Below are 42,445 nucleotides of genomic sequence, written 5' to 3' on the forward strand. Positions count from 1 at the left end.
ATATTCTTTACTGAGATGGATTTTCTTTTTTAGTTCGTGCCAATCTCAAGGCACGATTTGGATTGAGGCGATTAAATAGTTCTTCCAATTTCTTTTCATTCCAAACATCTGCGGCAGAAACAAAATTGCCATCCGCATCTCGGAAAGATATCGGTTTATCTCCCATACCAGTCTCCTAGTCTACAAATTCAAACTCAAATTTACCAATGCGGACCAAGTCACCATCTTTAGCACCACGCGCACGAAGGGCTTCATCAACCCCCATACCACGAAGCTGGCGGGCAAATTTCATGACTGATTCGTCACGATCAAAGTTGGTCATATTAAAGAGTTTCATGAGTTTTTCACCAGAAAGCACCCATGTCGCATCGTCATCACGGCTAATTTCAAAGGCTTTCTCTTCCTCGTCAAATCCATAGTAAGCTTCTTCTTCCATATCTGACTCGTCATAGAGCAAGAATTCTGGTGTCTTGTCTAACAATTCAGCTGTCGCATCCAAAAGCGTAGCCAAACCTTGCTTGGTCAATCCAGAAATTGGGAAAATAGCTGGTAACTCTTCAAATTCATCGTAGTTTTCAGCCAATTTTTTCTTAAATTCTTTAAGATTTTCTTGACTCTCAGGCATATCCATCTTATTGGATACAATGATCTGTGGACGCTCCATGAGACGAAGATTGTATGACTCCAGCTCTTTATTGATAGCTAGATAGTCCTCATAAGGATCACGGCCTTCGCTAGCTGACATATCAATAATATGAAGAATGACACGTGTACGCTCAATGTGACGGAGGAACTGGGTTCCCAAACCAACACCTTGACTAGCCCCTTCAATCAAACCTGGCAAGTCGGCTACTGCAAAGGATTCACCTGATTGGGTGCGAACCATACCTAGATTGGGCACAATTGTCGTAAAGTGGTAGGCACCAATTTTAGGTTTAGCAGATGTGATAACACTTAAAAGTGTTGATTTCCCTACAGATGGGAATCCTACTAAACCGACATCTGCCAAGATTTTTAGTTCCAATTGTAACTCACGTTCCTGACCTGGTTCTCCATTTTCAGAGATTTCCGGTGCAGGATTTTTTGGTGTTGCGAAACGAATATTTCCACGTCCACCACGACCACCGTGGGCAACGATAAATTCTTGACCATGTTCAATCAAATCTGTCAAGATCTTGCCAGTCTCTGCATCACGAACAGTCGTACCTTGTGGTACTCGAACTCTAAGGTCCTCAGCACCTCGACCATGCATCCCTTTGGTCATCCCTTTTTCACCAGAATCAGCCTTGAAATGACGATTGTAGCGGAAATCCATGAGAGTACGTAGACCTTCGTCTACAACGAAGACGACATTACCTCCACGACCACCGTCACCACCCCAAGGACCGCCATTAGGGACATATTTTTCACGGCGAAAGGCAACCATGCCATCGCCACCATTACCAGCCTTAACCTTGATCTTGGCTGTATCTAAAAACATACTCATTTTTTCTTCTCACTTTAAAAAAGGGCTGGGAAATCCCAGTCACTAAATTTTCTTGAATCTATTTTATAGATTACTGAGGGCACCAATTGCAGTTGCAAAAATTCCCAATAAACTTGCTACTAGCATGATAATCACGATAAACAAGGTTATTTTCTCAAACAAGGTTTTTTTACGATTTCCATTATCTCCAAATGCCATTTTTCTCTCCTTCGTTACATTCTATTTTCTATTATCTTAGCATGAATTGAGCTAGTTTTCAATAGTCAGTTGATACAGGTGCAATAATCCATAAAATGATATAAGCTACAATTCCTGCTCCGTAACCAAAAGCAAGAACACCCCATATTACACGAACAATGGTAGGATCTATATCAAAATAATAAGCCACACCGGCACAAACACCAGCAATCTTTTTATCACGACCACTTCTCATTAATTGTTTTTTCATAGCTTTTCCTCTTTCTATTCTTCATGGTCTTTCCAATAATCTCTTATGCTGATTAACTGTGTTTTTGAAGCCTTCAGCATACGTCTAGAGCCTTTTACCGGTACAGCGACCACCTTTTGCGGAAGATACAAAACTGTCTTAAAAATACGCTGACTGACCGTATCATCTTTTGCTAAATCTTTCTGGAAATTATTTGAAATAATGGCATCCAGATAAAACTCATGTACCCGTTTTCCAAAGTTTTCAGCTGAAATCTCATACAATTTTGCTGACAAGGTATTCTCATTCATGTCTGGCGTTGCAATCAGGGCTTCTAAAATAGCTCCAGCCAAATCATGTTCTCCATAATACAAGGTTCCAAACATTTTATCACTAATCAGATTGTCCAGATAAGGATTTCCGTGAGCAATGACAGGCGTTCCACTAGCCAAGCTTTCCAAGTAGGTCAAACCTTGGGTTTCACTTGTAGATGCCGAGATGAAGAAATCTGCCGCCTTATAGTAAAGAGCTGTCTCACTAGGAGCAATCATCCCTGTAAAGATGACGGAGTCTTGAATCTCTAGTTTTTTGGCTTGCTCTTTGAGGTCATCCAGATAAGGACCGTCCCCAGCTACCACCAATTTAACCTTGTCCTCCTCTTTCAGAACTTCTGCAAAGGCTGCTAGTACTGCTTGAATATTTTTTTCATAAGAAATTCTGGAAAGACTAAGTAGCATCTTTTCATCATCTTGAATACCTAGTTTACTACGAAGTTCTTTCAAATTTTCCTGCTTGATTTCAGGACGCTCAAACTTAGCTAATTCAATCCCTGTTGGAATGACTCGTTTTTCAACCTTGACTTTATAGTCAGATAGCAAGTCTCGGACAATCTCACTCGGGCAAATGACTCCATCCACATCATGCAAAAAACCTCTAACCAGATACTTGACCATACTAGGACGAATCAACATCCCCTTGGCAATATAATGGACATAGTCTTCATACTGGGTGTGATAGGTATGGATGACTGGAATCTTCAATTCACGCGCAATCCAAATCCCCAACAAGCCTAAAGAAAATTCTGTCTGGGTATGAATAATATCCAGCTGATATTGTTTAGCAATTTCAAGCGCCTTACTGAATCCTCGATAGGCAAAGCGGCGATCTTTAAAAGCAAAGAAGGGAACACTTGGAATGCGGATAATTTGCCAATCTTCGTAGCGATTGACATCCTTATCTGTCGTTGTAAAGATAAAAACAGCATGTCCCTGCTTTTCAAGTTCTGTTTTCAAAGTTCGAATACTGGTCGCAACACCTGAAACCTGAGGAAAATAGGTATCTGTAAATAAACCAATTCGCATAGATTACCTCACTTTTTACTTTCTCCCTAAAGCGGCTTGTTTTTCATAAAAGTCCAACCAGATTTGTAACAGATGTTCTTCAGAATACTCTCTAGAAATATTCTTAGCTTTTTCTTTGAGGTCTTTTAAAGCAGCAGGATTTGCTTGATATTCTAAAATAGCTTCTTTCATCTCTTCTCTATCTGCTGTTGCTCGATAATTTCCCTCCAAAATCACCTTATAGAGATCTAAATCACGCAACATAATCGGAGCTTCACAACTGGCAGCCTCTAAAATCGTCATCGGAAAGAGTTCATTGTAACTAGGCAACAAGAAAAGATTCGCTAGGGCATACAATTCGCGCATCCGCTCTGGCGACACAATGCCTGGAAACATCAAATTTTCAGGTGGATTTTCCATGATTTTCTTGTAGCGTTCATAACCATCTGTCATGCCACCAAAAGAGAAACCGCCCGCCCAGATAAAGGTAATCTGCGGCAATTCCTCAGCCAGACGGATAAAATCGTCAATCCCTTTGCGTTTCTGAACTTGACCAGCACCTACTACGATAAACTGATTGTCACTAAGACCTAGCTCTGTACGCAGTCTGACTACCTCTTCTTGTAGTAGAGGATGCCATTTTTCCTTGTTGACAAAGTTAGGGATATAGGTCACTTTTTCACGTGGAATACCAGCTGCCACCAAATCCTCGATAAACATAGGATTGACCACAACCAAGTGCTCCATCCGGTTGTAAAAAGAAAATACATAGCGTTTCACAATTCCCTTTAAGAAAAATGGAATTTTCAAACTCCCCTCAAGTGTATCAGGCAAGAAATGCACATAGCCAATTTTCCTTCCTGAGCGTTTCTTTTGAAATGTTGACAAATAATAGGGGAAATCAATTGTATGAAAGTGAGTCACATCTGCCTCTACTGGAAGATTTTCTGTAACAATCAATTGGTCCTTGGCATCACGGTGAAGAAGACGAACTAATTCACGGTAGGCACCTGAAACTCCTTGTCCTGCCACTTTCTCACTTGAACTCAACATATTGATGCGTAATTTCTTTTTTTCCATAACTACTATTATATCATTTTCTTTGAATAAAATCAGCAAAAGAAAGGAGAGACTAGAGGAAAAGAGGGGGAAATTTCCTCGCTCTTCCAATAATCTCTCACATGCTTTTATTTGTTTACTTAATGCCTAGGGCAATGCGTGCATAGCGACTCATTTTTTCAACTGTCCAGGCTGGATACCAGACTAATTTAACCTCAGTATCCGTTACTTCTGGTACCTCTGTCATGGCATCATAAATCTGGTCTGTCAAAAGGTCTGCCAGGGGACAACCCATGGTTGTCAAAGTCATATCAATCTCTGTTTGCCCTGTGTCGCCATCGAAACGAATCTCATAAATCAAACCAAGATTGACAATATCGATTCCCAACTCAGGGTCGATAACTTCTTCCAAGGCTGTTAAAATGCGTGTTTTGATGTTTTCGATTTGCTCTTCTGTATAAGCCATATTTATCCTCACTCTTAGTCTTCAATAAAATCACGAAGCGGTTTGCTGCGACTTGGTTGGCGTAGTTTTCTCAAAGCTTTAGCTTCAATCTGACGGATACGCTCGCGAGTCACGTTAAAGACTTTCCCCACATCTTCAAGAGTGCGCATTTTCCCATCATCTAGTCCAAAACGTAGACGCAGAACATTTTCTTCACGGTCTGTAAGAGTATCTAAGACTTCATCCAACTGCTCACGCAAGACGATACGAGTCGTATAATCCACTGGATTTTCAATCACTTCATCTTCGATAAAGTCTCCAAGATGGCTATCATCCTCTTCACCGATAGGAGTTTCAAGGGATACCGGTTCTTGGGCAATCTTCAAGATTTCACGAACCTTATCAGGTGTCATATCCATACGTTCAGCGATCTGTTCTGGTGTCGGATCTTGTCCCAATTCTTGAAGGAGATTCCGCTGTTCACGGACCAATTTATTGATGGTTTCAACCATGTGGACTGGGATACGGATAGTACGAGCTTGATCTGCAATAGCACGAGTGATGGCCTGACGAATCCACCAAGTTGCGTAAGTTGAGAACTTGAATCCTTTAGAATAATCAAACTTGTCAACAGCCTTCATCAAGCCCATATTTCCTTCTTGAATCAAGTCAAGGAACTGCATACCACGACCGACATAGCGTTTGGCTATAGAAACAACCAAACGAAGGTTTGCTTCAGCAAGACGTTGTTTGGCTTCGATATCACCAGCTTCAACTGCTAGTGCCAATTCTTTTTCCTCTTCATTGGTCAAGAGAGGAACGACCCCGATTTCTTTCAAGTACATACGAACAGGGTCATTGACCTTAGCCGAAGTTGACCCAATCAAGTCCTCATCGCTGAGTTCTGGCTCTTCTTCAGTGCTAAGAACACGCGCACTTGGATTTCCTTCGTTATCTGTGATAGAAATTCCTGCATCTTGAATCCGTTGCAAGAGATCTTCAATCCCATCAGCGTCCAAGGTAAAAGGAACGACAAGACTAGCATTGATTTCATCATCTGTTGCTGTCCCTTTTTGCTTATGATTACGGATAAATTCTGCTACTTGTACATCAAATGTTGTTACTTCTTTTTGTTTTGTTGCCATTATTACTCCATTCTTCTCTTTTGGGAAATTAAACGTTCCAATTCTTCTAGGGCTGTATCTGTATCTCCTACATGGCTAGCTTCCTGCACCTTCTTTTTGATTCTCATATTGTCCTGATTCAAGAGAGCCTTGTTTCGAGTCATTTCTACTTCACTAAGTTCCTGTGGCGATATCTCAGCAGGTAAATCCTGAGCTAAAACCTGATACCAAGCTCTTTCAACTTCATCTGTCTGTTCTGCTAAAACTTCCGGAGGAAGATTGCCATACTGACCAAGCAAGTCATATAGGACCTGAAATTCAGGTGTAGCAAATGCAAAGTCTTCTCGCAAGCGGTAATCGTTCAAAACAAGAGGAGATTCCATCATTCGATAAAGTAGATGGGCTTCTGCCCTCATAATAGCCGATAACTGCTTGGTGACAGGCATAGTGATTGTCGTCAGTCTGGAAATCCCTTCCATGCGATTCTGCCTTTGCGCCTGACGACTCTCATTCACAATCTGCTCAATCTGGGCATAATCAAAGGACACCAGACTGTCAGCTAAAATATGAATATAGCTGTTTTGAGCAGTGATAGACTTTTCTTGAACAATCAAAGGAGCTATTTTTTCAATAAACTCAATCTGAGCCTGCAGATTTTCACTGTTTTCAGGTTTGTACTGATGAATGTAAAACTCAACCGGACTAATACGAGTTTTCGTTAACAGATAGGCCAAATCTTCTGGACCATTTTTTTGTAGATACTCATCCGGATCCAAATTATCAGGTATGCTAACGATTTGCACAGGCATATCACTAATTTCGTCCAGCGCTTTCAATGTAGCAGCTTGCCCAGCCTTATCACCATCATAAACAAGAACCAACTTCTTGGTCAACCTTTTCAGATGCTCAACATGCTCACGACTTAAAGCTGTTCCCATAGATGCGACAGCATTTTCGATTCCAGCCCGATAGGCTGCAATGACATCCATGAATCCTTCCATCAGATAAATCTCACTGGCTTTTCCAGAAGATTTTTTAGCCCTATCCATATGATATAATTCGTAACTTTTGTTAAAAATTGCAGTCGATCGGCTATTTTTATACTTAGAAGTTTGTGAATCCGTTTTCTGCCAGATACGACCTGAGAAGGCAATAACCTTTCCCTGGTCATTGGTCAGGGGAAACATAATCCGATTGTGAAAGGTGTCTACAAATTGATTGGCATCTGAGAGGTAAAATAGTCCCGAATCCAAGAAATCCTCTTCACGATACTGACCAGCCAAACGTTGATAGAGATAGTTTCGTTCTGGAGGTGCTAAACCAATCCGAAAATGCTTGAGCACTTCATCTGTCAAACCACGCTGATAAAGGTAGTTTCTGGCCTCTTCCCCCATAGTCGTTGTCATGAGAATGGCATGATAAAATTTGGCAGCATCTTCGTGCATATCATAAAGAGCTTGGTGAGGTGAGACTGGCTTCTGCTCACTATAAAGCGGTTTTTCCACCTCAATCCCAACACGCTGACCTAAGATTTGGACAGCCTCCATAAAGGGAACCCCTTGGTACTCCTCGATGAACTTAAAAACATCACCAGAGCGACCACAACCAAAACAGTGATAAAACTGCTTGTCCTCTACAACGTTGAAAGAAGGTGTTTTTTCACCATGAAAAGGACAGAGCCCTAGATAGTTCCGTCCTGCCTTTTGTAAAGAAATCACATCACCTATGACTTCCACAATGTTGGCATTGTTTTTGATTTCTTCAATGACTTGTTTGTCAACCATACACAATACCTCCATGTTATCATAGTTTACTTTATATAGTATACTTTATTTCAGAAAAAAAGTAAACCATTTCACTCATTTTCCCTACTTTATTCAAAGAGTTGATAATAATCAGAGATTTTCATTTTTGCTTTTTCTTCTTGATTCAAATCTTGAATAATTTGTCCTTCTTTCATGACAATCAAGCGATTGCCATACTTAAGAGCATCTTCCATGTGGTGGGTAATCATAAGCGCTGTCAACTGGTCTTTCTTGACAAATTCATCCGTCAATTCCATCAAGGCCACACTGGTCTTTGGATCAAGGGCTGCAGTATGCTCGTCTAACAAGAGTAATTCAGGACGCTTCAATGTTGCCATCAAGAGACTCAAGGCTTGTCTTTGACCACCTGATAAAAACTCAATCGGTGTATTCAAATGTTTCTCAAGACCATTCCCTACTTTTTCAATGGTTGCCTGAAACTCATCCTTATAGCTAGCCAGACGTCTTGGTAACAATCCACGCTTTTCACCACGAAACTTGGCAATCAAGAGATTCTCTGCCACTGTCATACGAGGAGCTGTTCCCATCTTTGGATCTTGGAAGACTCGAGACAGATACTTAGCGCGCTTCTCTGGTGAAAACTTGGTAACATCCTCACCTAAAATACGGATAGTTCCACTGGTTAATGATAAGGTTCCTGCAATGGTGTTAAAGAGTGTCGATTTCCCAGCACCATTTCCACCTAAAATCGTGATAAAGTCCTGTTCAAAAATTTCTAAGGAAACATCATTTAAAATAATCTTTTCTTCATCAAAGCCATTTTTAACGACTTTGGTTGCATTTTTTAATTCTACAATTGCTGTCATTTGCTTAATTTGGCTCCTTTCAAGATTGTTTGCTTAAATGTTGGAATCATGAGGCAGACTGCTAAAATCACTGCACTGTATAGACGAAGGTAACTTGTGTTAAAGCCAAGCGCGATAACTGCCCATACTAAGAATTGATAGGCGATAGAACCGACAACGATGGTAACCAAACGCTCTGCCAAGCTCAAGCTCTTAAAGATAACTTCTCCAATAATCAAACTTGCAAGCCCCACAACGATAACCCCGATTCCTCGAGACACATCGGCATAGCCTTCTTGCTGGGCAATGAGGGCACCTGCAAGGGCAATCACACCATTTGATAAAACCAAGCCCATAAGCTCCATGCGCCCAGTATGAATCCCGAAACTTCTAGCCATATCAGGATTGTCACCTGTAGCAATATAAGCTTGTCCGAGTTTAGTGTCCAAGAAAAAGAGCATGAGAACAATGACAAGACTGACAAAGATAAGACCTGTCAAGAGTTGATTCAAGTCTGAATCAAAAGGCAAGACATCCTGAATTTGCTTAGTTCCAAGCAAACCTAAATTCGCACGTCCCATAATCAAGAGCATAATAGAGTGACAGGAAGTCATCACCAAAATCCCTGAGAGCAAGGTGGGGATCTTCCCTTTTGTATAAAGAAGTCCTGCTGCCATACCAGCCAAACAACCTGCTCCTACAGCAAGCAGTGTCGCTAAAAAAGGGTTCACGCCTTTCGTTATCAGAGTGACAGCAACAGCTCCCCCAAGAGGGAAGGAACCTTCTGTTGTCATATCTGGAAAGTTCAAAATCCTAAATGTCATAAAGATCCCCAGACCTAAAATAGCCCAGACAAATCCTTGAGAAATAATAGATAATATCATTTGTTTCTTAACCTTTTCTATATGATTTTTATTGTAAAAAATTGGAGGAGATGTCCCCAACTCCTCCATTACAGATTATTCAATCACTTGTCCTGCTTCTTTTAAAACTGATTCAGGAATCGTAATACCTAGCTCTTGTGCCAATTTTTTGTTAATTACTGACTTACCAGTTGAAAATACATTGACTGGAGTATCGGCTGGTTTTGCACCTTTCAAGACTTGTGCAATCATTTTACCAGTTGCCACACCGAGATCATGTTGGTCAACTACAACTGATGCCAAGCCACCTGCTTCTACCATGGCAGTAGCGCTTGGATAGATTGGCTTTTTAGCTGATTGATTGCTTGATACAACTGTTGAAAACGCAGATGCAATGGTGTTGTCGATTGGAACCCAGATAGCATCAACCTTGCTAGTCATAACGTTAACTGTTGAAGCAATTTCATTTGTTGAAGGAACAGCAAATGTTTCAACTGTCAAACCTGCTTTTTCAGCAAAAGCCTTAAATTCTTCTACCTGTGTTTTTGAATTGTCTTCGCTGCTTGAGTAAAGAGCTCCGATTGTTTTCACATTTGGTGTCAAAGCTTTGATGAGTTCAACTTGTTGTTGAGCTGGATTGTGGTCAGACACCCCTGTAATGTTGCCACCTGGTTTTTTCAAATCTTTGACCAAGTTAGCACCAATTGGGTCTGTAATAGCAGCCATGATAACCGGTAGGTCTTTTGTGGCACTAGCCAAACCTTGAGCAGCTGGTGTCGCAATACCAACCACAAGGTCATTCCCATTTGCAACCAATTGTTTACTCATTGTCGCAACCTTACTTTGGTCACCTTCTGAGTTCATAAAATCGATTTTAACTTGATCATCTTTATATCCTTCTTCTGCAAGTCCATCTTGGATCCCTTTATAAATCAAATCAAGAGATGGATGGCTCACAAACTGAAGGACACCAACTTTGGCAACTTTCTTCTCATTCTTAGCTTCTGGTTTATTCATTGAAGAGTAAATCAAGCTTCCTGCTACTAAGACTGCTAATGCAGCGATAATTCCAATTAAACGTTTATTTTTCATTCTATTTCTCCTTTTTATTTCCTTTAATATATTTCACTTATCTAAACAAGCGACGCCATCGTTTTCTTTCCATACTAACCTCCATCAAAAAATCCTCACACAAAAAACTTGTGTGAGGACGTCGATGCGCGGTACCACCTCAATTATAGGGAATTTCCCTATCGCTCTGTCTCGCAATAACGAGATGCACTGTAAGGTGTGCTCACCGAATTTTTATGATTTCAAATTCTAAATAACATTCAGCCCAATTTTCATCATCATCACTTATCTGTTTTCAGCTACCACAGACTCTCTTGAAAGTTTGTACGATTACTTTTCTGAATGGTTAAATTATATCATTTTTAAACTACTTGTCAATAGTCTATTAGAATTTTTTTGATATTCACTCTTGAAAATTATCAACCTGAATTACGCAATCCTGTCGCAATTCCGTTGATGGTGATATGAATCAATCGTTCTTGATCACTTGACAATTCTCCACGACGTTGGCGTTTAATCAACTCTAACTGAATATAGTTGAGAATATTAAAGTAAGGCATACGGTAATCCAGACTAGCTTTTAGATATGGATTGTCAGCTAAGAGTTCGTCATGTCCTTCAATAGCCAAGATAACGTTCTTAGTAATTTGCCATTCATTTAAAATAGTCTCATAGATGGCCTTAACTTGCTCATCTTCACAAAGTTTAGCATATTCAAAAGCAATATTCATATTTGATTTTGACAAAACCATATCAACATTTGAAAGAAGCGATTGGAAGAAAGGCCAATTTTGGTACATATCTCGTAAGATAGCAATATTCTCTGGATTTTTATCGATAAATTCCTTGAAGCTTGAACCAACCCCGTACCATCCAGGGAACATAACACGACTCTGTGACCATGAGAAGACCCAAGGGATGGCACGCAAACCACCGATTTCAGTAATCGTCTTACGAGCGGCTGGACGAGAACCAATATTAAAACTTGAAATAGCCTTGATTGGACTTGACTCGAAGAAATAATCATAGAAATGCTCATTACCAAAGACCAAATCACGGTAGATATCGTAACTACGGTCCACTACTTGATCCATAATGGCTTCATAACGATTTGAGGTATTGGTATCGCTCTTCTTCTGAGTAATCATACGGTTAATAGCTGCCGATACTAGCATTTCAAGATTATAGTAAGCGGCGTCTTTATTACCGTATTTATTCCCAATTACTTCACCCTGCTCCGTCAAGCGGATACGATCCTTGATAGACTTGAGCGGTTGAGATGTGATGGCTTCATAGGTTGGCCCACCACCACGACCGACAGTACCACCACGACCATGGAAAAAGGTAACCTTAACGCCAAATTCATCTCCAATAGCAGTCAATTGTTGTTGAGCCTTGTAGAGGGTCCAACATGATGACAAGTAACCGCCATCTTTATTACTGTCAGAGTAGCCAAGCATGATTTCTTGGTAGTTATTTCGTGAGGCAATCCATTTTTTGGCAAGGCTAAGAGAAAGATATTGTCTCATTGTTTCCTCTGAATGATCCAAGTCTTCAATTGTTTCAAAAAGGGGAACAATCTGAACACGCGCCCTTTCCGTATCCACCAGTCCTACTTCTTTTAATAAAATAGCTAATTCTAGCATATCAGAAAGGCTGGTTGCATGTGAAATGATGGTCTGACGGATGACATCATCTCCCAACTTATCTTTCAAAACACGAGCCGTCTTAAAAATAGCTAGTTCTTTTGCTAATAATTCTGATTTTTCTGCGTGAGTCGCAGAAAGAATTCGTGGATCTTCTTCTAATTCTTTCAAGAGAAGGTCACACTTTTCTTCTTCGCTCAACTCGCTATAGCGAGAATGAATTCCTGCTGATTTCAAGAGTTCTGCCACACAGGCTTCATAGACGCTAGAGTCTTGTCGCATATCAATTGATGCTAGGTAAAAACCAAATATCTCTACTGCCTGCAATAATTCCACAAAATCACCTGAAATCAAGGACCCGCCCTTATTTTCCAGTAGAGAATCTCGAATGGCAATCAAATCCTTGTAAAAATCATTGGCGGTTTCATAACGAGTCCCAACTTCCTTATCATCAATCAGATAGGTTTTAGTTGCCTGAATTTTTGATTGAATATCAAACAAGGCACGACGGTAAAGCTCTTTTTCGCGATAAATCGAGTTATCCTTGGATTGACGAGCCATTTCTCTGACTTGCTTACTTACATTGACAATGCTAGTTGAAAGAGAAAATTCACGATAAAGTTGGTAAATCTTTTCATCGTAGTAGTTCATGATGACTTCACACTGAGTGAGTGCAGACTGCTTCAAGGTCTCTGCTGTAACAAATGGATTTCCATCACGGTCACCACCTATCCACATACCCATGGTGATCGGTTTAGCCTGTTTTAAATTCAGCCCATGGGCTTGCGCTAAGCGCTTATACTCCGTCGTCAAGTGAGGTACAGCTTTCAAAAAGGAGCTGTTGTAATATTCCATAGCATTCGTGATTTCGTTAGTCACTTTTAATTTTTTCTCACGAATCATGTCTGTCTGCATGATAATTTCGATGTAACGACGCAAATCATTGTGCCATTTTTCTTTATTGATCAACCCCAACTTAACATCACGGTATTTACGCAAAAGACTATGAATATGATTTGTTAAATCCAACATACTTTTGCGTTGCACTTGTGTTGGATGGGCTGTCAAAACAGGGACAACATTCAAGTGTTCAAGAATTTCAGCGGCATTTTCTTTTTCAGCAACCATTTTGATCGTTGTTGATAATTTACCTAAATAGTCCTGATCAATATTATTTTGATGATTGATTTCATAAGCTAAATCCACATCCTCTGAAATATTAATCAAAAGAGGCAAGATAGAGAAATAGCGTGAAATATAGACCATTTCATCATTTGATAAGCTAGTCACTAGACGGTTTAGACCTTGATAATCTTCCTGCGTTGATAATTCTTTCAACTGCATGATTTTTTCAAAGGTCTCTGGGGCAAGCATATTTTTAGTAATATCTTCCAGCAATTCTGTTAGAATCAATACTTCTTCTTGCACAACACTTTTATTACTATAATTTTCTAATTTTTGAAGAGACATAGACTATCCTTTCTTTATTCTACTTCACAGAAGGTTCATTGGTTGATTTTCCAATTCTCGGTACAACTTAGCGCGTTTTTCACTGGCATCAATATTTAAGACAAAGGCCACTGCCACTGATAAGACTAGAAGACTATTTCCACCCTGGGATAAGAAGGGAAAGGTTACTCCTGTGGATGGAATCAAGCCCGAAATCCCTCCGATATTGACAAATACCTGAACCAACATCATCCCTCCGACACCGAGTGCAACCATGGCATTGAAAGGATTCTCCGCTCGGATACCGACCAAGATAATCCGCAAAATCATGAAAAACAAGAGAGCTAAAATCAGACTGGCACCAACAAAGCCAAATTCTTCAATCACGATAGAAAAGACAAAGTCTGTATGAGCCTCTGGTAAATAACCTCGTTTTTCAATCGAGTTCCCAAGACCTAGACCAAACCAACCACCATTGACCATGGCAAAATAAGAATTAGATAACTGGTGACCCGCATCCGCACGATCGGCAAAAGGATTAAAAAAGGCACTAAAGCGCTTGGCTACATAGCCAAATACTGGAATTTTTGAAAAGGTCTCAACACCGATTAGGCTGATAGTGGTCAAGACAAAGACAGAAGCGGCAGATACGAGCGCCAGAATGGTTGAAAACCAGCGATAAGCGATTCCACTAACTGTATACATAATCAAGGAAACCAAGACTAAAATAGTCGCATTCCCTAAATCAGGGAAAATTCCCAAACTTCCAATCAGAACTAGGAGAACGAATCGCCAATCATTAAAAGCACGAGGAAGCCATTGATTTTGAGTCAAAACTTGAAAATCATAAATAGCTATTTCTTCTTGCTGTTTGGAGAATCGGTGAGCCAAATACCAAATAATAATGATTTTTAAGTACTCAGCTGGCTGAATAGTTACTCCTGCAACCGAAATCCAACCGTATGCCCCGTTTACGGAAATACCAATAAAACGAGCCAAGAACAATAAAACCATTTCTATCAAGATAACTAAAATGATTAGTCGCTCATTTCTCAAAAAATCTAGTCTTAATTTATAAATTAAGGCAATCAATATTAAACTAAATACCCAAAACATTCCCTGATTTCGAACCAATTGGAGGGCACTTTTACCTTCTTCAATAAGAATGGCACTAGTTGTGGAATAGACTACAATCAAGCCCAAAATAGATAAAAGTAAGTAAGGAACTAGGATAGAATAGTTTAATAGGTGCCTTTTACTAATCTTCATAGTATCACCAATCTAATGAGAACAACACAATTGCTTCCCAAATTCCGTTTGTTTTCTAGTTTTGATTGCTATTATACCATTTTTTCCGAAAGAAAAAAACTCTTATCCATCAGATAGACCATTTTTGTCATAAGAAAAAGAGCACTTGGCTCTTTTCTGTTTTATTCTTTTGAAGAACTACTTGAGCTTGAATCGCCACCACCGATATATTGGGTAAAGATATTTTGGAAGGCTTGGTCTTTAACCTTGATATTGGCTGCTTGCAATTCTTTTCCGATAATACTTTGAACAAATGATGCGTCGTTTTGTTTTTGAGTTAAGATAACAGTTTTTAATTTTTCTTTGTAATCGTCAATATTAGATGATTTCTCTGTTTTCTTAATCAGTTTAACAATGTAATATTGACTGCTGTAGGCTTGTGTTCCAGTAACACTAATCACATCAGAAACACCGTTTACATCTAAAGCAAAAGCTGCTTTCTTAACTTGATCTGGTACTTCTGTTGAAGCAGAGTCAAAAGTGATTTCTCCACCATTTGCTTTAGTTTTCTCATCTGTTGAATTATCTTTGGCTAATTGAGCAAAGTCTGCATCGCTAGCTTTGGCTTTTTCAAGAATTTCTTTGGCCTTGTCTTCATTGTCCAAACGGATAATTTGAGCAGTCACATCTGGAGTGTACTCGTCAAAGGCCTTCTTATAGGCATCATCTGTCAATTCAGCTTCTGCTGCTTTCTTAACTGCCAACTCAACCAATTTACTTGTACGAATTTGAGCTTTACGTGTTTCAAGAGTCATTCCTGCTTGTGACAAGACACGTTGGTAGTTTTCACCATATTGTTTTTCTTCTTCGGCAATAGTGTCGTTGACTTCTTTGTCATCTACTTCTGAACCGTATTGTTTCTCAAATACTTTTTGGATAGTCAAGTTCAACAACACTTGTTGAGCTGAAGGATTGCTTTTCACTTGCTCATAAAATTGATGTTCTGTGATAACATCTCCTTTCATGCTGATAAGATCTGCTCCTTCTGAACCTTTCGAACAAGCTGCTAAAGTTGCTACTGATAATAGTATAATGGCACCTGCCAATAGTTTTTTCTTCATGTCTACTCCTTTGAGATAAGTATTACCCTATCTATTTTACTATATTTTCTTAAATTTTTCTGAAAATCATTCGCTGTCAGGCAATTGAACGTCTGCTACATTTTTACGAAGCATGAGAATGCCGTCCCCTAAAGGTACTAGTGTTGCGGTGAGTCCTGGATTGTCTAAGGTTGCATCAAATAGTCTTTGAAGTCCTCTGTATATAGTTCGCTGACCTCGACGAACTTCCATAATATCCTTGGCAACATCACCACCTTGGAAAATATCATCCAAGACAACCACACCTCCAACGTCCAAATGTTTGAGGATTTCTGGCAGAAAGACGATGTATTTAGACTTAGCAGAATCCATAAAGACGAAATCATAGGACTCTGTCAAGGTAGATAAGACATCTACCGCATCTCCTTCTAGGAGCGTAATTTGCTTGCGACTGTCAAACTGGGCAAAATTTTCCTTGGCAAAACCAATCATTTCTGGATTGCGGTCAATGGTTGTAATCTTGGCATTTGGCGCATGTTCTGCCATCAAGAGGGCTGAAAACCCGATGGCCGTCCCAATTTCCAGAATGTTTTTAGGTTGCATGGTTTCCATGAGAAAACGGAAATAAGCAACCGTTTCATGGGGAATAATGGGAATATTTTCCTTGCGGGCAAAGTCTTCCAATTCTTTCAAGGAACCTGTGACTTGCTTTTGACGCTGACGCATCAAGTCCACAATTTCTTCTTTGACAACAGGACGACGCATGTTATGGTTGGCATTCTTACTATACGATTCAACCATCTTATGCCAATCCCAATTTTTCAACAAGGGCTTCAAACTCATTCAAACGACGTTCAAAGACTGCAAAGGCATCGTTGAGGTAGTCTTCCTTCTCCATATCAACACCAGCTTTTCTCATGACATTAAGTGGATAGTCAGACTTACCTGCCTTGAGGTAGTCAATATAACGATCACGGTCTTCTTGACTACCATGGACAATCTTTTCAGCCAGAGCTGAAGCTGCTGCAAAACCAGTTGAATATTGGTATACATAGTAGTTATAGTAGAAGTGTGGAATGCGTGCCCACTCGTATTGGATTTCAGGATTGTCTTCCTTACTCAAACCATAATACTCTTGGTTCAAGTCTGCGTAGAGTTTATTTAAGAAATCGCTTGTCAAGACTTCACCATTTTGATCCGCTTGGTGAATCGCGTGTTCAAACTCAGCAAATTGAGTTTGGCGGAAAACTGTTCCACGGAAACCGTCTAGGAAGTTATTGAGAATAGCAAAGCGCGTTGCGTCGTCTTCCACTTCTTCCAATAATTTCTCCGTCAAGATATTTTCATTGGTCGTTGAGGCAATCTCAGCCAAGAAGATAGAATAATCTCCGTAAACATAAGGCTGCGTTTCACGAGTATAGCTTGAATGCATACTATGACCTGTTTCATGAACAAGAGTAAAGAGATTGTCTAGATTATCCTGCCAGTTAAGAAGCATAAAGGCATTTGTATCGTAAGAACCACCAGAATAGGCTCCAGAACGCTTGCCCTGGTTTTCGTAAACATCAATCCAACGCTCACTGAAGGCACGTTTGACACGGCTCAAGTAATCCTCGCCCAAGACTGCTAAGGCTTCTTCTGCTTTTTTCAAGGCTTCTTCATAAGTAAAACTGTATTCAACAGATGAAAGCGGTGTGTAAACATCGTACATCTTAAGGTCTGAAATTCCCAAAATTTTTGAACGAAGTTCAAGGTAACGATGCAAGAGTGGCAAATGCTTGCGAACTGCTGCTACCAAATTGTCATAAACACTTTCTGGAACAAAATTCGTCGCTAGGGCTGCATGACGAGCACTCTTGTAGTTGCGAACTTTTGCTCGGTAGTTTTGCACCTTAACATTGGTTTGCAAGGTTTTAGCATAGGTGTGTTGGAATTGTTCATAAGTCGCATAAAGAGCTTGATAGGCACCACGACGCACCTCACGATTTTTAGACTCCATCAGACGTGTGTAAGTTCCATGAGAGAGCTGCACTTCCTTACCATCATCGTCGAGGACATAAGGGAACACAATATCCGCATTGTCCAAGATAGCGAAGGTTTCACTTGCCGAACCAAAGATTTCTCCAGCTCCAGCCAATAATTCTTCTTCACGTTGTGAAAGAACGTGTTCCTTGCCTTGCAAAAGCTTATCAAAATAGTGTTGATAAACCTGCAATTTTGGCTGAGCTTCTAAAAAGTCAGCATGCTGCTTTTCACTGATTTCCATAAATTCAGGTTCATAGAATGAAAAGGCTTGGTCTAGCTGGCTATAGAGAGTCATGGCCTTGGCATAGTACTCTTGGTACTTGGCTTCACGTGTGTCTTGGTCATTCTTCATATGAGCATAAACGTAAAGCTTCTCCATTTGGCGTTCCATTTCAAGAGAAAATTCAGTAATTTCGAGTAGGCTATCCGCACTATCCAGGAGATGTCCTTCATACTGGGCTACTGTATCCAATTTTTCTGTTAAATCTTTTAAGGCTTCTTCCCAAGCCTGGTCAGTTGGGTAGATCGTTGATAGATCCCATTTATCTTTTTCATTTATTTCATGTCTTTGTAATACCATTAGATTCCTCCATCCTTTCTATTTTACCATATTTTTTAAGAAATATTGCTGATAAAAGGCTGGTGGATAGAGCTTTTGCCAATCATTTTGAGGATTTTCTTGATAATAGGTTTGAAAATACTGATAATAGCTGGTCAAATCTTTCTCAATTTGGCAAAACTCACCTACTAGTGGTCGAATTTGTGGATACCATTCTTTTATCCCATAAGTTAGGAGATTTTCTCCCTTTTTATAGGCTTCTGCTTGTTCTTTCATCCAAATGGGATTTTGATAATAAAGTTGCTGTCGGATATAGCGACAGATGTCCTTATCTTGAAAAACTGTAAAATGAGATATTTTTTGTTTCTTATAGGGAAGACGTAATATCTCCAGTAGACTACCGTGACCATAGGGAAATTCCTTAATCTGATAATGGAGTTTACCTCGGAGATCTTGGTGAATCAGGTATTTGAGTCTTAAAAGCTGTTTTTCCTTGTCTATTTCCCAAACATAAAAGCCCATGTTTTGACTGAAATAGAGAAAACCTTGTTGCAGACGAGTCAAACGCTCCTGGAGCCAAAGTTTTTCCCCCAGTAACCACAGTACTTGGTAACCCTGACTACGATAGCCCTTACTTCGCTCTTTAAGAACCTTTTGAGGCAAGGGACTACATTGAACTTCTAGAGCAAGATGACCATTTACAAATACATCCGCAATCTGTTTAAGCTCTGGAAGAGGGTATTCTAATTGCACCTCTGCCTCTTTTTTCAACCAGTGATAGAGGGATTCCTTATTGGCCAGGTGTTCTGGACTTTCATTTTCAGAGGAAAAATCACAGTCTTTTAAGGTTTTGTGGGCAAAATGGGTCCGGACACTTGGTCCTTGACGCAAACGGAGCTGACCTCCACAAGCTGGGCAGGTGTAGGCTTGCTTCTCAAGCTTATCCTCTAACACATTTACCAAATCTCCCCTAGCATCTCTCGCAACAAACATGATTTCACTCCTTTTCTATATTATTCGTAAAAAAAGAAAAAAGATCAGGAAATTCCTAATCTTCATTCACGCTTATTTGATTTTTTTAGCTAGCATGGTCGCAAAGCGTAGTTGAATACGATTGCCATTTTCGTCACGACGGTGCAAATGGCCTGGATTTTCATTGTACTTAACCAATTCCCAATCCTTGTAGTAGTCTGCCAATTCCCCTGCTTTAAAAGTGAATGGGAAGTTAACCGAGCAAGGATAATCCTCCGTGTCCATCGCACAAACGATAAGATTATAACCACCGACCGTGGTATGCTCCTGCATATTTTTGATAATTGCAGGAATGCGGTCTGCTTGCAAAAACATGAGAACAACTGTTGAAACGATAAAATCATATTCTTGTCCAATGCTGGCTGAATTGATATCGTAAAGACCGACAGGCATGTCCATATCTTCCTGTTCCACAATGCTTTGTAAGATTTCAAGGGCCAGTTCATTTTGATCCACAGCTGTCACATCAAAACCTTGCTGGGCTAGAAAGAGTGCATTACGGCCTTGACCACAGCCCAAATCCAAGGCTTTCCCTGGTTTTACTGTCTGCATAGCCTCTAGGACCTCTGAATGAACAGGATTGGTATTGTATTTTTTAGGGAAATAATCCTCAGGTTTACAATAAAACTCCAAATACCATTCCACATCGTCTGTGGCAGCTTCCACTCGGTGCCAGGCTTGTGGTTGTGCCATGGGATTGTCAGCCCCTGCTTCAAATAGGTGTTCAGCTAGAACCTCACCATCCTCTGTCAATTCAATAAACTTGAGAGCTCCTTTTAGAACAGTAATCTTGCCCCAAGTTCCAACCTTGGTGTTGTGTTTCTGCTGAACAGCCTCTGGCATGGTTTCTTTAGTCCACAAAGGCATACGTTTATAGGCAACTAGTTTTTCCATTTTCATTTCCTCTTTTTATCGCTGATTAACAGCTTTCATCACGCGCGCAATATCGCGATTCTGCTCACGACGTTTGATTGACTCCCGTTTATCATAGTCATGCTTCCCTTTAGCTAAACCTAAAAGGAGCTTGGCATAGCCATCTTTGATATAGACTTTTAGGGGAACCAAGGTCATTCCTGTCCCTTTGGTCTCTTGTTCCAACTTTTGGATTTGCTTTTTATGGAGTAAGAGTTTTCGACGACGTTCTGGTTCTTGGTTCCAGATATTGCCCTCTTCGTAAGGAGCAATATGAACATTGCTCAACCAGACCTCCCCATTTTTTACTTGGGCAAAGCCATCCTTGAGATTGATTCGAGCTGCTCGTACACTCTTGATTTCAGTTCCAGTCAGGACCATCCCTGCCTCTAGCGTATCTACGATTGTATAGTCGTGACGCGCCTTTTTATTTTGTGCGACGACCTTTCCCTCGCCCTTTGCCATGCTTGGCTCCTTTCTTAGCTACTTCCTTATAAAAAGGTTTCTTTCCTTTTTTCTTCTTGTCTTTTTGTGAATGCTTGCGCTTATCATTTGAGCGTCCTGATTTTCTCTTATCTTCCTTCTTATCTGAACGACGATTTGAACCACGCCCTCTGTCACTGCGACTAGACTGTTTCAAGCCTTTTTCAATCACATCAAACTCACTTGGGATGTAAGAGAAGTCAATTTCACCTGTCATCTTATCCGCTCTTTCAACTCGGATACGGATTTGCTGACCTACACGGAAGGTTATTCCTGATTTCTCTCCACGAAGGGTTAAATCACGTTCGTTGAAATGATAAAATTCAGGTAGATTAGTGATGTGAATCAAGCCTTCAACTGTGTTCGGCAATTCGACAAAGAGACCAAACTTGACAATACTGGACACAACCGCATCGTACTCTTCACCCACGTATTCTTCCATGTACTCAGCCTTTTTCATGGCTTCGACTTCACGCTCAGCCTCAATGGCACGACGTTCACGGTTGGAAGACTGGGTCGCGATCTCTGGAATTACTTGTTCAAAATGCTCTGCTATTTCCTTAGAACGGCCGTAATCACGAATCATACGGTGAACAAGAAGGTCTGGATAACGACGAATCGGGCTAGTAAAGTGAGTATAATAGTCAGCAGCTAGTCCATAGTGGCCGTGATTGTGCTCTGAATAGCGAGCCTGTTGCATGGAGCGAAGAAGCATCATGGACAATACATCTGCATAAGGTTCTCCCTCAACAGCACGCATGATGTCTTGGAGAGCCTCCTGGCTAATCTCACTAGCAGTCCCATAAATGCGCAAGCCAAAACTCGAAGCATAATCAATAAACTTCTGAACCTTTTCAGCCTTTGGCTCCTCGTGAATTCGATAGATGAAAGGTAAATCCAGCTTGCTGAAATGTTCGGCAACTGTTTCATTAGCCATCAACATGAAGGACTCAATCATACGCTCGGCAACACCACGCTGACGAAGAACGATATCAACAGGCTTACCTTGTTTATCCACTAAAATCTTCGCTTCATTGGTATCAAAATTAAGGGCACCACGTTTCACACGCATGTTTTCTAGAATTTCATGGAGCTTGGCCATGAGTTCGATACTTGGAACAATTTTCTTATATTCTTGTCTCTTCTCCTCGTCACCTGCTAGGATATCATTGACATCGCTATAGGTCATACGAAAACTGGTCTTGATAACTGTTTGTGTAATGGTGTAATTAACCACATGACCATGTTTATCAATCTCCATGATGGCTGACTGGGTCAGGCGGTCAACTTGAGGATTGAGGGAGCAAATTCCATTAGACAGTCGTTCTGGAAGCATTGGGACAACTCGGTCTGTCACATAGACAGAAGTCGCGCGGTTAAGGGCTTCCTTGTCAAGGGCCGAACCCTCGGTCACATAGTAGGAAACATCTGCAATGTGAACTCCGAGTTCCAGATTACCATTTTTCAAGTCCTTGATATGCACCGCATCGTCCAAGTCCTTGGCATCCGCGCCATCAATGGTGAGGGTAATCTCACCTCTCAAATCCAGACGGCCTTCCATATCCTTTTGAGACGGAGCATCAGGCACACTTTCTGCTTCCTTGACAACGGCTTCTGGAAACTCAGATACAATGTCCATAGACTCTAAAACCTCAAGGACATCAATTCCGACATCCGTTGAATGCCCCACCACATCGAGGACACTAGCGACAAAGAAATCATGTTTCTTACTTGGGTATTTATCGATAAAGACCTTGAGAACTTCGGTTCCTTCTAGTTTAAGGGCTGGTTTCTTAACATAGATGGGTTGGCTGATTTTCTGATTTTTTGAACGGATGTAACCCGCATACTTAGGTTTTTCCTGATCTAGAACGATTTGGCCGACAACTGTTGTCAGGCTGTGTTCTAAGATATCAATAATTTTGGCTTCTGCTGCTGTTCCCTTATTGCGGTCAGCGACTTTTTTGATGACGATCTCGACGATATCACCATCAATAGCATAGTTGACATCGTTTTTTCCTACAAAAAGGTCGTCCTCCTCGCCTTCTAGGCTGACAAAACCAAAGCCACTTTTATGGGCATGAAAAATCCCCTTGAGGGTAATCTCATGTTTTTTCTTGGCTTCCAAGGTCAGACTGCCATCTTCCTCAAAGCGAATCTGGTGCTTTCTTTCCATTAAGGACAAGGTTTTAATCAACTCACGAAAATCCTTGGACCCGTCTTTTCCCAAAGCCTGAGCCAAGTCATTGACCGTTACCTTTCCCTTGTCTTGTAAATGTTCTTTTATTCTGTCTTTCATATTTTCTTTCTAGATTTTTTATTTTCTTTTACTGTAAAACCTTCTCAAATATCTTTTAAAAATAAAAAGAGGCAAAGACCTAGTCCTGCCCATTATTTTCTTATCTACTTGATAATACCGTCAATGCTAAGGCAATGGCTAGCCAGAAAAAGACTAAAATCCCTGTCAAACGCTGCATTACAGCTTCGAAACCGCGTGCTTTACTGCGTTCAAACAAATCACCTGAGCTGGCATCAAATACATTGCTGGATTGATTTTTGGTTGGTTGCATGAAAATCGCAATCACAATCACAACAGATAATACTAATAAAATGGTTAATAATAGGTTATACATATCAAACTCCTTAAAATCCCTATTATTTTACCATAAAATCTACTTAGATTCAAGATGTAGGGTTACTTTTCTTTCCTTGGGACAATACTTTAAAACCTCAATCTTGTCTGGATGGGTTTTTGAATTTTTACTGGTTAGATAATTGATACTGCCACAAGAGGAGCATTTTAGATTAATTTTTACTCGCACTAGATTTCCTTTACTTTTAATAATGTTCGAAATTGAAGCAGGTTAAAGAGACAACTAAAGGCAACACAAAGGCTTGTCGCATAAAAGACTGCATGGTAGCCAAATTTTCCTGCTACTGCAGAACCTGCCATAGGCCCAACGACACCTCCCAGATAAAAGAATACCTGATTGAAGGCAAAGACCCTCGAAATGCCGGCTTTGGGAGTCATTTTGCTGAGAAGGGCATTAACTCCGGGAATCAAGGCACCGGTTCCCAAACCAAAGAGGAATCGATAGAGTCCTAGTTGAAGCGGACTAGAGGCATTGGCACAGAGGAGATAGATGATGACTGAATAAAGCTGGGCTACAACCAAAAGGCGATGATTGCCCACCTTGTCACCTAGCTTTCCCATGACTCCTGCACTCATCATGCTGGAAAAGCCCATACTGGACACAATCAAACCAGAGACAAAAAGAAGATTCTCTGTCTGGCCTAAGTCGCGTACATACAGAGCTAAGATAGGACCAATCGATTGGGCTGAAAATTGGATGACAAAACTGGTCAGAAAGAGGTTGACCAAAAGATAGGGATATTTAACTGATGTAAATAATTCCTTTGTTGGGATGGACTTTTCCTTGGCTACTGGTTGAAAATCTTCCTTGATAAAGAAAATAGTCAAAACAGCAGCTAAAAATAGAAAACAACCAACCAGTAAAAAGACAGTACGAATGCCAAATAATTCTGCGATAAAGCCACCAATAAAGGGACCAGTTAGAGTACCTGCAACTACGCCTGTAGACAAAGTTCCGAGAGCAGAGCCTGATTTCTCCTTGGGAACCTGACTGGCTATCAGGGCTGTTGCATTGGGAACAAAACCCGCAAATACACCATTCAGTAAACGAAGAAAGATTAGCCAATAAATATTTGGCACAAAGGCCAAGCCTCCCATAGTAATGGTCATGGCCAAGCCAGCACGAATCATCATGGGTTTTCGACCGTATTTATCAGCAAGGATACCCCAGATAGGAGAAAAGAGCGCTGCGGAAATGGCAGAGACAGAAATAGCTAAACCTGCATAAAAAGCAACTTGCTCACTGCCTACACCTAGATTTTCCACAAAGATGGGCATAAAAGGCACAACCAGAGAAATACTTGCTCCAGTCAGAAAATTACCAAACCAAGCAATGCGCAAATTATCCTTCCAGTTAATCTCTGTCATCTTGCCTACCTCCCTCAAGCAGGGAGAACACCTGAGTAAGAAGCTGGTCCTGATTCCCATTGTTGTTTAAAACATGGCTGGCCAAATGTTTCTTTTTTCTAAAGGCCATTGGGCTGCCAGACGAGACTCAGCTTCATCCTTGGATAGCTGATCCCTTTTCATTAGGCGTTCTACTTGGACATCTCGGTCCACATAGACCAACCAAGTCTCATCAAACCAAGCGCTGTAATCCTGCTCAAAAAGCAGGGGAATATCCATGAAAAAAATCTCTTCTGTCTGAGCCAATTGGTCTCTTAATGTAGCTAGTTCCTCACGGATAATCTCTCCTTGGATTTGCTTAGACCATTCTCGTTCTTCAGGATTTGAAAAGATAAGACTAGCTAGGAGAGGGCGATTAAGTTCTCCGTTTTCAAGGATGATTTCTTGCCCAAAGTGCTGGACTAGAGCTTCAAACAGACGACCACCAGGTTTCTGTAGTTGGTGAACGACTGCGTCGGCATCCACTACTTGAAAGCCTTGCTTTCTTAGAAAATTTGTCACGGTTGACTTACCAGAGGCAATTCCCCCAGTGATTCCGATGATTTTTTCCATCAGTCCCTCCTTTGACACTGAGGACAAAAGTGGGTTCCACGTCCGCCTAGTTGGATTTTCTCAATGATGGTGCCACAACGTGAACATTCTTGTCCAGCCTTATCATAGACCTGATGAAAATCCTGCATGGTTCCATCTTCCCCAAAGGCATTGGTATAGGTCCGAATGGTGGAACCGCCTTTTTCAACAGCCTGTCCCAATACAGCAATGGTCTGGTCATGAATGGCAGTCACTTCTGCTGCTGTCAAAGTCTGGGAAGGTCTAGCCGGATGAACCTGAGCTCGCCAGAGAACCTCATCCACATAAATATTGCCAAGTCCAGCTACCAAAGTCTGGTCCAAAAGATGGGATTTGATAGGCTTTTTGGACTTGGCTAGGGCAGCTTGAAAGACCTGTAAATCAAAGTCTTGTTCGCTTGGTTCAGGCCCTAGTTTTTTAGAAATAAAGTAGACTTCCAAAAGGTCAGGAGCCAAAAGTTCCATAGTACCAAACTTGCGAACATCCTCATAAACAAGCGTGCCACCATCTTCAAACTGAATCAAAACATGGGCATGCTTGCGTTCAGGTACTTGGTCTGGATAGTAAAAATACTTGCCCTCCATCCGCAAATGGGAAATCAAGACCGTGTCTGTCAGGTAGAAAATCAAATATTTACCACGCCGTCCCATTGACTCAACAACTTGACCAGGCACTTTCTTTTGAAACTCGTCCAAATCCATCTTAATCATCTTGGGATAGCGAATTTCTACACTCGAAATCTTCTTTCCCAAAATCAATTTTTCCAAGCCACGACGAACGGTTTCAACCTCAGGTAATTCAGGCATAAGTCCTCCTTCTGTAAAAACAAGAAGCAGGCATGAGCCCACCTCTACTTAGTATTCTTTTTCATTATAGCCAAAGTCAGCCAAATCTAGCTTTTTATCGCGCCAGTTTTTCTTGACCTTGACCCAGGTTTCTAGGAAGACCTTGTCTCCTAGCATAAGTTCGATATCACGACGAGCTATGCTACCGATTTTCTTAAGCATAGCGCCACCTTTACCGATGATAATCCCTTTTTGGCTATCACGCTCGACCATGATGGTTGCACAGATATGAACCTTGTCTGTCTCTTCGTCTCGTTTCATAGAATCCACAACTACTGCGACAGAATGCGGAATCTCTTCACGAGTTAGGTGCAAGACTTTCTCACGAACCATCTCTGAAACCAAGAAGCGTTCTGGATGGTCTGTGATTTGATCAGACGGGAAATACTGGAATCCTTCGTCCAGATTTTCACTCAAAATATCCACTAGACGAGAGACGTTATTTCCTTGAAGAGCTGAGATTGGTACAATTTCCTTAAAGTCCATCTGATTTCGGAAATCATCAATCTGAGACAAAAGCTGGTCTGGGTGGACCTTATCGATTTTATTCACCACCAAAATCACAGGAACCTTGGCAGCCTTGAGACGCTCGATAATCATATCGTCCCCCTTACCACGCGCTTCATCAGCAGGCACCATAAAAAGGACGGTATCCACTTCACGCAGGGTGCTGTAGGCAGACTCAACCATGAAATCTCCGAGAGCTGTTTTAGGTTTGTGAATCCCTGGTGTGTCGATAAAGACAATTTGCTCCTTATCGGTTGTGTAAATTCCCATGATTTTATTGCGCGTTGTCTGCGCCTTATCACTCATGATGGCAATCTTTTGTCCCATGACATGATTTAAAAAGGTTGACTTCCCAACGTTGGGACGTCCTAAAATGGCTACAAAGCCTGATTTAAAAGTCATAATTTCCTCTTACTGTTTAAAATATTAAATCCCAGATTCGTGGGAGAAAAATCAATGTGCCTGTTAAGGCTGCGAAAAGAGAGACCACTAATACCGCGCCAGCCGCCATATCCTTGGCATTTTTAGCCAGCATAGAAAAGTGATAGTGACTGGCCAAATCCACCACATTTTCAATAGCAGAGTTGATAATCTCAAAGGCTACTACCAAGAAAATGCTCAATAGGAGAAAGAGCCATTCGATTCGTGACACCTGAAAAACAAAACCTGCAAGGATGACCACAAGAGCCGTCACTGCATGTTTTCGCATATTGCGTTCTTCCTTGATGGCAGTAAAAATTCCTGTGAGAGCAAATTCTAAACTGGATATCAGGTCACGATTTTTCCATTTTCGTTTATTGTCTTGTGAGTCCATAGGCTGTCAAAATTTCTTCTTGTAAACCGAACATCTCCGCTTCTTCTTCCGGAGTGTAGTGATCATAGCCGTTGATATGTAAAAAGCCGTGTACTGCCAAGAAGCCCATCTCACGCTCAAAGCTATGGCCATATTCCTCGGCCTGCTCATGAGCCTTATCGATAGAGATGAACAATTCCCCAATATAGGCATCAAACTCAGACATCATCTCTGCCAATTCCGGATTTTCAAGCAAATCTTCCTCGTCAAAGGCAATTTCCAACTCTGGCTTATATTCAAGGCTGATAACATCTGTCGGACGGTCTGTGTCACGGTACTCCAGATTAAGTTCATGACTACGTTCATTGGTCACAAAAGTGATTGCCATCTCCTTGTCTTCTTTTCCTAATTTTTGGGCTGCAAATTCCAAAATTTCTTGGGTTTGTTGCAACATTTCTTTTGAAACTTGACCAGTTTCATCTACCATTTCAATATACATGTGCTTCTCGTTTCTCTTTACTTGGCTTTATTATACCACATTTCCATGATTTTATTCTACCTTTTTGATATAATACTATGGAATACAATCACAAGGAGAGAACGATGTCATTTGACGGATTTTTTTTACACCACATGGTTGAGGAATTGCGAAGAGAGTTAGTGAATGGTCGCATCCAGAAAATCAATCAGCCTTTTGAACAAGAGTTGGTCTTGCAAATCCGTAGCAATCGCCAAAGCCATCGCCTGCTCCTTTCTGCCCATCCTGTTTTTGGACGCATTCAGCTGACCCAAACAACTTTTGAAAATCCAGCCCAACCCTCTACCTTTATCATGGTTTTGAGAAAATATTTGCAGGGTGCCCTGATTGAGTCGATTGAGCAAGTGGAAAATGACCGTATTGTGGAAATGACAGTTTCCAATAAAAACGAGATTGGAGACCATATTCAGGCTACCTTGATTATCGAAATCATGGGGAAACACAGTAATATTCTACTGGTTGATAAAAGTAGCCACAAAATCCTCGAAGTTATCAAACATGTTGGCTTTTCACAAAATAGCTACCGTACCTTGCTTCCTGGGTCTACCTATATCGCTCCGCCAAGTACGGAATCTCTCAATCCTTTCACGATCAAGGATGAAAAGCTCTTTGAAATCCTTCAAACACAGGAAACGACAGCTAAAAATCTTCAAAGCCTCTTTCAAGGTCTGGGACGCGATACGGCAAATGAATTGGAAAGCATACTGGTTAGTGAAAAACTTTCCACTTTCCGAAACTTTTTCAATCAAGAAACCAAGCCATGCTTGACAGAGACTTCCTTTAGTCCAGTTCCTTTTGCAAATCAGGCGGGAGAGCCTTTTACCAGTCTTTCTGATTTGCTGGACACCTACTATAAGGATAAGGCTGAACGCGACCGCGTCAAACAGCAAGCCAGTGAACTCATTCGTCGTGTTGAAAATGAACTTCAAAAAAATCGACATAAGCTTAAAAAACAAGAAAAAGAGTTACTAGCGACAGACAACGCTGAAGAATTTCGCCAAAAAGGGGAATTGCTGACAACCTTCCTCCACCAAGTGCCTAACGACCAAGACCAGGTTATCCTAGACAACTACTACACCAACCAACCTATCACGATTGTGCTTGATAAGGCTCTGACTCCCAACCAGAATGCCCAACGCTACTTTAAACGGTATCAGAAACTCAAAGAAGCTGTCAAATACTTGACTGATCTGATTGAAGAAACCAAGGCCACTATTCTCTATCTGGAAAGTGTGGAGACCGTCCTCAACCAAGCTGGACTGGAAGAAATCGCTGAAATCCGTGAAGAATTGATTCAAACAGGTTTTATCCGCAGAAGACAACGGGAGAAAATCCAGAAACGCAAAAAACCAGAACAATATCTAGCAAGCGATGGCAAAACCATCATCTATGTCGGCCGAAACAACCTGCAAAACGAGGAGCTAACCTTTAAAATGGCTCGCAAGGAGGAACTTTGGTTCCATGCCAAGGACATTCCAGGAAGCCATGTTGTCATCTCAGGCAATCTTGACCCATCTGATGAAGTCAAGACAGACGCAGCAGAGTTAGCTGCCTACTTCTCTCAAGGTCGCCTGTCAAATCTGGTGCAGGTGGATATGATTGAAGTCAAGAAACTCAACAAACCAACTGGTGGCAAACCAGGCTTTGTCACTTACACAGGACAAAAGACCCTCCGTGTCACACCAGATCCAGAAAAAATTGCATCCATGAAAAAATCCTGATTTTATTTGAAATCAGGATCTTTAACTTATACTCAAATCATATCCAATAATAGGACTAATCTTTGCCACCTAGTTTCTCATTGATTTTCATCATCACACTAGCAATTTTTTCACCCCAATAAGGGTCTGAGGCATATTCTACATTCATACCAGACGCCTTGTTTCCAAGGAAAGTTCTACCCCTATCGATATAATTTTCCTTAATCCACTTGGTTGCACCTAAAATTCCCTTATCCACATCATCAAATGTCTTGGCAGAAAGGTAAGGAGTCGTATCATAGGCTGTAATTCCAAAGAAATTATTCTTATCTTTGGCAATCTTACTTCGTCCCCAGTCACTTTCTAAGGCACTATGGGCAAGGAGGTAAAGGGCATTGATATGGTAATGTTCTTCGGCTTCCTTAAAAGTAGCTCCCTTGTTTTCCAAGAGACTATTGTCAATATTTAACAGACTAAATACCTTATCCAAGTCTTCAGCACTGTAGTTTGTAGCCTCTGTCAAATCTTTGAAAAGGAAGGGATTCTCAAGCTTAAAACCATCAAAATGCAGCCCATCTGCCGAATAATATTTCTTGCCTACTTCCATATCAGAAAGATGAGAAGCTACTGGGATACTAGCATTCTGAGCCACATAGTGATAAAAACGGTGGCCATCACTCTCATAATAAGGGATAAAGTCCTTACTAGCATCTAGTGCTTGTAAATCTTCTGTTTTCATATAGCCTGACAAACCAGAAACAGTAATAGCTAGGCGCTTGTCATCGCTTTTTCTATCCTTATCTAGCCAGACAACACTACCTTGTGATATATAGGAGAGCTTTTCACCATCTGCATTATAAACATTGGCTGTGACAGGCACTACTTGATAGTAAGCAGCATTTTCGTTTGTAGCTTTTTCTCCAAGCAATTTACCGTCGCTTCCAAGCTGATAACCATCTACAGTCTCATTTTTCGCCATGTAACCACCAGATTTGAAGTAGTACCAGGCTTGACTTTTAGCATCGTATAGCCATTCTTTCTCAGTCATTTTGCCATCAGACTTGAGGTAAAACCAAGATTCCTTATCCCAAATCCATTCATTTGCTGCCATATAGCCACCGGATTTGAGATAATAATAGTGACCATTTTCGAAAATCCATTCTTTATCAGCATGATTTCCATTTGCTTTGATGTAAAACCAAGATTGGTATTGTTTGTCAAAAAGCCAACCTTGCTGCACTTTGGCACCACTGGCATTCACATAAGCCTGCTCAATCCACTGACTTGTTAGCAAATAACCACCAGATTTGAAATAATAGTCCTTGCCCTTAATTTGGAGCCATTCTTTCTCTGCGTGTTGTCCATCTGATTTGATATAAAACCAAGCATCGTATTGAGAATCAAATACCCAGTCTTCTATTACTTTGGCACCTGATGCACCGACATAGGAAGCTCCTAGCCAAGCATTTCTTTTCAGCTTTCCATTTTGGTCAAGATAATAGAAGGCTCCCTTGTCTTCTATCCATTCTGACTTGGCCATATAGCCACCAGATTTGAGGTAAAAATAGTCGTCACCTTGCTTTAGCCATTCATTTTCAGCATAGTTGGCATCTTCTTTTATATAAAACCAAGATTGATAGTGAGCATCAAAAATCCACTCATTAGCTGCTTGACTACCGTCTGCTTTCAGGTATTGTTTTCCTTGCCAAGTACCATCACTGGCCATTGCACCCTCTGGACTAGCTAAGAAAAATAGCAGAGCTAAAAAAACAAATCCCAATTTCTTCATTAATTCACTTCCTCTGTTCTTACTCATTTCATTATATCAAAATTCTCTATAATCAACATTACAAACTAATAAAAAATCAAGAACAGATTGATTGCAGTTTACCTCAGAGACTCTTTTACTTCCTTGCGTAGATTTTCTAAACTGCTAATGCCGTATTTGTCCATAACTTTTGCTAAATTTTCGATGATATCAGGACAGGCATAGGGATTGGTAAAGTTGGCTGTTCCAACTCCGATTGCAGATGCCCCGGCCAGATACATTTCTAAGGCAGCTTCAGCCGAATCCACTCCTCCCATTCCAATGATAGGCAGGTCTGTTGTTTGGGCCACTTGGCGGATAAGTTTGAGGGCTACTGGAAAGACTGCTGGACCAGACATTCCACCTGTTCCATTGGCCAAGATTGGTTTTCTGGTTTTGAGGTCAAAACGCATTCCAACTAGAGTATTGATCATGGTCAAGCCACTTGCTCCCGCATCTTCTGCAGCTTTTGCGACAGTAACGATATCGGTCACACTCGGGGTTAATTTGACATAAACTGGCACATCAGACGCTTCCACAGCTGCTTTCACCACATCATAAGCCAAATCTGGATCTTGACCAATCAAGAGTCCGTGATTACAGTGGTCAACATTGGGGCAAGAAATATTGAGCTCGATGGCCTTTACATTAGCTGCCTTGGAAATCCCATGAGAAACAGCCGCATACTCTTGTTTTGAAAAACCAGCCACATTGGCAATAATAGGAAGATTTGGATATTCTCTTTCCAACCAAGGTAGCTTTTCGGCCAAAACAACTTCCAAACCAGGATTTTGCAAGCCAATTGCATTGAGCATGCCAGCAGGTGTTTCTGCCACCCTTGGAGTTGGATTGCCAAAACGGGCTTCAAGGGTTGTCGCCTTGATCATAATAGAACCTAAAAGATCTAAATCATAGTACTTGGCATACTCTTGTCCAAAACCAAAACAGCCTGATGCTGGAATAATCGGATTTTTCAAATCCAAACCAGGTAGAGAAACTTGTAAACGATTTGTAGACATGATTTTCTCCTTATAATACAACTGTTCCTGTGCGGAAAACAGGGCCATCTTCACAGACGCGTTGGCTTACCGTCTCGCTTTCTGGTACTTTTAGGACGCAGGCATAGCAAGCTCCCATTCCACAAGCCATACGAGATTCCAGAGATAGATAGGCTCTTGGGTGGTCATAAAAAGTTTGATTGATATACTTCATCATTCCAGGCGCCCCACATGAGTAAACAGCATCAAACTGACTGTCTAAATCATTGATGACAACAGAAACATTCCCCTTGATGCCATAAGAACCATCATCCGTCGTTACAAAGACCTGGCCATATTGGGTCAATTCCTTTTCAAGAATAACGGCATCCTTATTAGCAAAGCCAAGAACTGTCACTACTTTCACACCACGCGTATGCAACTCCTTGGCCACCTCAAGCAAGGGTGGAACACCAATCCCACCACCAATAAGAAGAACCTGACTCTGCTCATCTAGGTCAGACAAGTCAAAACCATTCCCCTGAGGCCCCATCACATCCAGAGTATCTCCCTGACTTAAGGTTGAGAAAATAGCTGTCCCAGCCCCTTCAATCCGATAAATGAGATGACACTGCTTCTTAACCTTATCAATAGATGAAATCGAAATAGGGCGACGCAAGAGATGGGCGTCATCAGGCACACGCAGATGAAGAAATTGGCCTGCCCGCATAGCTTCAACCATTTCCCCTTCTAGGACTAATTCAAAGATTGCTGGCGCGATTTCCTCCTGTGCAACCACCTTCATGGTTTCCAAGCGAATAGCACCCAAACGTTTCTTACATGTGGGATTCATGACTTTTCCTCCTTAAATTTTAAGGGGACCAGACAAAGAAAAGACCTTGCTAGTGCAAGGCCTCAGTTAAAATCGTACAACACAAGAGAGCACACTCAAAAAGTCTCCTCTAGAAAATTGCACTATTCTTTTATCTGACACCTTGTGAGTCTCTCTGGACTCCCCTTAAAGGTTAAATTTTTACTAGTATACTCTTTCAGCTAAAAAAAGTCAAGTAGAAAACGAACATTCTACTTGACCTCACGAGATTATTTCAAGGCTCGGGATAAAAAGGTTCACTGGACCTTTTTATTTAGCGATTGGGTAAACAGAAACTTGTTTTTTATCGCGTCCTTTACGTTCAAAGCGTACTACGCCTTCAACTTTAGCGAACAAAGTATCGTCTCCACCACGACCAACGTTTACACCTGGGTAGATGTGTGTACCACGTTGACGGTAAAGGATTGATCCACCTGTTACAGTTTGTCCGTCAGCTGCTTTAGCTCCAAGACGTTTTGCTTGTGAATCACGTCCGTTTGATGTAGAACCTCCACCTTTTTTGTGGGCGAAAAGTTGCAAGTTGTTAAGAGTCATTTTTAACATAATGTTTTCCTCCGTGTTAGTTTTCTGTGATAACTCTGGTTTGGACGAACTCAGAAGAGTTCTCCGATAAGTTTGCCATACCTAAGAAAAATGATTCAAAGAATAACTGGGTCATTTCTCTTTGGTGTGAAGGCAGATCTTTTGGAATTTCAACCATCAGATAGCCACCTTCATCTTCGTTTAATTCTAGGATTGGTTCATAGCCTGCAAATTTTTCAATGGAATTGATAAAGTTAATGGCAAGCGTAGAAACCGATGCACACACGACATCAAAGCCGTATTCGCCACTCTCGGCGTGTCCAGTAATTTCCGCACTCCTCAGCTCGCCATCTTCGGCTCTCTCAAAGACTGCTTGTATCATGTGTTCTCCTTAAAATTAAGCGTTGATTGCGTTGATGACAACTTTAGTATATGGTTGACGGTGACCTTGTTTACGGTGGCTACCTTTTTTAGGTTTGTACTTGTAAGTAACAACTTTCTTTTGTTTTCCTTGTTTTTCAACAGTTCCAACTACAGTAGCTCCAGCAACAAGTGGAGTTCCGACAACAGTGTTTTCACCACCAACAAGAACAACTTCGTTAAAAGTAACTTCTTGACCAGCTTCAACGTTCAATTTTTCAACGTAAACTGCTTGACCAACTTCAACTTTAACTTGTTTTCCGCCAGTTTTGATAATTGCGTATGTGCTCATTATGCACCTCCTATGATTTTTATGGGTTTCCCCGATTTTTTTGTGAAGACTCGCCTAGCATCGTGGGACGAACCACTTAAACTTGAATAATCAAGCAACGATGTTCGTGCGGTTGCACAGGATCGTGCATAGTCAACTCTTCAAGTATAGCATATCTCCTATTTTCTTACAAGTAATAACACCTAAAATCAAGCTTTTTCTTTTACTTTTTTCTGCCAAGAGGCAAAAAGCATGCTAATGTAAAAAATGCTCATCATAATAGGAACACCAAGAATGGTCTTTTCATGATAGAAAATCGTCAAATAAGCTGAAAAGACAACGCCAAGGACAAAACTACTAAGTAGGCTAACAAATATGAACCCTTCACGCAAAAAAGGAGTGTGCTTGGTTCGGAAATAATCTCCAAAAGCCAGCATGGTTCGTTTGATATTCCCTGTCATAAAGGCATTATTGTAGGCAATACCCGAAACCTCACCAAAAGCAGTTGTCACCAAGCCCATACAAAAGGCTAATGGCGGTACTAGATAGATATTATCTACAGTTTGCGGCACAAAACCAATAATGATTGATAAGATTGCCAAAGGAATCAATGACAGAATGGGCTTTTTCACAATTCTCAATTTTTCCTTATAAACAGTTAATAAAAAGACCCCCATCATAAAAGCTAGTAAAGTCATTACTTTGGCACTGGCATCTGACACATTATGTTGAATGAGCCCCACTGATAGAAAGACGACATTCCCAGTTTGTCCAGCTACAAGAGTATTCCCTCGGACAATAAAAGTATAGGCATCTACATATCCTGCACAAAAAGTCAAAAAAAGCGCTAGCCTCTTAGACTGACGTGATATTTTTCTTATAGGTAATAGCCTCATTTTTCCTCCCATTTCATTTACTCATTTCATTATTGTACCACTTTCTTTGGGAAAGTCCTAGTAGCTTATTTGAAAATTTTCCCCTGCGTAACTTCTCAAAGTAACTTCCACCTCTCTCCCAAAACTGGAAGTTACTCTAAGACGACTCTGTTTTAGGGCTATTTGTCGTGCACTTTTTTCTGAGTCTTTTCTCTTTTGAACCCTTATATATCAAGAAAAAGAAAACCAGTGGAAGTTAGTCTAAGACGGATTTCCACTGATGTCACGCGTTTTTATCATACTAAAAGCTAGGTTGTGGGAAACTGGAAGTTAGTTTTAAAAGTTACCAATTTTTCTCCTCTGTTGGATAGTCTCGTCCATCTATGTTATAATGAAAGAAGGATTTAAAATCGGAAAAGGAGTATCTATGCTTAAATTAGGTGTCATCGGCACTGGCGCTATCAGCCACCACTTCATAGAAGCAGCCCATACCAGTGGAGAATACCAGCTGGTCGCAGTCTATTCTAGAAAGTTAGAAACCGCAGCAACCTTTGCTTCTCACTATCAGGACATCCAACTCTTTGATCAAGTAGAAGACTTCCTCAAGTCTTCCTTTGATGTAGTCTATATTGCCAGTCCAAACTCCTTGCATTTTGCTCAGGCAAAAGCTGCCTTGTCTGCTGGTAAACACGTCATTCTTGAAAAGCCAGCTGTCACTCAGCCACAGGACTGGCTGGATTTGATTCAAACAGCTGAAAAAAATTACTGTTTTATCTTTGAAGCAGCTCGTAATTACCATGAGAAAGCTTTTACTACTATCAAAAACTTTTTAGCAGACAAACAAATTTTGGGAGCAGATTTCAACTATTCCAAGTATTCTTCCAAAATGCCTAACTTGTTGGCTGGGGAGACACCAAATGTCTTTTCAGACCGTTTTGCTGGTGGAGCTCTTATGGATTTGGGAATTTATCCTCTCTATGCTGCTGTTCGTCTTTTTGGAAAAGCTAATGACGCGACCTATCAAGCTCAACAGCTTGACAATAGCATTGACCTAAATGGAGATGGTATCCTCTTCTACCCAGACTTTCAGGTTCACATCAAGGCTGGAAAAAACATCACTTCCAATCTTCCTTGCGAGATTTATACGACAGATGGTACCTTGACCCTCAACACCATTGAGCATATTCGCTCGGCTATTTTTACCGACCACCAAGGCAATCAAGTCCAGCTCCCTATCCAACAGGCTCCTCATACGATGACTGAGGAAGTCGCTGCATTTGCACACATGATTCAGCAACCAGACCAGACACTCTACCAGAATTGGCTGGATGATGCAGGCTCTGTTCATGAGCTACTATATACCATGCGCCAGACTGCTGGCATTAGATTTGAGGCAGAAAAATGAAAAACAAACTACCGACTGAATGGCAAGAACTGAGTGACCAACTCGGTTTCCAAGAATTCACTCCCATTCAAACCCAACTATTTGAGCCCCTTCTTGCTGGAGAAAACCTCCTAGGAGTAAGCCCAACAGGAACTGGTAAGACCCTAGCTTACCTCCTACCAAGTCTTCTCAGACTACAAAAGAAAAAAGCGCAGCAACTCTTGATTCTAGCACCAAATACGGAGCTTGCTGGACAGATTTTTGATGTATGTAAAACGTGGGCAGAGGCTATCGGATTGACTGCTCAACTCTTCCTTTCAGGTTCAAGTCAAAAACGACAAATTGAACGCCTTAAAAAAGGACCAGAAATTCTGATTGGAACTCCTGGCCGTATCTTTGAACTAATTAAATTGAAAAAAATCAAGATGATGAATGTGGAAACCACCATCCTGGATGAATTCGACCAATTGCTTGATGATTCTCAGATACACTTTGTCGAGAAAATCACCCACTACGCACCTCGTGACCACCAACTCATCTACATGAGTGCCACGACCAAGTTTGACCAAGAAAAGATTGCGCCTAACACACGTACCATTGATCTCTCTGACCAAAAATTGGACAACATCCAACACTTCTACATGCAGGTAGACCAACGTCACCGAGTGGATATGCTACGAAAACTAGCTCATGTGGAAGATTTCCGCGGTTTGGTCTTCTTTAACAGCTTGTCAGATCTAGGAAGTGCAGAAGAAAAACTACAGTATCGGGATATCTTGGCTATTTCCCTCGCTAGTGATGTCAATGTCAAATTTAGAAAAGTCATATTAGAAAAGTTTAAAGATAAGCAACTAACCCTACTCCTTGCAACTGACCTTTTGGCTCGTGGAATTGATATTGATAGCCTAGAATGTGTCGTAAACTTTGATATCCCAAGAGATATCGAAACTTACACTCATCGTGCTGGACGTACTGGCCGTATGGGCAAAGAAGGTTATGTTATCACTCTCGTCACTCATCCAGAAGAACTTAAAAAACTCAAGAAATTTGCGAGCGTACGTGAAATTGTCTTGAAAAATCAAGAACTCTATATTAAATAATCCCCCATTGCTCTATACACATCTAGTGTATGGAGCTTTTTTATAAGCAATTCAATTTTATACTCTTCGAAAATCTCTTCAAACCGCGTCAGCTTCGCCTTGCCGTATGGATATGATACTGACTTCGTCAGTTCTATCTACAACCTCAAAACGGTGTTTTGAGCTGACTTCGTCAGTCTTATCTGCAACCTCAAAAACATGTTTTGAGCTGACTTCGTCAGTCTTATCTACAACCTCGAAACCATGTTTTGAGCTGACTTCGTCAGTTCTATCTGCAACCTCAAAACAGTGTTTTGAGTAGCCTTCGGCTAGCTTCCTAGTTTGCTCTTTGATTTTCATTGAGTATTAGTTCAATATTCGAAAAAAAGAACCTTGCAAAGCAAGATTCTTTTAGTGTCTGACTTAAATAATTGTTCTTCTGGGAACTAAATCGAATTAAGCTTCGATTTCTGTAACCATACCTGAACCAACAGTACGTCCACCCTCACGGATAGAGAATGTAGTACCTTGTTCTACGGCGATTGGGTGGATCAACTCAACGTCGATTGTCACGTTATCACCAGGCATTACCATTTCAGTACCTGCTGGAAGTTCGATTGAACCTGTAACGTCAGTAGTACGGAAGTAGAATTGTGGACGGTAGTTGTTGAAGAATGGAGTGTGACGTCCACCTTCTTCTTTAGTAAGGATGTAAACTTCACCTTTGAATTTAGTGTGTGGGTTGATTGAACCTGGTTTAGCGATAACTTGTCCACGTTCGATTTCATCACGTTGAACACCACGAAGAAGGACACCTACGTTATCTCCGGCAAGACCTTCGTCAAGTTGTTTACGGAACATTTCAACACCAGTAACAACTGCTTTTTGAGTTTCTTCTTTGATACCAACGATTTCGATTTCGTCGTTGACTTTAACGATACCACGGTCGATACGTCCTGAAGCAACTGTACCACGTCCAGTGATTGAGAATACGTCTTCGACTGGAAGAAGCAATGGTTTGTCAGTGTCACGTTCTGGTTCTGGGATGTACTCATCAACTGTGTTCATCAATTCCATAACGATGTCTTCGTATTTAGTGTCACCTTCAAGGGCTTTAAGAGCTGAACCTTGGATAACTGGAAGATCGTCACCTGGGAAGTCGTATTCTGACAATAGGTCACGGATTTCCATTTCAACCAATTCAAGCAATTCTTCGTCGTCAACCAAGTCAACTTTGTTCATGAAGACGATAAGGTGTTTAACACCAACCTGACGTGAAAGAAGGATGTGTTCACGAGTTTGTGGCATTGGTCCGTCAGTTGAAGCTACTACAAGGATAGCTCCGTCCATTTGAGCGGCACCAGTGATCATGTTTTTAACGTAGTCCGCGTGTCCTGGAGCGTCGATGTGAGCGTAGTGACGTTTTTCAGTTTCGTACTCAACGTGCGCAGTGTTGATAGTGATACCGCGTTCGCGTTCTTCTGGAGCAGCATCGATAGACGCATAGTCTTTAGGTTGGTTAACTGATGAAGGCAAGCGACGTGCCAAAACAGTTGTGATAGCTGCAGTTAGGGTAGTTTTACCGTGGTCAACGTGTCCAATAGTACCAATGTTAACGTGTGGTTTACTACGATCGTATTTTTCTTTTGCCATTTGAGTAAAAGCCTCCAATAAAATATATTTTATAGATAGACAGTAGGCAATACAGTCTAACTTTCCTTACTATTTTATCAAATTTCAGCTAAATTGCAAGTGTTTTACAAAGTTTTTATGAATTATTCTTAATCTGCTAATCTAAACGGCACTTCTACTCCTATCACTTCCCTAAAGAAAAAGAAAAATCAGGGTTCTCCTGACTTTTACTTAGCTAATTCTCTTTCTCGTTCTTTCATTATTTTATGATTTTCATACAAACGGGATAAGAACTTAGAAATTTCTTTTAAGATAGAATAGGTTGGTACTGCGACAATCATGCCAATGACACCATAGATATTACTTGATAACAGAAGTAATACTAAAATTGTTATTGGATGAACCTTCATCACACCACCAACGATTCGAGGGTAGAGGATATTTCCATCCACTTGTTGAATGATTAGCATGTAAACAACTGCAATTAGCATTCTATGAGGATCAGTAAAGACATTGGCAATAATCATCGGAATCAAGCCAATACTTGGTCCCACATAAGGAATGAGATTGGCCAATCCTGAAAAGATAGCAAAGACCAAAGCGTATTTCAAACCAATCACGCTATATCCGATAAAGGCCAAACAACCGATAATAATGGCATCAATTGCGACTCCACTAATATAGCGAGCAATTGTTGCATTCAAATTCTTTAAAAGACCTGCAATATGCAACTTATCTCTCTTTAAAACAGTACGTTCAAGCATCGGTAAAAATTTGTTACCATCTAACAAAAAATAGACCAAAAACACAGGAGTCATAATAATAATCAAAACGGTACTAAAGAGAGCTGATAGGACACTTCCGACACTATTGGTAACGCTATTTAGGATATTTTGTAAAATATCTACATAGGATAAATTTAACTGTTGAATAGTCGCTTGAATATCCAAATTTTGAAAGGCTGGATATGTAGATAAATCTACAATCAAATCTTGTAAACGACTATAGATAGTCTGACTAGTCGCAATCAAGCTGGTCAACTGATTAACCAAAATCGGTAAGAGATAGACTACCCCAATGACAAGCCCCCAAACCAAAGCACACAAGGTTAGTAGAATACCAATGATACGATTAATTTTGAAATACTTTTGTAAAAAATTTACAATAGGATTGGTCAAATAATATAAAAAACCACCTAGAAGAAAAGGAATCATGATGGTGTTTGCTACGCTTACAAAAGGCGTGATAATCGCCCCCATCTCTCTCCATAAATAAAAAATGATTGTTAATAATAAAATCTCACTGGTCCAAAAAAATAATTTATTCTTACGAAACATGAGCTACCTCCATTCATCTATTTTACCATACTTTCAAAAAAGCTTCTTTCTTCTATCATGAAACTGGGAATATTTTTTTCTTTATGTTAGAATAAACTTACTATGAAAAAAATCATTTTAACTCTCTTAAGTCTATCCGTAATTGGGGCAGCATCTACTGTTGCTGCCCAAGATTTTAATATTGCTGCTAAACATGCCATTGCTGTTGAGGCAAATACTGGTAAAATTCTCTATGAGAAAGATGCAACTCAACCTGTCGAAATTGCTTCTATTACAAAACTACTTACAGTTTATCTTGTCTACGAGGCTCTAGAAAATGGAAGTATCACACTATCCACCCCAGTAGATATTTCTGATTATCCTTATCAATTAACGACAAATTCCGAAGCCAGTAATGTTCCTATGGAAGCCCGTAATTATACCGTCGAAGAGTTGCTTGAAGCAACTCTGGTATCTAGTGCCAACAGTGCCGCTATTGCCCTAGCTGAGAAAATTGCTGGCTCAGAGAAAGACTTCGTTGATATGATGCGTGCCAAACTCTTGGAATGGGGAATCAAAGATGCCACCCTTGTCAATACGACAGGTCTTAACAATGAGACACTAGGAGATAACATTTACCCAGGGTCTAATAAAGATGATGAAAATAAGCTCAGTGCTTATGATGTCGCTATCGTTGCCCGCAACCTCATCAAAAAATACCCACAAGTCTTAGAAATCACCAAAAAACCTTCTTCTACTTTTGCTGGGATGACAATCACTTCAACCAACTACATGTTAGAAGGTATGCCTGCTTACCGTGGTGGTTTTGATGGGCTAAAAACAGGAACAACAGATAAGGCTGGAGAGTCTTTTGTTGGTACTACTGTCGAAAAAGGCATGAGAGTCATCACAGTTGTTTTAAATGCAGACCATCAAGACAATAATCCCTACGCTCGGTTTACAGCTACATCTTCCCTAATGGATTATATTTCTTCTACATTTACACTTCGCAAAATCGTGCAAAAAGGCGATGCCTATCAAGATAGCAAAGCCCCTGTACAAGATGGAAAAGAAGATACGGTCACTGCAGTGGCCCCAGAGGATATCTATCTAATCGAACGTGTTGGGAATCAATCTTCCCAATCTGTTCAATTCACTCCCGATTCTAAAGCAATCCCAGCACCACTTGAAGCCGGAACAGTGGTTGGCCATCTGACTTATGAAGACAAGGACTTGATTGGTCAAGGTTACATCACCACAGAGCGCCCTAGTTTCGAAATGGTTGCAGAAAAGAAAATTGAAAAAGCCTTCTTCTTAAAAGTTTGGTGGAATCAGTTTGTCCGCTTTGTTAACGAGAAATTATAAAAAAATCGCGAT

At 40.7% G+C, this 42,445-nt stretch carries 42 protein-coding genes, 1 pseudogene and 2 other annotated features; of the genes and pseudogenes, 4 read left to right on the forward strand and 39 right to left on the reverse strand.

The window, feature by feature from the left end:
• Positions 1–7 precede the first annotated feature (7 nt).
• The 29 genes and pseudogenes from HMPREF9957_RS10795 to ybeY all read right to left on the reverse strand — a co-directional run bounded on the left by HMPREF9957_RS10795 (position 8) and on the right by ybeY (position 28,154).
• A complete protein-coding gene (locus HMPREF9957_RS10795; RefSeq protein WP_001808548.1) occupies positions 8–166 on the reverse strand; it encodes a hypothetical protein in 159 nt (52 codons plus the stop codon).
• Positions 167–175: 9 nt separating this feature from the next.
• Positions 176–1,486 carry a GTPase ObgE gene (obgE, locus tag HMPREF9957_RS10800; RefSeq protein WP_004242705.1) on the reverse strand — a complete coding sequence of 437 codons (1,311 nt, stop codon included), beginning with the start codon at positions 1,484–1,486 and terminating at the stop codon, positions 176–178.
• Between the two features lie 63 nt (positions 1,487–1,549).
• The gene (locus HMPREF9957_RS10805; RefSeq protein ID WP_000863855.1) at positions 1,550–1,684 is read right to left on the reverse strand and encodes a DUF4044 domain-containing protein; all 135 of its coding nucleotides are present in this window, start codon (positions 1,682–1,684) and stop codon (positions 1,550–1,552) included.
• A 58-nt stretch (positions 1,685–1,742) separates the two neighbouring features.
• The gene (locus HMPREF9957_RS10810; RefSeq protein ID WP_025170725.1) at positions 1,743–1,919 is read right to left on the reverse strand and encodes a PspC domain-containing protein; all 177 of its coding nucleotides are present in this window, start codon (positions 1,917–1,919) and stop codon (positions 1,743–1,745) included.
• 29 nt (positions 1,920–1,948) lie between these two features.
• Positions 1,949–3,274 (reverse strand): glycosyltransferase family 4 protein, encoded by a 1,326-nt coding sequence (locus HMPREF9957_RS10815; protein ID WP_001219423.1) that lies wholly within the window; start codon positions 3,272–3,274, stop codon positions 1,949–1,951.
• Positions 3,275–3,289: 15 nt separating this feature from the next.
• Complete coding sequence (gene cpoA, locus HMPREF9957_RS10820) at positions 3,290–4,333, reverse strand: alpha-galactosylglucosyldiacylglycerol synthase (RefSeq protein ID WP_000412292.1); 1,044 nt, start codon at positions 4,331–4,333, stop codon at positions 3,290–3,292.
• Positions 4,334–4,448: 115 nt separating this feature from the next.
• On the reverse strand, positions 4,449–4,778 hold the full coding sequence (locus HMPREF9957_RS10825) for a metal-sulfur cluster assembly factor (RefSeq protein WP_000331929.1): 330 nt from the start codon (positions 4,776–4,778) through the stop codon (positions 4,449–4,451).
• 14 nt (positions 4,779–4,792) lie between these two features.
• Positions 4,793–5,902 carry an RNA polymerase sigma factor RpoD gene (gene rpoD, locus HMPREF9957_RS10830; protein ID WP_000201907.1) on the reverse strand — a complete coding sequence of 370 codons (1,110 nt, stop codon included), beginning with the start codon at positions 5,900–5,902 and terminating at the stop codon, positions 4,793–4,795.
• 2 nt (positions 5,903–5,904) lie between these two features.
• A complete protein-coding gene (gene dnaG / locus HMPREF9957_RS10835; RefSeq protein WP_000227875.1) occupies positions 5,905–7,665 on the reverse strand; it encodes a DNA primase in 1,761 nt (586 codons plus the stop codon).
• An 89-nt stretch (positions 7,666–7,754) separates the two neighbouring features.
• On the reverse strand, positions 7,755–8,513 hold the full coding sequence (locus HMPREF9957_RS10840) for an ABC transporter ATP-binding protein (protein WP_000125440.1): 759 nt from the start codon (positions 8,511–8,513) through the stop codon (positions 7,755–7,757).
• On the reverse strand, positions 8,510–9,376 hold the full coding sequence (locus tag HMPREF9957_RS10845; protein ID WP_025170726.1) for an ABC transporter permease: 867 nt from the start codon (positions 9,374–9,376) through the stop codon (positions 8,510–8,512). Before HMPREF9957_RS10845 ends, HMPREF9957_RS10840 begins: the two co-directional genes overlap by 4 nt.
• Before the next feature lie 75 nt (positions 9,377–9,451).
• Entirely contained in the window at positions 9,452–10,447 is a 996-nt protein-coding gene (gene trpX / locus HMPREF9957_RS10850; RefSeq protein WP_000792149.1) for a tryptophan ABC transporter substrate-binding protein, read from the reverse strand.
• Between the two features lie 111 nt (positions 10,448–10,558).
• Positions 10,559–10,776: a binding site (T-box leader), on the reverse strand.
• Positions 10,777–10,845: 69 nt separating this feature from the next.
• Positions 10,846–13,542: a phosphoenolpyruvate carboxylase gene (ppc, locus tag HMPREF9957_RS10855; RefSeq protein ID WP_000058209.1), complete on the reverse strand. Its 2,697-nt coding sequence runs from the start codon at positions 13,540–13,542 to the stop codon at positions 10,846–10,848.
• Between the two features lie 24 nt (positions 13,543–13,566).
• Positions 13,567–14,790 (reverse strand): cell division peptidoglycan polymerase FtsW, encoded by a 1,224-nt coding sequence (ftsW, locus tag HMPREF9957_RS10860; protein WP_000703367.1) that lies wholly within the window; start codon positions 14,788–14,790, stop codon positions 13,567–13,569.
• 161 nt (positions 14,791–14,951) lie between these two features.
• Positions 14,952–15,890, reverse strand: coding sequence for a peptidylprolyl isomerase PrsA (gene prsA / locus HMPREF9957_RS10865; protein ID WP_000727932.1), 939 nt, complete (start codon positions 15,888–15,890; stop codon positions 14,952–14,954).
• Positions 15,891–15,956: 66 nt separating this feature from the next.
• Positions 15,957–16,670, reverse strand: coding sequence for an O-methyltransferase (locus tag HMPREF9957_RS10870; protein ID WP_029689930.1), 714 nt, complete (start codon positions 16,668–16,670; stop codon positions 15,957–15,959).
• A 1-nt stretch (position 16,671) separates the two neighbouring features.
• Positions 16,672–18,474, reverse strand: a complete 1,803-nt coding sequence (gene pepF / locus HMPREF9957_RS10875; protein ID WP_000244088.1) for an oligoendopeptidase F — start codon at positions 18,472–18,474, stop codon at positions 16,672–16,674.
• A gap of 18 nt (positions 18,475–18,492) precedes the next feature.
• Positions 18,493–19,446, reverse strand: coding sequence for a competence protein CoiA (locus HMPREF9957_RS10880; RefSeq protein WP_000495889.1), 954 nt, complete (start codon positions 19,444–19,446; stop codon positions 18,493–18,495).
• Between the two features lie 72 nt (positions 19,447–19,518).
• On the reverse strand, positions 19,519–20,379 hold the full coding sequence (gene tehB / locus HMPREF9957_RS10885; protein WP_000413775.1) for an SAM-dependent methyltransferase TehB: 861 nt from the start codon (positions 20,377–20,379) through the stop codon (positions 19,519–19,521).
• A gap of 15 nt (positions 20,380–20,394) precedes the next feature.
• Positions 20,395–20,862, reverse strand: a complete 468-nt coding sequence (gene smpB / locus HMPREF9957_RS10890) for an SsrA-binding protein SmpB (protein ID WP_001051750.1) — start codon at positions 20,860–20,862, stop codon at positions 20,395–20,397.
• Positions 20,825–23,179, reverse strand: a complete 2,355-nt coding sequence (gene rnr, locus HMPREF9957_RS10895; RefSeq protein WP_000654867.1) for a ribonuclease R — start codon at positions 23,177–23,179, stop codon at positions 20,825–20,827. Before rnr ends, smpB begins: the two co-directional genes overlap by 38 nt.
• A 100-nt stretch (positions 23,180–23,279) precedes the next feature.
• The gene (secG, locus tag HMPREF9957_RS10900) at positions 23,280–23,513 is read right to left on the reverse strand and encodes a preprotein translocase subunit SecG (protein WP_000282517.1); all 234 of its coding nucleotides are present in this window, start codon (positions 23,511–23,513) and stop codon (positions 23,280–23,282) included.
• Between the two features lie 39 nt (positions 23,514–23,552).
• Positions 23,553–23,702, reverse strand: coding sequence for a 50S ribosomal protein L33 (gene rpmG / locus HMPREF9957_RS10905; RefSeq protein ID WP_001809104.1), 150 nt, complete (start codon positions 23,700–23,702; stop codon positions 23,553–23,555).
• Positions 23,702–24,901 carry a multidrug efflux MFS transporter PmrA gene (locus HMPREF9957_RS10910; protein WP_000136125.1) on the reverse strand — a complete coding sequence of 400 codons (1,200 nt, stop codon included), beginning with the start codon at positions 24,899–24,901 and terminating at the stop codon, positions 23,702–23,704. The genes rpmG and HMPREF9957_RS10910 overlap by 1 nt, the downstream gene beginning before the upstream one ends.
• A pseudogene (gene coaE / locus HMPREF9957_RS13635) lies at positions 24,888–25,492 on the reverse strand (dephospho-CoA kinase). Before coaE ends, HMPREF9957_RS10910 begins: the two are co-directional and overlap by 14 nt.
• Positions 25,492–26,316 (reverse strand): DNA-formamidopyrimidine glycosylase, encoded by an 825-nt coding sequence (gene mutM, locus HMPREF9957_RS10920; RefSeq protein ID WP_001114626.1) that lies wholly within the window; start codon positions 26,314–26,316, stop codon positions 25,492–25,494. Before mutM ends, coaE begins: the two are co-directional and overlap by 1 nt.
• A gap of 48 nt (positions 26,317–26,364) precedes the next feature.
• Positions 26,365–27,264: a GTPase Era gene (gene era / locus HMPREF9957_RS10925; protein ID WP_000143262.1), complete on the reverse strand. Its 900-nt coding sequence runs from the start codon at positions 27,262–27,264 to the stop codon at positions 26,365–26,367.
• A gap of 16 nt (positions 27,265–27,280) precedes the next feature.
• Positions 27,281–27,676: a diacylglycerol kinase family protein gene (locus tag HMPREF9957_RS10930; protein ID WP_000378167.1), complete on the reverse strand. Its 396-nt coding sequence runs from the start codon at positions 27,674–27,676 to the stop codon at positions 27,281–27,283.
• On the reverse strand, positions 27,657–28,154 hold the full coding sequence (ybeY, locus tag HMPREF9957_RS10935) for an rRNA maturation RNase YbeY (protein WP_000275153.1): 498 nt from the start codon (positions 28,152–28,154) through the stop codon (positions 27,657–27,659). The genes HMPREF9957_RS10930 and ybeY overlap by 20 nt, the downstream gene beginning before the upstream one ends.
• A gap of 104 nt (positions 28,155–28,258) precedes the next feature.
• Between ybeY and pavA the strand changes: the two genes are divergently transcribed.
• Positions 28,259–29,914, forward strand: a complete 1,656-nt coding sequence (gene pavA, locus HMPREF9957_RS10940) for an Rqc2 family fibronectin-binding protein PavA (protein WP_000006749.1) — start codon at positions 28,259–28,261, stop codon at positions 29,912–29,914.
• Positions 29,915–29,969: 55 nt separating this feature from the next.
• On the opposite strand, the gene HMPREF9957_RS10945 is transcribed toward pavA, so the two are convergent.
• From HMPREF9957_RS10945 to HMPREF9957_RS10975, 7 genes are all read right to left on the reverse strand, one after another.
• A complete protein-coding gene (locus HMPREF9957_RS10945; RefSeq protein ID WP_000732982.1) occupies positions 29,970–31,682 on the reverse strand; it encodes a glucosaminidase domain-containing protein in 1,713 nt (570 codons plus the stop codon).
• Between the two features lie 98 nt (positions 31,683–31,780).
• Positions 31,781–32,767: a dihydroorotate dehydrogenase gene (locus HMPREF9957_RS10950; protein WP_176605512.1), complete on the reverse strand. Its 987-nt coding sequence runs from the start codon at positions 32,765–32,767 to the stop codon at positions 31,781–31,783.
• Positions 32,730–33,530, reverse strand: coding sequence for a dihydroorotate dehydrogenase electron transfer subunit (locus HMPREF9957_RS10955; protein ID WP_001070082.1), 801 nt, complete (start codon positions 33,528–33,530; stop codon positions 32,730–32,732). Before HMPREF9957_RS10955 ends, HMPREF9957_RS10950 begins: the two co-directional genes overlap by 38 nt.
• 288 nt (positions 33,531–33,818) lie before the next feature.
• Positions 33,819–34,112: a 50S ribosomal protein L27 gene (gene rpmA, locus HMPREF9957_RS10960; RefSeq protein ID WP_000916509.1), complete on the reverse strand. Its 294-nt coding sequence runs from the start codon at positions 34,110–34,112 to the stop codon at positions 33,819–33,821.
• A 16-nt stretch (positions 34,113–34,128) separates the two neighbouring features.
• Positions 34,129–34,473 (reverse strand): ribosomal-processing cysteine protease Prp, encoded by a 345-nt coding sequence (locus tag HMPREF9957_RS10965; RefSeq protein WP_000613694.1) that lies wholly within the window; start codon positions 34,471–34,473, stop codon positions 34,129–34,131.
• A 15-nt stretch (positions 34,474–34,488) separates the two neighbouring features.
• The gene (gene rplU, locus HMPREF9957_RS10970) at positions 34,489–34,803 is read right to left on the reverse strand and encodes a 50S ribosomal protein L21 (protein WP_000109141.1); all 315 of its coding nucleotides are present in this window, start codon (positions 34,801–34,803) and stop codon (positions 34,489–34,491) included.
• A gap of 36 nt (positions 34,804–34,839) precedes the next feature.
• Positions 34,840–34,927: a sequence feature (ribosomal protein L21 leader region), on the reverse strand.
• 64 nt (positions 34,928–34,991) lie between these two features.
• Entirely contained in the window at positions 34,992–35,690 is a 699-nt protein-coding gene (locus HMPREF9957_RS10975) for a YoaK family protein (RefSeq protein ID WP_004242711.1), read from the reverse strand.
• A gap of 394 nt (positions 35,691–36,084) precedes the next feature.
• Here HMPREF9957_RS10975 and HMPREF9957_RS10980 point away from each other — a divergent pair, with 394 nt between their 5' ends.
• The gene (locus HMPREF9957_RS10980; RefSeq protein ID WP_000915907.1) at positions 36,085–37,062 is read left to right on the forward strand and encodes a Gfo/Idh/MocA family protein; all 978 of its coding nucleotides are present in this window, start codon (positions 36,085–36,087) and stop codon (positions 37,060–37,062) included.
• Entirely contained in the window at positions 37,059–38,141 is a 1,083-nt protein-coding gene (locus HMPREF9957_RS10985; protein WP_000791755.1) for a DEAD/DEAH box helicase, read from the forward strand. The genes HMPREF9957_RS10980 and HMPREF9957_RS10985 overlap by 4 nt, the downstream gene beginning before the upstream one ends.
• A 78-nt stretch (positions 38,142–38,219) precedes the next feature.
• Here HMPREF9957_RS10985 and HMPREF9957_RS13640 read toward each other — a convergent pair whose 3' ends face one another.
• The 3 genes from HMPREF9957_RS13640 to HMPREF9957_RS10995 all read right to left on the reverse strand — a co-directional run bounded on the left by HMPREF9957_RS13640 (position 38,220) and on the right by HMPREF9957_RS10995 (position 41,089).
• On the reverse strand, positions 38,220–38,480 hold the full coding sequence (locus HMPREF9957_RS13640) for a hypothetical protein (RefSeq protein ID WP_000693398.1): 261 nt from the start codon (positions 38,478–38,480) through the stop codon (positions 38,220–38,222).
• A gap of 96 nt (positions 38,481–38,576) precedes the next feature.
• Entirely contained in the window at positions 38,577–39,773 is a 1,197-nt protein-coding gene (gene tuf / locus HMPREF9957_RS10990; protein ID WP_001040726.1) for an elongation factor Tu, read from the reverse strand.
• Between the two features lie 206 nt (positions 39,774–39,979).
• Complete coding sequence (locus tag HMPREF9957_RS10995; RefSeq protein ID WP_000488880.1) at positions 39,980–41,089, reverse strand: AI-2E family transporter; 1,110 nt, start codon at positions 41,087–41,089, stop codon at positions 39,980–39,982.
• A 102-nt stretch (positions 41,090–41,191) separates the two neighbouring features.
• On the opposite strand from HMPREF9957_RS10995, the gene pbp3 reads away from it, so the two are divergent.
• On the forward strand, positions 41,192–42,433 hold the full coding sequence (gene pbp3 / locus HMPREF9957_RS11000; protein ID WP_000720657.1) for a D-alanyl-D-alanine carboxypeptidase PBP3: 1,242 nt from the start codon (positions 41,192–41,194) through the stop codon (positions 42,431–42,433).
• Positions 42,434–42,445 lie beyond the last annotated feature (12 nt).

Source organism: Streptococcus mitis SK1080 (genome assembly GCF_000220085.1).
GTDB classification, from domain to species: Bacteria; Bacillota; Bacilli; order Lactobacillales; family Streptococcaceae; genus Streptococcus; species Streptococcus mitis_K.

Coding starts and splice junctions, on each gene's coding strand:
- HMPREF9957_RS10795 (WP_001808548.1), bottom strand. CDS start 166: ATGGGAGATAAACCGATATCTTTCCGAGATGCGGATGGCAATTTTGTT.
- obgE (WP_004242705.1), bottom strand. CDS start 1,486: ATGAGTATGTTTTTAGATACAGCCAAGATCAAGGTTAAGGCTGGTAAT.
- HMPREF9957_RS10805 (WP_000863855.1), bottom strand. CDS start 1,684: ATGGCATTTGGAGATAATGGAAATCGTAAAAAAACCTTGTTTGAGAAA.
- HMPREF9957_RS10810 (WP_025170725.1), bottom strand. CDS start 1,919: ATGAGAAGTGGTCGTGATAAAAAGATTGCTGGTGTTTGTGCCGGTGTG.
- HMPREF9957_RS10815 (WP_001219423.1), bottom strand. CDS start 3,274: ATGCGAATTGGTTTATTTACAGATACCTATTTTCCTCAGGTTTCAGGT.
- cpoA (WP_000412292.1), bottom strand. CDS start 4,333: ATGGAAAAAAAGAAATTACGCATCAATATGTTGAGTTCAAGTGAGAAA.
- HMPREF9957_RS10825 (WP_000331929.1), bottom strand. CDS start 4,778: ATGGCTTATACAGAAGAGCAAATCGAAAACATCAAAACACGCATTTTA.
- rpoD (WP_000201907.1), bottom strand. CDS start 5,902: ATGGCAACAAAACAAAAAGAAGTAACAACATTTGATGTACAAGTAGCA.
- dnaG (WP_000227875.1), bottom strand. CDS start 7,665: ATGGTTGACAAACAAGTCATTGAAGAAATCAAAAACAATGCCAACATT.
- HMPREF9957_RS10840 (WP_000125440.1), bottom strand. CDS start 8,513: ATGACAGCAATTGTAGAATTAAAAAATGCAACCAAAGTCGTTAAAAAT.
- HMPREF9957_RS10845 (WP_025170726.1), bottom strand. CDS start 9,376: ATGATATTATCTATTATTTCTCAAGGATTTGTCTGGGCTATTTTAGGT.
- trpX (WP_000792149.1), bottom strand. CDS start 10,447: ATGAAAAATAAACGTTTAATTGGAATTATCGCTGCATTAGCAGTCTTA.
- ppc (WP_000058209.1), bottom strand. CDS start 13,542: ATGTCTCTTCAAAAATTAGAAAATTATAGTAATAAAAGTGTTGTGCAA.
- ftsW (WP_000703367.1), bottom strand. CDS start 14,790: ATGAAGATTAGTAAAAGGCACCTATTAAACTATTCTATCCTAGTTCCT.
- prsA (WP_000727932.1), bottom strand. CDS start 15,890: ATGAAGAAAAAACTATTGGCAGGTGCCATTATACTATTATCAGTAGCA.
- HMPREF9957_RS10870 (WP_029689930.1), bottom strand. CDS start 16,670: ATGGTTGAATCGTATAGTAAGAATGCCAACCATAACATGCGTCGTCCT.
- pepF (WP_000244088.1), bottom strand. CDS start 18,474: ATGGTATTACAAAGACATGAAATAAATGAAAAAGATAAATGGGATCTA.
- HMPREF9957_RS10880 (WP_000495889.1), bottom strand. CDS start 19,446: ATGTTTGTTGCGAGAGATGCTAGGGGAGATTTGGTAAATGTGTTAGAG.
- tehB (WP_000413775.1), bottom strand. CDS start 20,379: ATGGAAAAACTAGTTGCCTATAAACGTATGCCTTTGTGGACTAAAGAA.
- smpB (WP_001051750.1), bottom strand. CDS start 20,862: ATGGCAAAGGGCGAGGGAAAGGTCGTCGCACAAAATAAAAAGGCGCGT.
- rnr (WP_000654867.1), bottom strand. CDS start 23,179: ATGAAAGACAGAATAAAAGAACATTTACAAGACAAGGGAAAGGTAACG.
- secG (WP_000282517.1), bottom strand. CDS start 23,513: ATGTATAACCTATTATTAACCATTTTATTAGTATTATCTGTTGTGATT.
- HMPREF9957_RS10910 (WP_000136125.1), bottom strand. CDS start 24,901: ATGACAGAGATTAACTGGAAGGATAATTTGCGCATTGCTTGGTTTGGT.
- mutM (WP_001114626.1), bottom strand. CDS start 26,316: ATGCCTGAATTACCTGAGGTTGAAACCGTTCGTCGTGGCTTGGAAAAA.
- era (WP_000143262.1), bottom strand. CDS start 27,264: ATGACTTTTAAATCAGGCTTTGTAGCCATTTTAGGACGTCCCAACGTT.
- HMPREF9957_RS10930 (WP_000378167.1), bottom strand. CDS start 27,676: ATGGACTCACAAGACAATAAACGAAAATGGAAAAATCGTGACCTGATA.
- ybeY (WP_000275153.1), bottom strand. CDS start 28,154: ATGTATATTGAAATGGTAGATGAAACTGGTCAAGTTTCAAAAGAAATG.
- pavA (WP_000006749.1), top strand. CDS start 28,259: ATGTCATTTGACGGATTTTTTTTACACCACATGGTTGAGGAATTGCGA.
- HMPREF9957_RS10945 (WP_000732982.1), bottom strand. CDS start 31,682: ATGAAGAAATTGGGATTTGTTTTTTTAGCTCTGCTATTTTTCTTAGCT.
- HMPREF9957_RS10950 (WP_176605512.1), bottom strand. CDS start 32,767: ATGGCCCTGTTTTCCGCACAGGAACAGTTGTATTATAAGGAGAAAATC.
- HMPREF9957_RS10955 (WP_001070082.1), bottom strand. CDS start 33,530: ATGAATCCCACATGTAAGAAACGTTTGGGTGCTATTCGCTTGGAAACC.
- rpmA (WP_000916509.1), bottom strand. CDS start 34,112: ATGTTAAAAATGACTCTTAACAACTTGCAACTTTTCGCCCACAAAAAA.
- HMPREF9957_RS10965 (WP_000613694.1), bottom strand. CDS start 34,473: ATGATACAAGCAGTCTTTGAGAGAGCCGAAGATGGCGAGCTGAGGAGT.
- rplU (WP_000109141.1), bottom strand. CDS start 34,803: ATGAGCACATACGCAATTATCAAAACTGGCGGAAAACAAGTTAAAGTT.
- HMPREF9957_RS10975 (WP_004242711.1), bottom strand. CDS start 35,690: ATGGGAGGAAAAATGAGGCTATTACCTATAAGAAAAATATCACGTCAG.
- HMPREF9957_RS10980 (WP_000915907.1), top strand. CDS start 36,085: ATGCTTAAATTAGGTGTCATCGGCACTGGCGCTATCAGCCACCACTTC.
- HMPREF9957_RS10985 (WP_000791755.1), top strand. CDS start 37,059: ATGAAAAACAAACTACCGACTGAATGGCAAGAACTGAGTGACCAACTC.
- HMPREF9957_RS13640 (WP_000693398.1), bottom strand. CDS start 38,480: ATGAAAATCAAAGAGCAAACTAGGAAGCTAGCCGAAGGCTACTCAAAA.
- tuf (WP_001040726.1), bottom strand. CDS start 39,773: ATGGCAAAAGAAAAATACGATCGTAGTAAACCACACGTTAACATTGGT.
- HMPREF9957_RS10995 (WP_000488880.1), bottom strand. CDS start 41,089: ATGTTTCGTAAGAATAAATTATTTTTTTGGACCAGTGAGATTTTATTA.
- pbp3 (WP_000720657.1), top strand. CDS start 41,192: ATGAAAAAAATCATTTTAACTCTCTTAAGTCTATCCGTAATTGGGGCA.